We start from the raw sequence: 55,402 nt of genomic DNA, 5'->3' as shown, positions 1-55,402 counted from the left end.
CTGGACTGGGATGGCGGCGGCGGCCTGGCCGATCTGCAGGACGTGAGCCAGTTGCCGAAGATCACCGCCTGGCTGCTGCGCAAGGGCTACACCGAGCAGCAGATCGCCGGCATCTGGGGCGGCAACCTGCTGCGGGTGATGGCGCAGGCCCAGGCGCATGCCCAACAGGCAGCCAAACCCTGATCCCGGACCGGTAGTGCCGAGCCATGCTCGGCTCTACCGGAACATGGCGGCGGTAGGTGCCGACCGTTGGTCGGCACACTCCCGGATCAAGCCTTGTTGATCACCGCATTGCGACGCCCATAGGCGAAGTAGGCGACCAGGCCCAGCACGTTCCAGGCCAGGAAATACAGCTGGGTCTTGCTCGGCAGGCTGAAGAACAGGTACACGCAGCCGATCACCGCCAGCGGGCCCACCACATACGCCAGCGGCGTGCGGAACTTGCGCACCCGGTCCGGTTCGCGCTTGCGCAGCACCACCAGGCACAGCCCCACCGCGGTGAACGCGGCCAGGGTGCCGGCATTGGCCAGCGCGGCGATCTCGTCCAGGCGGGCCACGCCGGCCAGCGCGGCCACCAGCACCGCGGTGAACAGCGTGGTGGCGATCGGCGTACCGGTGCGCGCGCTGACCTTGGACAGGCTGCGCGGCAACAGGCCGTCGCGCGACATGACGAAGAAGATCCGGCTCTGCCCGTACAGGAAGGCCAGCAGCACCGTCGGCAGCGCGATCACCGCCGCCGCGCCGATCCACTTGGCCGCATCCGGCCTGCCCAGCTCGCGCAGGATCAGCGCCAGCGGTTCGGCGCTCTGGCCGAAGATGGTGTAGCTCATCGCCCCCACGGCAGCCAGCGCCACCAGCACGTAGATGATGGTGCAGCCGACCATCGAGCCGATGATGCCGATGGCCAGGTCGCGGTCGGGCTTCTTGGTTTCCTCGGCCGCCGTGGAGATCGCATCGAAGCCGTAGAAGGCGAAGAAGATGATCGCCGCCGCGGCCATCACCCCGTGCTCGACGCCATCGGCGCCCAGCGACTTGGCGAAGCCGAACGGCATGAACGGGTCCATGTGGCCGGTGTCGAACTCCGGCAGCGCGATGGCCACGAACACGGTCAGCGCGATGATCTTGACCACCACCAGGATCGCGTTGAGGGTGGCGCTTTCCTTGGTGCCGGCCATCAGCATGCCGGCCACCACGAAGGTGATCAGCACCGCCGGCAGGTTGATGAAGCCGCCTTCCACGTGCGGGCCGGCGGTCAGCATCAACGGCAGGTCGACTCCCCAGCCATGCAGGAAGCCCACCGCATAGCCGGACCACCCCACCGCCACCGTGCTCACCACCAGCGAGTACTCCAGGATCAGGCTCCAGCCCACCACCCAGGCCACCACCTCGCCGAGTGCGGCGTAGCTGTAGGTATAGGCGCTGCCGGCGGCCGGCATCATCGTGGCCAGCTCGGCGTAGGACAGCGCCGCGCACGCGCATACCGCACCGGCGATGGCAAAGGAGATCAATACCGCCGGGCCGGCCAGGTTGGCGCCCACCCCGATCAGGGTGTAGATGCCGGTACCGACGATGGCGCCGATGCCCAGCGCGATCAGGTGCGGCCAGCTCAGGGTCGGGATCAGCTGCCTGCCGGCTTCGTGGACGGTGACTTGGTCTAGGGACTTGCGCCGGAGCAGTGACATGGGGCCTCGCGGTGGATGACTGTTAACGACAAGTCTGCGAGTTTTACCGAACGCGGTGCCGCATTACTACTGCCAAGCGTCCCCGCCCCTGAAACGGAACGCCTGACCAGGGAAAGGGTGACGAAACCGGCACAAAGAACGTCGACGCGATCCCAATGGCGGCTGGAGCGGCGATCTGCCGGCAGCCGTGCTGGCCGGGCAGGCCCGGCCGGCACGGCCTGTCTTCAGCGGTTCAACGTGGCCATGGCCGCCTCGGCATAGCGTGGGCCGGCGGCCACGTTCGGCGGGAAGATCGCCGCGATCCGGGCCAGCGCGTCCGCGTCCAGCCGGACCTGCAACGCGTCCAGGTTCTCTTCCAGGTAGGCCAGCCGCTTGGTGCCCGGGATCGGCACCAGGTCCTCGCCCTGCGCCAGCACCCAGGCCAGGGCCAGCTGGCCGGGGGTGATGCCCATGCCCTGCGCCATCGTGGTGACCGTATCGACCAGGGCCAGGTTGTGCGCGAAGTTGTCGCCCTGGAACCGCGGCGACTGGCGGCGGTAGTCGTCGGCGTCGAAGTCGGCCGGGCTGCGGATCGCCCCGGTCAGGAATCCGCGGCCCAGCGGCGAGTAGGGGACAAAGCCGATGCCCAGCTCACGCACGGTGCGCAGCACGCCGTTGTCCTCCGGGTCGCGCGACCACAGCGAGTACTCGGTCTGTACGGCGGTGATCGGGTGCACCGCGTGGGCACGGCGGATGGTTGGCGCCGATGCCTCCGACAGGCCCAGGAAACGCACCTTGCCCTGTTCGACCAGGCGCGCCATCGCCCCGACCGTGTCCTCGATGGGCACGCTGGCATCCACGCGGTGCTGGTAGTACAGGTCGATGTGGTCCACCCCGAGCCGCTGCAGGCTGGCCTCGCAGGCGGCGATGACGTACTCGGGGCGGCCGTCGACGCTGCGCGCGGCGGTATCGGTCGGCTCCAGGCGGATGCCGAACTTGGTGGCCAGGAACACCTGGTCGCGGCGGCCGGCAATCGCCTTGCCGACCAGTACCTCGTTGGTATGCGGGCCGTACATGTCGGCGGTGTCGAGCAGGGTCACCCCGCGCTCCAGCGCGCGGTGGATCACCGCGATGGCATCGGCGTCGTCGCCGCGGCCGCCGTAGAAGGCACTCATGCCCATGCAGCCCAGGCCGAGTGCGGAAACAGCGGGGCCGTGGCGGCCAAGGGTACGGGTATGCATGGGACAGCTCCGGAGCGGGGGAGGGGACAGGCCGCCAGCAGCGGCCCGGAGGCACAGCATCCTCCGCTGTACCATGTGGATAAACCGCTGTTGGCTGCATCCACCTTGAAGACAGGCTTCACAATGTCCGCACATCCGCCGTTGTCCGCCGTGGTCGCCTTTGCCCGGGTCGCCGACCATGCCAGCTTCAGCCGCGCCGCCGATGCGCTGGGCGTATCGCCCTCGGCGTTGTCGCAGACCGTGCGCGCGCTGGAGGCGCGCATGGGCGTGCGCCTGCTGCACCGGACCACGCGGCGGGTGACCCTGACCGAACATGGCGCACGCTTCCTGGAGCGGGTCCGCGGCGGGCTGGCGCAGATCGAGGCGGCGTTCGAGGACCTGGACGCGGTCCGCGCGGTGCCGGCCGGCAAGCTGCGCATCAACCTGCCGCACTACGCCGCCGAACTGCTGGTGCTGCCGCACCTGCCCGGCTTCCTGGCGCGGTATCCCCAAGTGGAGGTGGAGCTGTTCGTCGAGCCGGCCCTGGTGGACCTGCTGGCGGGCGGTTTCGACGCCGGCATCCGCCTGGGCGAAAGCCTGGCCCGGGACATGATCGCCGTGCCGATCGGCCCACGCGAACGCCAGGTGGTGGTGGCCAGCCCGGATTACCTGGCCCGCCATGGCCGGCCGCAGACCCCGGCCGAGCTGGTCGGGCACGCCTGCATCGTGCTACGGCGCAGCAACGGCCGGTTGATGCCGTGGGAATTCACCCGCGACGGCCGCGACCTGCAGGTGGAGGTCAGCGGCCCGCTGGTGTTCAACGACAGCGCCCTGATCCATGTCGCCGCGCGCGCCGGCATGGGCATGGCCCAGGGTTTCGAGGCGCTGATGGCCCCCGATATCGCCGCCGGGCGGCTGTGCAGTCTGCTGCAGGACTGGCAGCAGCCTTTCGCCGGCTTCCACCTGTATTACCCCGCACGCGAGCAGATGGCGCCGAAGCTGCGGGTGTTCATCGACCACCTGCGCCAGTCGGCACAGGCAGGTTGAGGCGGCGTATCAGCCGGCCGCGTCGACCGGCACCGCACGGATCACCGCGCGCAGCCAGGCATCGTCCTGTGGCAGCCCATGCGGGTAGACCACCCGGGTGTCGTCGGGAAATTTCTTGCAGCGCAGGATGCCGTCGGCATCGAACAACCGCCAGCCCTGCGCGGCATCCTCGGCCTCGCTGATGCGCCGGCGCAGGGCCAGCGCCAGGCTGGCCTGGCAATCGAACACACAGGCGTGCAGGTCGATCCGGTCCAGCGGGCGCAGCCCGGCGACGATGCGGGTTACCGCCGGGTCGGCCAGATCGACCCGGCAGGTGCCCATGCCGAGCAGCCGCTCGTCATGGCCGGCCAGGTGCTGCACGAAGTACACGGGCACGGGCATCGGTTCCTCGCGGTGGCGCCGGTACGGCGACCGTTGGCGCCGATTGGACACCGGGCGGCGATGCAGGGGAATCCAAACGTATGAATCGCCCCGGCCCGCATGGTTGATGCAGCCTATTTCCAGCCCACCCCGGCCCCGCGCCGGGCCCGGCGCATCGCTGCGGCGGCAAGGCGTCAGCCACTTACGCCGAGGCGCACGCCAAAACCGACCAGGAAGATTCCTGCCACGCGCGCCATCCAAACCCCTACACGCGGACGCTGGAGAATCTGACGGCGCAACAGGTTGCCCACCCCGATCAGCACCGAGCAGTACGCCAGCCCCATGACGAAGATGATCATTGCCATGGTCGAAAACGTCAGCATCCCCTGGTGCCGGGCCGGGTCGATGAACAACGGCAGGAAGGCCATGTAGAAAATGATCGCCTTGGGGTTGAGCAGGTTGATCAGTACCGCCTGGCGGAAGTAGTGGCCCGGCTGCAGGCGGATGCCGCCTTCGCTGCCGCCCTTGCGCGCCGGGCGCAGCAGGCCGATGCCGATCCACACCAGATAGGCCGCGCCCAGGTACTGCACTGCGTGGAACACCAGCGGGTTGGCCTTGAGCAGCGCGGCCACCCCGGCCACCGCCAGCCACATCAGGATCTGGTCGCCCAGCAGCAGGCCGAACAGGGCGGTATAGCCGCCGCGGACCCCGCCGCGCCCGGTCGCGGCGAGCAGGGTGAAAGTGCCCGGGCCGGGCAGCGCCAGGAACACCAGCACGGCGGCAACGAAGGTCCACAGATCCTGGATGCCCATCCACGGCATGGCGACGACTCGACTACGGGGGAGCGCCATTGTCGGGCACCGGCGCGGTTGCCGATAGCGTCATCGCGCGCTGTGCGGCAAGTGCTCCAGCAGCGGGCGCAGGCGCTGCTCCAACAGTGCGTGCAGCTGCCGGATCGCCGGCGAGAACTGCTTGCGGTGCGGGCACACCAGGTTCAACGGCAGGCTGTCGCCGGCGCCGCCCAGCAGCACCTGCAGGCGCCCGGCGCGCACGTCGGCGCAGACATCCAGCCAGGACTTGAACACGATGCCTTCGCCGGCCACCGCCCAGCGCCGCACCACGTCGGCGTCGTCGCAGACCATGTTGCCGCGCACCGGCACCACCAGCCGGCGGCCGTCGACCTCGAAGTGCCAGCGGTCGTAGGCACGCCCGGCCAGCTGGTACAGCAGACAGTTATGGTCCTTCAGCGCCTCCAGGCTCTGCGGCGCGCCATGCCGGGCCAGGTAGCCGGGCGAGGCGGCCAGCACCCGGCGGTTGCCCGGCAGCAGCGGCAGCGCGACATAGCTGGCGTTGTCGAAGCGGCCCAGGCGGAAGGCGACGTCGACCGGGTCGCGGAACACATCGGCGACCTGGTCGGACAGCTGCAGGCGCAGCTGCAGCCTGGGGTGCGCGCTGCGGAATTCGGTCAGCCAGGGCAGCAGCAGGTTGCGGCCCAGGTCCGACGGCGCGGCCAGCTGCAGCACCCCGCGCAGTTCGGCGTCCTCGCCGCGTACCCGCGCCTGGCCTTCGCTGAGCGTGGCCAGCACGTCCTGCGCGTAGGGCAGGTACAGCGCGCCTTCGGCGGTCAGGCGCAGGCTGCGGGTGGAGCGCACGAACAGGCGCAGGTCCAGCTCGCGCTCCAGCCGCGCCACGGCCGCGGCGACCTGGCCGGGCAGCAGGTCGGCTTCGCGCGCGGCATTGGAGAAGCTGCCCAGCGCGGCGGTACGGACGAACAGGGCGAGGTCGTCGATGCGGACCATTTTCATTCCTGCAGTGAAAGTGCTGCCCGATTCTGCGCCTTACTGCGGCGCCGGGTGAAGCGCAGGCTGTGCATCCTCCCCAACGGACCTGCCCCCAATGAAAGCTGTCGCCTATACCCAGCATGGCCTGCCGATCACCGACCCGCGCGCGCTGCAGGACATCACCCTGCCGATCCCCGACCCGGGCCCGCGCGACCTGCGCGTGCAGGTCCGGGCGATCTCGGTCAACCCGGTGGATACCAAGGTGCGCAACGGCGTGGCCGTCAGCGAACCGCGCGTGCTGGGTTGGGACGCGGTCGGCGTGGTCGATGCGGTCGGCGCCGGGGTGAGCCTGTTCAAGGTCGGCGATGCGGTGTTCTACGCCGGCGCGATCGGCCGCGCCGGCAGCAATGCCGAGTACCAGCTGGTGGATGAGCGCATCGTCGGGCACAAGCCGGCCAGCCTCGACGATGCCGCCGCCGCGGCCTTGCCGCTGACCGCGATCACCGCCTGGGAACTGCTGTTCGACCGCCTGCGCATCCCCGAAGGCGGTGGCCACGGCCAGACCCTGCTGGTGATCGGTGCGGCCGGCGGGGTCGGTTCGATCCTGGTGCAACTGGCCCGCCAGCTGACCGGCCTGACCGTGATCGGCACCGCCTCGCGCCCGGATACCCAGGACTGGGTGTATGGCCTGGGCGCGCACCACGTGATCGACCATTCGCAGCCGCTCGGCGACGGCCTGCAGCGGCTGGGCATCGCCGCCGTCGAGCATGTGGCCAGCCTGACCCACACCGACCAGCACTACGACCAGATCGTGGCCGCGCTGGCGCCGCAGGGCCAGCTGGCGCTGATCGACGATCCCGGCCAGCTGGATGTGATGGCGCTCAAGCGCAAGAGCCTGTCGCTGCATTGGGAGTCGATGTTCACCCGCTCCAGCTTCGACACCCCGGACCTGCAGCGCCAGCACGAGCTGCTCGAACGGGTCTCGGCGCTGGTCGATGCCGGCGTACTGCGTACCACCCTGGGCGAGCACTACGGCTGCATCAATGCCGCCAACCTGCGCCAGGCGCACACCCTGATCGAGAGCCACCGCGCGCGCGGCAAGCTCGTCCTTGAAGGCTTCTGAAGCCCCTCCTACCCATGGACTACCCGCACATGACCCTCGCTCCGGTGGCCCGCCGCCGCCACACCACCAAGGCCTACGATCCCGCCCGCAAGCTGCCGCCGGCGGTACTGCACGACCTGCTCGACGTGCTGCACCACGCGCCGTCCTCGGTGAACTCACAGCCCTGGCATTTCCTGGTCGCCGGCAGCGACCAGGCACGCGCCCGCATCGCGCGCGCCACCCGGCCCGACCAGCCCTACAACACGGCCAAGATCACCGATGCCTCGCACGTGATCGTGTTCGCTACCCGCACCGGCATCGATGATGCGTACCTGGCGCAGGTGATCGAGCAGGAAACCGCGGATGGGCGTTATCCCACGCCGGAAGCGCGCGAAGGCCAGCGCGGCGCGCTGCACCACTACGTGGACCTGCACCGCCACACGCTGGGCGACGTGCAGCACTGGATGCAGAAGCAGACCTATCTGGCGCTCGGCACGCTGCTGCTGGCCGCCGGTGTGCACGGTATCGACGCCACCCCTATGGAAGGCTTCGACGCACAGGTGCTGGATGCCGAGCTGGGCCTGCGCGAGCGCGGCCTGACCAGCGTGGTGCTGGTGGCGTTGGGCTATGGCAGCGAGGCCAACTTCAATGCCGGCCTGCCCAAGTCGCGGCTGCCCAGGGACCAGGTGTTCACCCACCTCTGAGAGGTCAGGGCACGCCGTTGTCCACGTGCAGGGCGAACCCCGCACGTGGGCGCAGACGCTCGAACCACGCGTCCACGGCCAGCAAGGTCGGCTTGTCGCCGGGGGTCATGCGCCACCGCTGGGTCGACAGGCCCAGCACGATGTCGGCCAGGCTGAACTCGGTGCCCGCAACGTGGGCGCCGGTCTGCGCCAGCTGCCGGTCCAGCATCCCCATCAAGCGATTCCACTGCGCCAGGCTGGCGGCCACCAACGTCGGGTCGGCGTAGTCCGGATGTCGACGTACCTTGGCCATGAAGGCATAGCGCCACGCGGTATTGAGATCGGTGGCCTGCCAGTCCATCCACTGCTCCACGCGGGCGCGCGCCTGCGGTGCCTGCGGCAACAGGTCGTAGCGACCCTCGCGGGCGGCCAGGTAGCGGCAGATGCTGTTGGATTCCCACAGCACGAAGCCGCCATCACGCAGCACCGGGACCTGCCCGTTTGGGTTGAGGGCGGCCAGTGCCGCTGCGGTGCCTGCTGGATCGGTGCCGTCGGCGCCCGGCTGCTGATGATCCAGGCCGAGTTCCGCGCATAGCCACGCCACTTTGCGAACGTTGATGGAGGTGGACTTTCCAAGGATTTCCAGCATTGCTCGATCCGGCGCAGCCATTGAGACTCCAGCATCCTACACTTGCCGCATGCAAACCGAATTCCTCCTCCTCGGCGGCCTGGTGTGTGCCGTCCTCGTACTGCAGCTGCTCGCGCTGCTGCGGCGTTCCGGCCATGGCGCCCTCGAACAGACCCTGCGCGAGGAAGCGCGGGTCGGCCGCAGCGAACTGCGCGAGCAGCTCGAGGGGCTGGGCCGGCAGCAGGATGCGCGGTTGGAAACCTTCGCGCGCGCGCTGACCGACCTGTCCACCCGCACCGACCAGCGCCTGGACCTGCTGCGCGATGCGCTGGGCGAAGATGCACGGCGCGCGCGCGAGGAAGGCGCCCAGGCCCAGCAGCGCACCGGCGAACTGCTGGCGCTGCGCCTGCAGGAGGTGCGCGCGCAGCTGGAGGCGTTCGGCCAGCAGCAGCAGGCGCGGATCGAGACGTTCGGCCAGCAGCTGGTCGAGCTGACCGGCCGCACCGATGTGCACATGGCCGCGCTGCGCCAGGCCCTGGCCGACGATGCGCGGCTGGGCCGCGAGGAAGCCGGGCAGTCGCAGCAGCGCCTGGCCGAGTCGCTGGGCCTGCGCCTGCAGGAACTGACCCAGCGCAACGAACAGCGCATCGGCGAGATGCGCAGCACGCTGGAACAGCAGCTCAACGCCCTGCAGGCCGACAACGCGCAGAAGCTCGAACAGATCCGGGTGACCGTCGACGAGAAGCTGCAGACCACCCTGGAGACCCGCCTGGGCGCGTCGTTCCAGCTGGTCTCCGAACGCCTGGAGCAGGTCCAGCGCGGGCTGGGCGAAATGCAGCAGCTGGCCACCGGGGTGGGCGATCTCAAGCGCGTGCTGAGCAACGTCAAGAACCGTGGCAGCTGGGGCGAAGTGCAGCTGGACAACATCCTCGAGCAGACCCTGACCCAGGAGCAGTACGCGCGCGGGGTGAAGGTGCGCCCGGACAGCGGGGAGATCGTCGACATCGCCGTGCGCCTGCCCGGGCGTGGCCACGAAGACACCCCGGTGTGGCTGCCGATCGATTCCAAGTTCCCGCGCGAGGACTACGAACGCCTGCTCGATGCGCAGGAGCAGGGCGACGTCGAGGGCGTGCGGGTGCAGGGCGCGCAGCTGGAGCGCGCGATCCGCATCCAGGCCAAGTCGATCAGCGACAAGTACATCGCCCCGCCGCATACCACCGATTTCGCGGTGATGTTCCTGCCTACCGAAGGGCTGTATGCCGAAGTGATCCGCCGGCCCGGGCTGGTCGACCTGCTGCAGCGCGAGCACCGCGTGGTGGTGGCCGGGCCGACCACCGTCACCGCGCTGCTCAACAGCCTGCAGATGGGCTTCCGCACGCTGGCGATCGAACGCCGTTCCAGCGAAGTGTGGGGGCTGCTGGGCGCGGTCAAGAGCGAGTTCGGCAAGTTCGCCGGCATCCTGGAAAAGGCCGAGAAGCAGATCACCACGGTCGGCCGCAGCCTGGGCGAAGCCAGCCGCAAGACGCGCACCATCGAGCGCCGCCTGCGCGGGGTGGAGACGCTGGGCACCGAACAGTCCCAGGACCTGCTCGGCGATATCGCCGGCGAGGACGAGGACAGCGCGGCCGACGAGGCCGAGGGGACGCAGGACTGACCGCGCACGGACATGCAACGCATGCCCTGGATCGCGCATGCTATGCCTCCTGCCGACCGTTCAAGGAACCTGCATGCGCCTGACCCTGTTGTTGCCCCTGTTGCTGGCGCTGGCCGGCTGTGCCAGCACGGCCCCCTCGCCATCGCCGGGCACTGACCTCTCCGACGCGACCGTGCCGGCCGCCGAAGCCGCTGCGCAGGCCGCCGCCGAGGCCGCCGAAGCGGCCGCGCAAGCGGCTGCCGCCGCCACCTGCGCGGCCGAGGGAGGCACCCTGCAGGCACTGGGCCGCCTGCAACGCGAGCAATGCGTGGTGCCCTATGCCGACGCCGGCAAGGCCTGCAGGGCCAAGTCCGACTGCACCGGACAGTGCCTGGCGACGGCCGAAACCGCCGTCGGCGCCAAGGCGTCGGGCGTGTGCCAGGCCGATGTCAGCCAGAACTTCGGCTGCCGCCAGCGCATCGACAACGGCGTGGCGCAGGGCACGATCTGCGTCGACTGACCTTTTCCCGGGCACGGCCCCGCCGTGCCTTTCCCGATCCAACGCAAGGACATATCCCCCGTGAGCCAGACCGTCTACGACATCCCCGTCACCACCATCGAAGGCCAGCCGTCCTCGCTTGCGCACTACCGCGGCAAGGTACTGCTGGTAGTCAATGTCGCTTCCAAGTGCGGCCTGACCCCGCAGTACGAAGGGCTGCAGAAGCTGTACAGCGACAAGCAGGCCGCCGGCCTGGAAGTGCTGGGGTTCCCGGCCAACAACTTCCTGGCCCAGGAGCCGGGCAGCGAGGCGGAGATCCAGCAGTTCTGCCGGCTGGAATACAACGTCGGCTTCCCGCTGTTTGCCAAGATCAGCGTGGCTGGCGAGGACACCCACCCGCTGTACCAGCAGCTGACCGCCGCCCAGCCGGCCGCCACCGGCGAAGGCCCGATGCGCGAGAAGCTGCAGGGCGCGGTGGCCAAGTACCCCGAGCTGGTGGTCAACCCGGCGCCGGGCGTGCTGTGGAATTTCGAGAAGTTCCTGATCGGTCGCGACGGCCAGGTGGTGGCACGCTTCGCCCCGGACGTGACGGCCGACGACGCGCGCCTGCTGGCGGCGGTCGAGGCGGCACTGGCGGCCTGACCGGCGCCGGCGGGTAAATGGAAAAAGCCCCGCATTGGCGGGGCTTTTTTTTATCGCACCACGACCAACGGCCGTGGTCTACCGCTGCGGTGGGTACCGACCGTTGGTCGGTACCCCGATCGGTACGCCGGTCAATTGCCCCAGTTGGGCATCGGCATCGCATCGACCGGGATCGGGGCGGTGTCGTCGGCGTCCCGGCCGCGCGCATGCTTGCCGCGCAGGTCGTTCTCGATCTGGTAGTTGCGGCGCTGCAGCCAGGCGTCGCGGGTCAGGGCGTATTCGTCCACCGCGCTGTCGCGGATGTCGTCCAGCGCCATCAGCTGCGAGCGCATGTCCACCAGCTGCAGGCCCTGCAGGCCGATGCGCAGTCTGTCCTGTTCGATCGTGCGGATCGGCGACAGCGGCATGTCGCCGGCCAGGCCGAATACATCGCGCACGGTACGCGGGCCGAAGAACGGCAGTTCCACGTAGCGCGAACCGCGCCAGCCCCAGGCACCCAGGGTCTGGCCGAAGTCTTCACTGCGGCGCGGCACCATCGCCTTGCTGGCCGGGTCGAACAGACCGCCCAGGCCCAGCGTGGAGTTCATCATGAAGCGGCCCAGGCTGTCCCAGGCGTCGGCCGGGCGGCCCTGCAGCAGCTGGTTGGTGATGGTCACCGGGGCACGCAGGTTGCTGAAGAAGTTGGTCACCCCGGTGCGGGCAAAACGCGGCACCACGTGGGTATAGGCCGTTGCCAGCGGACGGGCGATGGCGCGGTCGACCACGTTGTTGAAGCTGTGCACCTTGCGGTTGAACGGTTCCCACGGATCGTAGGGCGGCCGGCCCGGCTCGCCGCCGTCGGCGCTGGGGGCAGGGCCGCCGTACAGCGCGGCGAAATCGTCCTCGGCATCGGTCGGGGCGGCATCGCCGGTACTGACCGCCGCCGCAGTGGCATCGGCAGCGGCCGGTGCAGGGGCTGCCGGTTCGGCACTGGGTGCCGGCGGCGCATCGACGGTATCGGGCACGGCCGAGCTGTCCACGGCGACGCTGGCCGGTGCGGCATCGCGGGCCGGCTTGCCCGCGCATGCGGTCAGGGCCAGGGCCAGCAGGAGGAGTGAGAAAGTGCGTATGACGTTCATGTCAGCTCGCGGCAGTGGGGGCGTTGAAATCCAGGGACGGTGCCAGCCGGTAGGCGGCACTGAGTTCGTTGAAGCCGGCCGGGGCGCCGTTGATGTGCGGTTGGATGCCCTGGGCGCGCAGCCGCGCGGTCAGTTCGGCCAGCAGCGCCAGGCCGGCGCTGTCCACCTGCGGCACCGCGGTCAGGTCCAGCACCTGCACCGGGCCGGGCGCCTGCACGGTGTTCCACAGCGCGGTCGCCGCAGCGCGGTCGAGCACGCCGCTGAACACCAGCGCGGTGCCCTGCACGCTGGCGCTGGCCGGGTTACTTGCCACTCGGGGCGGCCTGCATGCTGCCGTTGCGCAGTTCGGTGGCCACCTGCTGGATCGACTTCTGGCGCAGCGGGGCGTCGAACTGGGTCTTGAAGGTCTGCACGTAGGAGATGCCTTCGATCATCACATCGAAGATCTTCCACTGGCCGTTGACGTTGCGCATCAGGTAGTCGACCGGGGTCGCCTCGCTGCCGGCCCGCACCAGTTCGGTGGAAACCTTGACGCCGCGGTTGCCCGGCAGCGGCTGCTCGGCCTTCAGGCGGAAGCTGGGCTTGCCCTGGATCTCCAGCAGCGCCGAACCGTACCGCTGCATCAGGTTGTCGGCCATGGCATCGGCGAACAACTTGACGTCGGCATCGGAGGCACCGCGGCCGTGCACGCCCAGCACCAGGCGGGCGGCGTAGTCACGGTCGAAGGTCTTGGTCAGTTCGCCGTTGATGAAGCTGCGCAGCGCGGCCGGGTTGCTGCGGAACTCGCCGCGGCGCTGCTGCAGGGTGGACAGGATGCGGGTGCTGGCGTCGAGCACGACCTTGCCGGCCTGGCCCTGCTGGGCGCTGGCGGCGGCCGGCGCGGCCTGGGCAAGGCTGAGCGAGGGGACGCTGGCGAGCAGGGCAGAGGCGAGCAGGAGCGGAATCAGTTTGGTTTTCATTTGTGCGCTTCCGTTGCCGGCGCGTCGGCGCCGGGAGCATCCTGGGGAGCGGCGCCGGCATTGGCCGGGCCACTGAACATGTACTTGCCGACCAGCTGCATCAGGTCCACCGCCGGCTGGGTGAAGGCGATCTCCTCACCGGACTTGAGCACGTCCGGATCGCCGCCGGGCTGAAGACCGATATAGCTCTCGCCAAGCAAACCGCTGGTGAATATGCCCGCCGAGGTATCGGCCGGCAGATCCTTGAACTTCGGGTCCAGCTTCAGGGTGACGATCGAGTCGAACCGGGTCGGGTCCAGCTCGATCGCGGCGACCTGGCCCACCACCACGCCACCGATCTTGACCGGCGCCTGCTTGCGCAGCTGGCCGATCTGGGTGAAGCGCGCCTTCAGCTCGTAGCCGTCGCCGCCCAGGCCCCAGCGTTGGTTGGTGGAGGCGACGGCCAGCACCAGCAGCGAGGCCAGCGCCAGCAGCAGGAACGCGCCGACGGAAAATTCGAGTCTGGGACCGCGGATGGCCATGGGTTGTCTCACTTGTTCTTGGTCAGGTGCCCGGGCAGGTGCCCGGGCGGGGGTCTGGGGATTCAGCGGAACATCATTGCCGACAGCACGAAGTTGAACATCAGCACCAGCAGCGAGGCATTGACCACCGCGCGGGTGGTTGCCACCGAGGTGCCTTCGATGGTGGGTTCGGCGTGGAAGCCGACATAGGACGCGACCAGGGCGGCGGTGCCACCGAAGATCGCCGACTTCAGCATCGCCACGCCGAAGTCGTCCCAGAAGTCCACGCTGTTGCTCAGTGCCGACCAGAACACGCCGTTGTCCAGGCCGAGCACGTGCACGGCCTCGAAGTAGCTGGCGCTGATCGCCAGCGAGCAGAAGATGCCGGTCAGCAGCGGCACGGTCAGCACCGCCGCCCAGAAGCGCGGTGCGACGACCTTGGCGACCGGGTCGATCGCCATCAGTTCCAGCGCCTTGATCTGGTCGGTGGCGCGCATCAGGCCCAGCTCGGCGGCGATCGAACTGCCGGCGCGGCCGATGAACAGCAGCGCGGTCAGCACCGGCGCCAGTTCGCGGTACAGCGACAGCCCCAGCAGGGTCGACAGCGCGTCGGCCGCGCCGAAGGTGGTCAGCGTGCGGTAGCCCTGCAGGGTCAGCACCAGGCCGACGAAGGCACCGCCGACGGCGATGATCGGCAGCGAGCGCGCGCCGACCTTGTAGATCTCGCGGGTCAGCTCGGCGAGGAAATCGGTGGTCGGCAGCGAGCCGCGCAGCACCGTCAGCGAGAACAGGCCGGCCCGGCCCAGTGCGCGGGTGGCGTCAACGAACGGCATCAGGCAACCCTCGCACGCGGCGTGGCATCGAAGGGAATCGGACCGTCCGGCTGCCCGTGCAGGAACTGGCGCAGCAACGGATCCTGGCTGGACTCCAGCTGCGCCGGGCTGCCCTGGAACACCACCCCGCCGTTGGCGATGGCAATCACCTGGTCGCAGATCGGCAGGGTCTCGTGCACATGGTGGCTGACGATGATGCTGGTCAGGCCCAGGCTGTGGTTGAGACGCTGGATCAGGCTCATGATCACCCCCGAGGCGATCGGGTCCAGCCCGGTCAGCGGTTCGTCGTAGATCATCAACGGCGGGTCCAGGGCCAGCGCGCGCGCCAGCGCCACCCGCCGCGCCATGCCGCCGGACAGCTCGCGCGGCCATGCGTCGGCGGCGGCCAGCAGGCCCACCGCGTGCAGTTTCATCTGCACCAGGCGGTGCAGCAGCGGTGCCGGCAGGCGGGTATGGGTGCGCAGTGGCAGCGCCACGTTTTCGGCCACGGTCAGGTCGGTCAGCAACCCGTTGCCCTGCAGCAGCACGCCCACGCTCTTGCGCATCTCCAGCAGCGCGCGGTTGCCGGTTGGAATCGGCTGGCCGAACAGGCGCACATCGCCGGCGACCGGGCGCAGTTCGCCGGTCAGCGCCGCCAGCAACGTGGACTTGCCACTGCCCGACGGGCCGAGCACGGCGGTGATGCTGCCGCGCGGGACGCGCAGCGAAACATCGCGCAGGATCGGACGACCGCCGCGGTCAATGCGGACGTTGGACAACTGCACCAGACTTTCTTCGGAAGCCGTCATGGACGCCATTAACAAAATTCCAACGTTGTAAGATCAAGGTGAACGGCTGAACATAACCGAACTGGACCGTGCAGTATTGTCGCACGGTCATGGGCGCGCATCGTCCAGGCGGTCCTGCCGCCGACTGCAACACAGCGTACCGGGCCGGCGCGGGCTGGCGTGAGGCACCCCGCAGGGTCAGGTCCGCGCTGCGTTAGCGCGCCGGCTGCGGCACACTCCCGTGATGACCAACGCCGTTCCGGATTTTCGCCTCTACCACTCCAACGCCCTCGATGTGCTGGCCGCCCTGCTGGCTGCCACGCTGCGCGCCCCGGTGCCGGGCCAGTCGATCCTGGTGCCGGAGGTGGTGCTGATCCCACAGGTGGCGATGCGCCGCTGGCTGCAGTCCACCCTGGCCGCCGAATACGGCATCGCCGCCAACCTGGAATTCCTCACTCCCGGCGAACTGGTCGCGCGCGCCTTGAATGCCAATGTACCCGGCGAGCATGACGACCTGGCCGCGGCCGCCCTGCGCTGGAAGCTGTATGCCGCCCTGACCGACCCGTCCCTGATGGCGCAGCCGCCGATGCGCGCGCTGCAGGCCTATCTCTCCGTCGCCGACCCGCTCAAGCCCTGGGCGCTGGCCGCCGAGCTGGCCTCGGTGTTCGAGAAGTACCAGGCCTGGCGCCGCGACTGGCTGCTGGGCTGGGAGGCCGGGGCCGGGGCCGCGCCGAACGACCCGCAGGCGATCCTGTGGCGGCACATCGCCCGTGGCCAGCAGTACCGCGCGCGCCGCATCGATGCCTATCTGGCCCGCTTCGAGGGCGCCGGCCAGCCGCTGCCGCAGGGCCTGCCGGCGCGGATGTTCGCCTTTGCCACGCTGAACATCTCCCCGGACGTGCTGCGGGTGATGGCCACCCAGGCGCGGGTGGGCACGCTGCACTTCTACTTGCCCACCCCGACCCAGGCGTACTGGGGGGACCTGCAGACCCTGGGCGAGAAGCTGCGCAGCGGCGCGCCCGATCCGTTCGGCGAGGCGGCCGGCGAGAACCGCCTGCTGCAGGCCTGGGGCGCGGCCGGCCGCGATTTCATGGCGGTGCTGGGCAGCTATGAAGTGGTGCACCCCTCCGGCGAGATCGCCGCCTACGACGACCCCGAGGACGACAGCCGGCCGGGGCTGGACCAGGGCGGCTTGTCCGACAGCCTGCTGCACCGCCTGCAGCGCGACCTGTTCCATCGCCGCGGCCAGCCCTCCGGCGCGTTGCGCCCGGCGCTGCGCTACGACGATCCCAGCCTGCAGGTGCATGCCTGCCACACCCGCCTGCGCGAACTGCAGGTACTGCACGACCAGTTGCGCGGCCTGCTCCAGGATCCGCGCTTCGATCCCCCGTTGCAGGCCCGCGACATCGCGGTGCTGGCCCCGGACATCGATCCCTACGTGCCCTACCTGGAAGCGGTGTTCGGCGGCCGCAGCGGTGGCCAGGACCATGTTCCCTATGCGCTGGCCGACACCAGCCCGCTGGCCGGCGAACCGCTGGCCGATGTGTTCGTGCACCTGCTCGGGCTGCCGATATCGCGCTTCGGCCTGAACGAAGTGCTGGACCTGCTGGCCAGTCCACCGCTGGCCGAGGCGGCCGGGCTGGACGCGGCTGCCTTCGACCGCCTGCATGACTGGCTGCAGGCCGCCGGCGCACGCTGGGGACTCAATGCCGGGCACCGCCGGCAGCACCAGGCGCCGGCCGATGACGCCTTCACCTGGCAGTTCGCGTTGGACCGGTTGCTGCTCGGCCATGCCAGCGGCAACGACGGCGACATTGCCGGGGTGGCGCCGTGGCCGGAACTGGAAGGCAGCGCGCTGGACGCACTGGACCGCCTGCTCGGCCTGCTGCGGGTGCTGGCCCGGTACCAGCAGGCACTCGGCCAGGCCCTGCCACCGGCGCAATGGCGCCGGCGGCTGCTGGCGCTGCTCGATGCGCTGCTGCCCGAACCGCCGGCGGCGGCCAACAGCCAGCGCGCGCTGGAGCGCCTGCGCAAGCTGATCAACGACTTCGCCGCCGATGCCGACAGCGCCCGTTTCCAGGGCGAGGTTCCGCCGGAAGTGGTGCGCGCGCACTTTGCCGGCGTGCTGGCCGAAGCCGATACCCGCGCCCCGTTGCTGACCGGCGGGGTCAGCTTCGGCCGCATGGTGCCGATGCGGCTGCTGCCGTTCCGGGTGATCTGCGTGCTGGGCTTGAACGATGGCGATTTCCCGCGCCGCGATCCGGCCGCCGGGCTCAACCAGCTCACCGCCGAACTGGGCACCGACCGGCGCCGGCATGGCGACCGCTCGCTGCGCGAGGACGACCGCTTCCTGTTCCTGCAGCTGTTCGCCTCGGCGCAGGACGTGTTCTACCTGAGTTATCTCGGCGCCGACCCGCGCGATGGCAGCGTGCGCGAGCCGTCGGTACTGGTCAGCGAACTGCTCGATGCGGCCGCGGCGTACCACCTGGCACCGGCCGACGCAGCCAAGGCGTTGACCGTGCGGCATTCGCTGCAGCCGTTCGCCCCGGCCGCGTTCGGCGGCGGCGGCGAGCCGCGCCGCTTCAGCTATCGCCAGCAGTGGCATCCAGCGGCCGGCTCGCTGGGCGGCACGCGCGGCGCGCTGGCGCCGTGGTTCGGGACGGCATTGCCGGTATTGGACACGCTGGCGGAGGCGGACGAACTGAGCCTGGATGCGCTGCGCCGTTTCCTCACCGACCCGGCCAGCCAGTTCCTGTCGCAACGGCTGGGCCTGCGCCTGCCCGAGGACCTGAGCGATGCCGACGATATCGAACCGCTGGTGATGGCCACCGGCGGCACCGACGCCCTGCTGCTGCAGGAGGCGGTGATCCAGGCCACGCTCGAGCAGGACGACGCGCCGCTGTACCCGCGGCTGCGCGCGCGTGCGCTGTTGCCGTCGGGGGCCCTGGGCCAGCGCCAGTTCGAGGTATTGCACGCGCAGACCCGGCCGTATGCGCAGGCCCTGGCGCAGTGGCAGGACGGCAGCCGCGCCGACAGCCGCCGCTATGAGGTGGACATCGACGGAGTACGCCTGCACGGACGGGTCGACGGGGTGTATCCACACGGCTTGGCGCGGCTGCGCCCGGGCCCGCTCACCGGCCGCGCGGCGATCCGCCAGGGACTGGACTGGTTGTTGGCCAACGCCGCCGGCGATGCGCAGCCGCTGGTCCAGTTCCACGAGGCCGGCGATGACGGGCTGGGCCCGCACACCCTGCCAGCACTGCCGCGCGAGCAGGCCCGGCAGGTGCTGCGCCGCCTGTTGCAGCTGCGCCAGGAAGGGCTGCGCGCACCGTTGCTGTACGCGCCGTCCACCGGCTGGGCGCTGTACACCGCCGCCGAGGCCAAGCGCGAAGCCGACGGCCGCGCCAAGTGGCACGGCAGCGACCGCACCTGGGCCGAATCCAGCGGTGCCGGCTACCAGCTGGCGCTGCGCGGCCGCGACCCGTTCGCCAGCGCCGACAGTTACCGGCAACTGCTGCACAACAGCCTGGTGGTGTTCACCGCAGTGCGCGAAGGCCGGGTGTTCCCCGGCTTCGACCAGGAAGGCGCCCTGCGATGATCGACCACGACCTGCCCAACGATCCCTACCTGTCGCTGCCGCTGGACGGCGTACGCCTGATCGAGGCCAGCGCCGGCACCGGCAAGACCTTCACCCTGGCCACGCTGTTCACCCGCCTGGTGGTGGAAAACGGCTGGCGTATCGGCCAGATCCTGGCGGTGACCTTCACCGATGCAGCCACCCAGGAACTGCGCAAGCGCATCCGCGAGCGCCTGGCGCTGGCCGCCCGGCTGGTGCAGCAGCCGGCGGCCGATGAGGACAGCCCCGAGGTGGCGCTGACCCGCGCGATCCTGCAGCGCCAGCTCGCCCTTGGCCGGGAAACCCCGGCCGCGCTTGCACGCCGGCTGCAGGCCGCCGCCGATGAAATCGACCTGGCGTCGATCTTCACCATCCATGGCTTCTGCGCCCGGGTACTGCGCGAGCATGCCCTGGAAAGCGGGCATACCTTCGACCCACCCACGCTGCTGCCCAGCGAACGGGCGCTGCACGACGAGCTGGCCGCCGACCTGTGGCGGGTGCACGCCAACGATCCGGCCACGGTCGATGCCTTGACCCGGCTATGGTCCAACCCCGAGGCATTGGCGGCCGACCTGGCCACGCTGATCAAACCGCTGCCGTTGTTGCCGGCCCCGCCCGGGACGGTGGCCGACGATCCGCGGCCGGCGCATGTGCTGGCCGCCCGGCAGTTCGCCGCCGCCTACCGCACCCATGGCGAGGGGTTCCTGGGCGAAGTCTGCGCGGCGGTGGAAAACAAGGTGCTCAACGGCAGCAGCTACAAGCTGGCCTGGCTGGAACCGCTGGCCGTGCAGCTGCACCGCTGGGCCGGGGCCGACGATCCGGACGCGCCGCTGGACCTGGAACGGCTGCGCCGGCTGGGCGCCGACGAACTGGCCGCGCGTACCAACAAGGCGCACGCCGGCAAGGCGCCATGCTCGCCGCTGCAGCACGAACTGGCCGTGTACCTGGCCAGCGCCGACGCGCTGGAGCAGTGGCAGCGCGGCCAGGCCATCGCCTTCCTGCATGCGCTGCGCGCCCAGGCCCGCACACGCCTGGCCGAGCTCAAGCGGATCGGCCGGGTACAGAGCTACGACGATCTGATCCATGGCGTGGCCGATGCGCTGGAAGGCCCGCACCGCGCCGCGCTGGTGCGGCAGCTGCGTGCGCAGTACGCGATCGCGCTGGTGGATGAGTTCCAGGACACCGACGACCGCCAGTGGGGTATCTTCCAGCAGGTGTTCGGCGACACCGCGCAGACCGCCGAGGCGGGGCTGGCCCCGGCGCTGTTCCTGATCGGCGATCCCAAGCAGGCCATCTACGGCTTCCGCGGCGGCGATATCCACACCTACCTCAAGGCCAAGCAGCAGGCGCAGGCCGCGCCGCCGCTGGACCGCAACTTCCGCTCGCGCCCGGCGGTGCTGCGTGCCATCGCGGCGTTGTACGCCCAGGCCGGCGAACACGCCTTCCTGGAGCAGGGCATCGCCTTCGAGCCGGTGCACCCCGGCGGTACGCGGCTGGACGCCGATTTCCTGCGCGACGGCATACCGGCTCCGGGCCTGACCGTACGCATGCTGCACAACCCCGACGGCGGCGCGCTCAAGGCCGATCCATCGCGGCAGCAGGCCGGCGATGCCTGCGTGGCGGCGATCCACCAGGTACTCAGCGAGGCCCGCCAGGGCCGCGCGCTGCTGCGCGGGCAGCCGGTGCAACCCGGCGACATCGCCGTGCTGGTGCGCTCGCACCGCGAAGCCGTGCGCATCCAGCAGGCGCTGGGCGCGGTCGGCATCCCCGCCGTCGCCGCCGGCAAGCAGAGCCTGTATGCCACCGCCGAGGCGCACGAGCTGCGCCTGCTGCTGCTGGCCCTGCTGCAGCCGGCCGATGAAGGGCGGCTGCGTGCGGCGCTGTCCAGCGTGCTGCTCGGCGAAGACGCGCAGGCCATCGCCGCGCTGGAAGGCGACGGCCATTCCCAGCGCGGCTTCCAGGTCCGCCTGCTGCTGTGGCGCGAACGCTGGCAGCGCGGCGGGCCGTTCGCGGTGATCGCCGACCTGTGCGCCGAACACGCCGAACGCCTGCTTGGCCTGCTCGATGGCGAGCGCCGCCTGACCAACTACCTGCAGCTGGGTGAACTGCTGCAGCAGGCCGCCGCCCAGACCCTGGGGATGCATGGCCTGCTGGACTGGCTGCAGGTGCAGATGGCCCATGCCGACCAGGACGACGAACAGCAGCTGCTGCGGCTGGAATCGGACGCGCGGCGGGTGCAGATCATCACCCTGCACAAGAGCAAGGGCCTGGAATACCCGCTGGTCTACCTGCCGTTCGTCGGCATCGGCCGCGATGCCCGCAACAGCGCGGCCCACTGCACGGTGTATGCCAACGACCGCCGCGAGCTGCACTGGAAACTGGACAAGGACGAGGCCTGGGCCGCCGCCAGCGCGCGCAGCGCGCAGGAACAGGAGGCCGAGGACGCACGCCTGCTCTACGTGGGGCTGACCCGCGCCGAACATGCGTTGTGGATCGCCGCCGGCGACCTTGCCGGGCTGGCCAAGACCCGCCTGGCGCCGATGCTGTCGGACCTGGACGCGCTGCGCGCGCACCCGGACATCGCGGTGCTCGACGGCGCGCTGGAACCGCGCCCGGCGCAGCTGGCCTTCCAGCGCGAGGGCGACCTGCCGCCGGTGCGCGCGTTGACCCGCCGCGTGCCGCACGACTGGTGGGTGTACAGCTTCACCCAGCTGGCGCACGCCGACGCCGGCCATGACACCGACGCGGCAGCCACCGAAGTGCCGGCCCCGGCCGCCGACGAGCCGGCGGGCATCAGCTTGGACGCCGATGCCGAGGCGGCGGCACCGGCCAGCGAGGCGGTGATCGACCCGCGCTTCATGGGCAGCCGTTTCGGCAACGTGCTGCACGAGGCGCTGGAAAATACCGAGTTCGCGCAATGGGCCGGCTGGCAGGCCGGGCAACCGGCGCCCGCCGATCAAGCCCAGGTGCTGCGTGCCTCGCTGGCTGCCGAAGGCTATGCCGATGAAGACCTCGACGACGGTGTGGCGGTGCTGACCACGCTGGTTGGCCAGACCCTGACCGTGGCGCTGCCCGAAGGAGGCGCGCTGCACGACCTGCCGGCCAGCGCGCGCCGCGCCGAAATCGAGTTCCACTTCGCCATGCAGCCCACCGCGGTACCGGCGCTGCTGCAGCTGCTGCACGCGCATGGGCTGGTGCGCGAACGCCACAGCTTCGGTGCCCGGCGCACGCTGGAGGGCCTGATGACCGGCAAGATCGATCTCACCTACGAACGCGGCCAACGCTGGTACGTGCTCGACTACAAATCCAATCGCCTGCCCGGCTACGACCGGGCGCAGCTGGAAAGCGCCATGCAGCACAGCGAATACGACCTGCAGGCACTGATCTACACGGTGGCATTGCACCGCTGGCTGCGCTTCCGGCTGGGCGCGCAGTACGACCAGGCGCGCGACATGGGCGGCATCCGCTACCTGTTCTGCCGTGGCCTGGATGCCGCCCGTGCCGACAGCCCGGGCGTGTACGCGCACCGCTTCGATCCGGCGCTGGTGGACGCTCTGGATGCGTTGTTCGCCGGTGGCCCGCAGGCCCAGGCGCGCATGGCCGCGCGCGCGCGGGGCGAGGCATGAGCCTGCTCACCGCGCTCCAGCGCAGCAACGCCCTGCGCAGCCTGGACCAGGCACTGGCGCGCAGCCTGCAGCGGTTGCGCCCGGATACGCCCGATGCGGTGCTGGCCGGCGCCGCGCTGGCCTCGCTGGCGGTGGCGCAGGGCCATGCCGGGTTGGACCCACAGCAGCCGCAGCGGCTGCTCGAGGCCGGCGTGGACTGGCCGCCCGGCGCGGACTGGCTGGCCCAGCTGGGCGCCTCGGCGTGGGTGGACGTGCCCGCTTCGCAGACCGACGCGGCCGCCACCGATGCGCCGCTGGTGCTGGAAAACGGCTTGCTCTACCTGCGCCGCTACCGCGAGTACGAACGCCGCCTGGCCGAAGGCCTGCAGCGCATCGCCAGCCATCGGCTGGCCGTGTCCGACCCAGGCACGCTGGCGGCGCTGTTCGGCCAGTTGTTCCCGCAGGCCCGGGACAGCATCGACCACCAGGCGCGCGCGGCCGCCGTCGCGCTGCGCCATCCACTGGTGCTGGTCACCGGCGGGCCGGGCACCGGCAAGACCACCACCATCGCGCGCCTGCTGGTGCTGCTGGCCGCGCAGGCGGTGCAGGCCGACCAGCCGTTGCCGCGGGTCGCGCTGGCCGCGCCCACCGGCCGCGCCGCCGAGCGCATGGCCGAAAGCCTGCGCCTGGCGGTGCAGCGGCTGCGGCTGCTCGGCATCGCCCCGGCGCTGTGCGACGCCATGCCCGGCACCGGCACCACCCTGCATCGCCTGCTCGGGGTGATTCCCGATTCCCCGCGCTTCCGCCACCACGGCGACAACCCGTTGCCGTTCGAGGTGGTGGTGGTGGACGAAGCGTCGATGATCGACCTGCCATTGATGGCCAAGCTGGTCGAGGCGATCGCCTCGGGTACCCGGCTGGTGCTGCTGGGCGATCCGGACCAGCTGCCCTCGGTGGAAGCCGGCGATGTGCTCAGCGCGATCCTGCACGCCAGTGGCGATGGCCTGGGCACCCAGGCCGACGATGCCCAGGCCCTGCGCCCGCTGCTGGCGCCGGCGGCATTGCAGCCGCTGGCCGCGCCAACCCGGTTCGCCGGCCGGCGCGTGCAGCTGCAGCGCGGCTACCGGCAGACCGATGCGCTCGACCTGGCCGCGCTGGCCCAGGCCATCCGCCAGGGCGACAGTGCCACCACGCTGGCCCTGCTGCGCGGCGGCACGCTGGCCGGCGTGCATTTCCATGAAGACCACCGTGACCCGTTGCAGCACCACCACCAGCACCTGCTGGCGCATTGGCGCGCGCTGGGCGCGGCCGCCGATCCGGGCCAGGCGCTGGCCGATGCCGGCCGGATCCGCCTGCTCACCGCGTTGCGCGAAGGGCCGCAGGGCGCCCGCGGGCTCAACGCCCGCATCGAAGCCCTGTTGGCCGGGGTGCCGCGGCCGGGCCTGACGCCGGGCTATTTCCACGGCCGCTTGCTGCTGATCACCGAGAACAGCTACCGCCACCGCCTGTTCAACGGCGATATCGGCATCTGCCTGGTCGATCGCAACGGCGCGGTGACGGCCTGGTTCCCCGGTGAAACCCCGGACCAGCCGCGCGGCTTCCATCCCGGCGCATTGCCCGCCCACGAAAGCGCGTTCGCGATGACCGTGCACAAGGCGCAGGGTTCGGAATTCGATGAGGTCTGGTTGCAGTTGCCGCGCCAGGACACCCGCGTGCTGTCGCGCGAGCTGGTCTATACCGGCATCACCCGGGCGCGGCAGTCGCTGCATGTACTGGGCGGGGAGGAGGTGATCATCGCCGCGCTCCAGCGCCATGCCAGCCGCGTGTCCGGGTTGGCCATGCGGCTGCAGGGTCACAATGATCCGGTCGTGCAGGGCAGTGCGGCAGCGCCGATCGACGGCGCCGCCATGGTGCCACCGGCACAGGGCCGGCTGTTCTGAGGCTTACTCGGGGATCAGCACGGTGCCGTCGGGGAAGACGATGGCGCCGTCGCCGCTGACATCGAAGAAGCCCACCTGGTGGGTATTGGCCAGCACCTGCACCAGGCCATGCGCATTCTCGGCCACTTCGTCGTCGAACGAGGCGTAGATCACGTGCTGGCCGATACTGTAGTCGGTCACTTCGGGGCGCTCGTCTTCGTCGTCGGCCAGCGGGCCGTCCATCGGCGGGAAATGTTCGACGATCGCGCCGAACCATGCCTGCAGCGCCGGTACCGACACGGCTGCATCATCGTAGTCGTGCTTTTCGTTCCACTCGGTCTGCGCGTCGTACCACTGCAGGAAGGCTTCCGCTTCACGCGGGGCCACGGCGGGGTCGAACACCATCAGGTCATAGCTCATAGGGATCTGGTCGAACATTACGCAGGAAAGAGGGCATCAGGATAGCCCTGATCCGGTCCGGATGAGCCAGCGCGCGAGGCGGCGTGCTGATCCGGGTCCGTGATCCACAGCGGATCCATAGTGTGCAGTGCACCTCACATTGTGAGTGCTGGCGGTCACACATCATCCGCAGTCGATGCAGTTTCACACGCATGCGCCGATCCAGTATGGCCAGTTGCCCGCTGCTGCGAAAGCGCCCTGCAACGCTGTGACAAGCATCTGCAACGCAGCGCCAAGTCCATCGACAACGCTCCGGTTACACCGGTAGTGGAGGAACTGCGGTGTCGTAATCGACGCGCTTTGCAGGGGAAATCCAGTGCGCCCACACCTTACCGGTTCGTGCCTGGTGACGCCTGCGGCTGGCTGCGTGGATGCACCGGCTCGGCTTATCAGCAGAAGGAGGGGGCACGGCAATGGACGTATTCGAGCGAGGTTTGGAGGTTTCCGTCAGTCCGCCCGGCGCGGGCGGTGGCGATGCCGACGATGGCGATGGACAGAGCCTGGCGTGGAGCCTGGCATTGCTCTCGCGCATGTGCCAGTGCACGTGCCAGCCCGGCAGCAGCGCAGCCGACGGCGACCTGGCCTGGGAGGCACTGCTGGCCCGCACGCGGATCCGCCCGCACGGCACGGCCGCCACCCGGCTGGTGGAACGCGCGCGGGAGTGGATCGAACAGCACGCCGATGACGAGGAAGCCTCGGTGGATCGACTGGCCGCTGCGTTGAACATGTCGCGCGCCAGCCTGCACCGCAAGCTGGTGGCAAGCATCGGCCACCCGCCCGGCGAGTTGATCCGGCTGGTGCGCCTGCGCCTGGCGCGGCGACTGCTGCGCGAAGGCGAAGGCAATGTATCGGACGTGGCCTATGCAGTGGGCTTTGTCAGCCTGTCCGGCTTCAGCCGCGCCTACCGGCACCACTACGGCGAGCCGCCGTCGAGCATGCGCGGCGCCTGCTGCGCGCCACCGCCGCGGCGCCCGCCTGCAACGCGCGGCTAAGCGGTCGCAACGCACCGCCGTATGCCTGCGTGGCGCGGCGGGTATCACTAACCCCGTGGAAGCAACACCACCGACATCGACCTGTATCGATGGCAGGTCCCCACGACCAGGAGCGAAGGCAAGATGAGCCGAACCATGTCATTCCACACATTGATCGAAGCATTGGCCGGGGCGGTCATCGAAGCCCAGGACAGCATCGAGATGCACCAGATTTCCCACCTGCGCGATTTCTTCGACGAGGACAACCGGCCCAGGAGCGTCACCATCCGCATGCCCTCCCTGCACCCGCAGGCCGAGGAAGGCGATGAAGACCTCTACCGCGCGCCGCTGTTGCCGCTGGTCTCCACCAACAACCTGCGCATCCGGGAGGTGGAGATCAGTTTCAACGCGGACCTGGCGGAACTGGGCCCTGAGGATCTGGATGTGCCTGCGCCGGGCGCTCCGGATGCCTGGGAGACGCCGCGGCCGGCGGCGCGACACGTAGGACTGGATACCGGCCGCGGCAAGGGCGTGGGCAACGTACACGTGCAGTTGCGCGTGGAAGGAACCGAGCCGACCGATGGCGCGGCGCGGTTGATGAACCACCTGGCGCAGAGCCAGGGGGTGTTCAAGACCATCAAAGCCACCTGATCCACCACCACGGCGGCGGCCACGCGCTACGGCCGTCGCTGCCTGCCAACCACTAGGAGTGCATCACCATGCCTGACGAACTCGTCAATATCTCCAGCCAGTTCAAGGGTCTGCCCATGGCCGACCTGATCGGCGGCCCGCTCACCGCAGCGTGCGATTCGCAGATCAAACTGGCCCAGGCCACCGCCAGCTTCATCCGCTCGGTCGGCTTCCTGCCGCCGGACCCGGCCAACACCGATCCCAACGCGGTCGGCGGCACCCGCACCGCGCTGTTCCGCTTCAAGCGCCCGGTCGACAACCTCGACCCGGCCACCAAGGACGCCCAGCCGTTCTCCGAGGAGGAAGTGGAACTGGAAGTGCCGCTGCTGGCCATCGTCAAGGTGCCCAACCTGAGCATCTACAGCGTGGACATCAACTTCGAGATGGAAGTGAAGTCCTCGTTCTCGGCCAAGGACAGCCAGGACTACTCGGCGGCGATGCAGGCGGAAATGAAGGTCGGTTGGGGCGTGTTCTCGGCCAAGGTGAACATCCAGGGCTCGGTGGCCTCGCACAAGGAGAGCACCCGCACCTCGGACAACTCGGCCAGGTACACCGTGGCCGTGCATGCCGAAGACAAGGGCATGCCCGAAGGCCTGGCCCGGGTGATGGACATCCTGCAGACCGCCTCGGCCCCGCGCAAGATCGGTGCCCCGGTACCGGTGGCCTGACATGGGCGTTGCGCCCATCGGGTTGAACGCAATCGTGGCATGACCCGTCGCGTCGCCAAGACGCGGCGGGTCCGGCATGTCCAACGCAGGGAAGACCGCCATGTTCGATCTGAATGATGTCAAGTTCGTCAAACGCATCGTGGTGGGCAGCAACAACCCCACCCAGATGCTCACCGACGCCGACCTGGGCCAGGCCCAGGACCTGCTCAACCGCTGCCTGAGCGACACCCCGAAGGGCGCGATCCTGGGGATCGAGCGCAGCTTCACCATCCTGCAGATCGGCGAACACCAGGTCGTGCTGCAGTGGTTGGCCTACCACGTCGGTTTTCCGCGCCGCCCGGTGTGGTTGGCCGAATGAACGGCACGGGAGCCTGTCGATGGCCGACCACCGTCTCGATGACCTGATCCACACCCTGGCGCGGGCGCTGGCGCAGGCGCGCCGTGGTTGCGCCAATGCGCACCTGCAGCGCCTGCAGGCACGCTTCGGAGCAGGCCAGATGCTGGCGGTGCGCAGCCTGGTCGATGGCCAGTGGCGGCAGCATGAGGTGCCGCTGGCCGAGCTGATCGTGCCGCGCGGCATCCTCGCCACCACGCTGGAAGTGCAGATCGACTGCGAGGTGGAAGAAGTGGCCTGCGCCGATGGCCTGGTGGCGGCGATTGCCCTGTACCCCTGCACCGGGGAGGCCGAGCACCGGCTGACCATCTGCCTGCACGGCGGTACCCCGCTGCGCGGCGAACTGTTGCTGGACGGGCAGGTCCTGCGCCGTTTCAGCCTCGATCCCCCCTCGACCGCGGAGGCATGACATGGCCCGACCCGACCGCCTGCGCCTGCTGCTGTCCGACGACGACGCCGACCAGGTTCGCCAATGGCTCGGCCCGCTGCTGGCCCGCAAGCGCGCGGCGGCCGCTGCGCGTGCGCGCCGCCGCCGCCAGCGGTTGCTGGCCACGCTGTGGCTGATCGCGCTCGGCGTGGCGCTGATGACGCGCTATTTCTGAGCCGGCGGTGGGCACTGCGTGCCGCCGGCGCCCTACCACCAAGGAGTACATGATGAGGACACACGATTGCCGCCGGGCACTGGGGTGGCTGGTTCTGCTGGCCCCGCTGTTTGCCCATGCACAGGCCCATCCCGACGCCGCGACGCCGGCCACGTGGGTGGGGGTGGACACGGCCGATGGCCGGCCATCGTCGGTGCGCCTTGCCCTGCAACCGGCCAGCGATACGGCCCAGGTCGTGTTCGGCGAGCCGCGCAACTGCCGACTCGACGCGCGCCTGTCCGACCAGGGCGATGGCCAGCTGCACTACGACCTGGTCGGGGCCAACGGTGGCCGCTGGTGCAACCGGCTGTATCCGGGCCGCATGCAGGTACAGGTGCGCGACGGCCAAGCCACGCTGCAGCTGCACGGCGATGGGGCGGCAGCGGAAGTGCCGCTGTGGGCCAGTGGCCAGGTCCCGGTCGAGGCCGGCCTGCCGGCCGCGCTGTCGGGGCGCTGGGTTACCCGGGTGCAGAGCGCGGCAAACGTGCCGGTGGGCCTGCAACTGGCGTTGGCCGGCAGCGAGCCGGGCGATCTTGGCAGCAGCCTGGCCTACGCCAGCCCGCGCAACTGCCGGGTGCCGTTGCGCCTGGAAGGCCGCACCGCCGAGGGCGCGTGGTATTCGGTGCGGCCGGGCAACGGCGGCGCCGCCTGCGACCGCCTGGTGGGGCGCTGGATCGTGCTGCAGACCATCGATGACACCGCCCGCCTGCGCATCGAGCCGGCGATCGGCGAATGCGCGCCGGGCTGCGTGCTGCAACGCGCGATTCCCTGACCAGACCGGCACGATCCAGCGATGCGCCGCGACGCCCGATCGGGTGCCGCGGCGCCATGCCGTTTTACCAGTGGGCGTAGCTGCCGCTGCTGTACATGCGCCACTCCGCGCCGCGGCGGTTTACCAGGCCCTTCATCACCTTGCCCTGCGAACGCGTCCATGCCATCCAGGCAGCCTGCAGCGTGGCGAAGGTGGTGCTGGCCTGCGGGTTGTTGACCAGCTTGAGCACCGAGGAGCGGGCGAAGTTGCCCACCCCGATGTTGTAGCAGAGGATCACCAGCGCATCGAACTGGCACTGCGCCAGCGTCGCGGTGACGCCGCGGTTGATCGCCTGTTCGAACGGTGCCAGGTCCTTGCGCAGCAGCGCCTCGGCCTGCTCCAGGGTGATCCCGCCGGCAAGGCCGTCCCACTCGGCGCGGCCGATCAGGTGCCCGTAGCCGACGGTGGCGCCGGCCACCCAGTGGTCGACCGGCTTGCCGGTCTGGTCGTCGTAGGGTTGCAGGCGCTGGCCTTCAACCTGCTTGAGCCATTCGATCCCTTGCGGGCTCAACGTCATGGTGTTCATTGCGGATCCTCGTTGGTCTGGGCGCATCCAGGAGAGGTCGCCACGCCGCGGTCGGCGTGGGGTCAGCTGCGGTTGGGCAGCTTGAAACCGATGTAGGTGCCCGAGCTGAGGCCCATCAGCCCCAGCAGGGTGGGGCTGAGCTCGGGCATGCTCAGGTTGTTGTAGACGTCGGACAGGAAGATCACGCCCAGGATCAGGGTGAAGGCGAAGATCTGGAAACGATCGAAGCGGTAGCCCTGTGCATCGGAGAGCAGGTCATGCATCAGCCCCTGCGAGTACGCGTCCGACCCGGGCTGCTGCAGCGTGCGCAGCTCGCGGTCGATCTGCATCACCCGTTGCCATGCGGCCTGTTGGCGTTCGCGCGGGTCGCTGCCGCCGCTCTCGTTGCCGTCCTGCCACATGCCGCGCGCGCCGCTGTCGCGCATCCGCTGCTGGCGTTCGTCCAGCAACGCCTGCTGGCGTGGGTCCGGTGCGGGCGCGCCGCCGGCGTCGATCACCGCCTCGCTCAGCGCGGTGCCGGCGCTGATGCCCAGCAGGGCCAGCAACGAGGGGTGGATCGTGTCGGTGGCATCGGTGATCAGCCAGATCGCGGTGTAGGACAGGTAGATCAGGAAGAACCACACCGCCATCTGGAAGCGGCCCAGGTCATACGGGCCCAGCCGGCCCTCGGCCGGTTTGCGGATGATGCTGGTGGTGCGCGCCAGCCGCACGAACACGGCCAATGTCACTACGACCAGCAGCAGCGCGATGCCGCCATAGACCGGCGAGATCACCGTCAGCATCACCCGTCGTCCATCGCCGTACACCGTATCGAACGGTGAGCCATCGACCGGGCCGACACTGAAGGTTACCGGCCGCCGCAGGCCCTCTGGCGAGCCGAGCAGGTCGGTCCATACCGCGCGGCTGTCGTCGTTGACGCGCAGGTGGAACAGCAGGCGGCCGCGGGCCAGGTCGATCGCTTCGGGCGCGTTGCCCGGCAGCGCGCGCCCATCGATGAACGGCACCAGCCGGCGCGGATCGTTGTCGGTGGCCCAGTCGGCCAGCCCGTCCACGCGCACTTCCACGCTGTAGTCCAGCTCCAGGTGGCCATGCAGCTGGGTCACCTGCGGGGCGCTGGTGGCATGTGCCGGCGCAGGCGGCGCGCACAGGCCCAGCAGTACCGCGCCGAGCATCGCCAGGACGCGCAGCACCGCCATGCGCAGGAAGCGGCGGTAGCGGTGCGCGTGTTCGAGCGCGGCGTCGTCGGGGGTTGGATCGGCGGGCAGGACCATGGCGGTACTCCATGCGGATGGGAAGCGCGGCGCGCGGCGCCGTGCAGCACAGGTATAGGGCCAGCCCGACGCACCGGTTGGTTGGCGTGTTTCAGGGAGTTGCCGGCATGTTCCAGCGACGCGGCCTGGGTCGGTTCGGCGGCGGTGCGGGCGCGATGCGCATCGGCGCGTCGGCAACGATCACCACGCTGGCTGCGCTGTACGGGAACACCCCCAGGTCGGAGACATCGTCCGGCCCGGATTCGGGAAACACATGGCGGCGGCGGCCGGCGATGACGCGCTCGACGGTGATCTGGTCCTCCAGCGCGCCCATGCGCAGCGGTTGGGTGAATACCTCCGCGCTGACGCCCATTCGGCCATGGCCGTACAGCGGCTGCGCGAACACCAGGTCGACCGAGCGACCCGGATCGATCACATGCCAGCTGGCGGTGTCCTGGGCAAAGACAAACCGTGCGCTGCGGCCATCGCGGGCCGCCTCCAGGTGGAACGGGCGCAGCCCGATCGGCAGCGCCACCGGCCCCTCCTGCAGCAGCGTGTTCAGCAGCCACGGCGCCTGCAGCCCGTCGTCCAGCGCCAGTTCGACTTGTACGTCGAGCACCGCGAAACTGAGTTCGCCGACGTTGCTGATGGTGAGGGTGTGGCGGCTGTCGATGCCATCGGCGGTGGTGCCCTCCAGGTCGCTGGCGATGCTCAACGAGGCCAGCGCGCGCTGGTGCTCCCACAACACCGGCCGCGCCGACAGCCATGCATCCAGCGCAATCACGAACGACACCCCGGCGATGGTCAGCGGCAGGGCCTGTTCGGCCACCAGGTGCAGCAGCCGCAGCAGCCTGGCGCGCCACACCGAAGCTGGCCGGCCTTGACGCACCCGGGCGCGGACAGCGCGCGGGTTCATGCCGGTCGCTCGGGCAGCACGTGCGCATCGATGCCCAGGATCATGCGCTGGCCTTCGCCGCGCGGGTCCTCGGCATGCAGTGCCGACACCTCATGCCACAGCGGCGAGCCGGCGTCGGGCTGGAACAGGCCCTCGCCTTCGCCGAGGGTCTGTTCCAGCAGCAGCGGGCCGGCGCTGCCGCGGTAGACGCGCGAGGTGCCGCCGTACACGCCACGCCGGCGCACCACCAGCGCCGACAGGATGTAGTCGGCGCCATCCTGGTGCAGCCCTTCCGGTGCCGGCTCGGCAGCGCCGGGCCCGCGCGCGATCGTCAGCATCTGGTGCAGCACCAGCTGCAGGTGCGTGGCGGCGCAGCGCTGGTGGATGGTTTCGGCGATGCCGGCGACCAGCCGCAGCATGTCCGGGTGGTAGGTCAGGGCCAGCGCGATCGGCGCAAATACCCGGCGCGGCGCGCGGGACACGGCCCCGGGCTGTACGAACTCGGGATCGTCCAGCGGCTGCAGCTGCCAGCACGCGGCCGACACCCGTCGTGCGTCGTACTTGCGCATCGCGCGCCGGCGGTGCGGCTGGATGCGCTTCAGCGCGGCACGCAGCACCGATGGCAGGTGCCCCCGCACCGCGTTCCACAACGCATCGGGATCGCTGTCGTCCTCCTCCAGCAGCGCGCGCTGCGCCGGTGCCAGGATGCTGGCGTGCCGCTGCAGCACCTGGCGCCGGCGCCGGGCTACGTCGTAGGTGTCCCACGGCAACTGCGCCGCGCAGGCGGCCACGCTGTCCAGGAACCCGGGCTGCAGGCCCAGCTGTTCCATGCCGAATACCTGCGGCAGCATCGCGTTCCGACGTGGGCGCGCCAGCGCGCAGGCCAGGCAGTGCACTGCGCGCAGCGCAGGTGCCGGGGATGGGGGAACAGCATCGGCGTCGATGTGCATGCGCGGTCTCCGCGGGGGAAGGGCACCGCGGTCGCGGATCGGCCGGGCGCACCTGCTGTATAGCGGGCGCACCGAGCCACCGATGCACGTGCCGTTGCAGCGGTTTGTCGGCCGCTGCCAATGTGCTGCACGCGCCACGCACATGCAGACGCCACCATGCGCGCGCACGGTGGCGGGGGGGCTGCAACAGGGTGGGACGCCGCCGCGTCAGCGGCGGCAGGGCGGGCGGCGCGGGCTCAGCGCGGCTGGGTCAACGCAGGGCCGTCGCTGCTGCGGGCCAGGTGCAAGCGCGCGTGCAGCGCCTGCACCCGCGCCTGGTCCAGGCCGGTCAAGGTATGGCAGGTATCGGCATCGACGCCGAAGCCGAAGTAGTTCAGCGCGTTGAGCACGCCGATCGCCTCGTCATGGTCCAGCAGCAGGGAAAAGCTCTCGTTCTCGCGCATGACGGCTCCCGTGGCCCCCGGCGCCGGAGGCAGGCGATCAGTGCTGGTTATTGTAGTAGGTGATCCCGCCGGTGGGCCGGAAGGCTGTGCCGCAGTCGGCCACCGCGTTGTTGAAGATCACGATCGTGCCGCTGGCGGCATGCCAGTACTTGGTGCGCGCGCCACCGGCCAGCGCTACGCCCGGCGTGCCGGTCAGGATGGCCTCGACGAAAGCCTCCAGGGCTGCCGTATCGGCCAGGGTCGGACCGGGGAAGGCCAGCCCGGCCTTGACGTCGCCGACGACGAACTCGGTCTGGTGCGGCACGAAGGCATGTGCGGCGATCGCGGCGGCGGCCTGCTGCGCATCGGCGGCAGTGGCGGTGGTATTCACCACGCATTGGGCCTGGGCCGGCAGGATCGCGGCCAGACACAGGGCCAGGCCGAACCACAGGGCCAGCGCGGGGCGGTGCAGGGTGTGCAGTGGATGTTTCATGGCAGTACTCCTGGACAGGGAAACAGTGCGGCAGCGACCGTCGTGGCCGGTGCCGGCAGTCACCGCAGGCGTGATCGACACGCGGCGATGCACTGCGTTCCCTGTATAGGCGCGCACTGCCGCGCGTCCTGCGCGGCATGTTGCGCAGGGACCACCGCGCGTTGCAGATCGCGCCAGCGGGGCTCAGGAGGTGGCGGTGGCACCGTCGAGCGCAGGTCTGACGGCAGCCGGGGCCTCGGGGAACAACGCAAAGCGCAACCCGATCACGCCCATCAGCGCGTCATCGCGCGCCTTGCCCGGGGCCACCGTCTGCACCCGCTTCAGCGACGCCTCCAGCCTGGCCTGCAGGCCGGCCGGTGCCGGCAGCGGGCCGCGCCGTGCCACCTGCGCGCGGTAGTGCGTGGCCACATCATCCAGAATCGCCTCGATCGCCTCCACGCTGGTCGGCGGCAGGCCGTGGCGGGCGCGCCGCAGCTGCAGGATGTTCAGGCCGATGCGCACTTCGGTGAGCATGTCCACCGAGGCGATGTCGCTGCCTTCCGGGGTGGCCGCCAGGCGTGGGGCGAGCAGGCCCAGCAGGTCCAGCATGCGCGCGGCGAACTGCTGGCGGTCCTGCTGGCCCTGGCCTTCGGCGGCCTCGGCCAGCGTGGTCCAGCCCTGGCGCACCAGCCGGCGCGCGGTCCACTCGGCGCCGACCGAGCGGAACAGGCGGGTCATCACCACCGCAAAGCCAATGCCGATGAACATCGCCACCGAGGAGTTGATGAAGCTCTGGATATTGGCGTTGTAGGTGTTCTGCACGTTCAGCAGCGCCACCAGGTTGACCATCAGCGGCAGCCCGATCAACGCGGTCTGCGGCTTGTGCAGCAGCAGCCCGGCCGGCAGGAACACCACCGCCAATACCAGGGCCAGGCTGCCGAAGTCGTGTACCGCCGGGAACACGCCGAACAGGTACACCCCGGCCACCAGGCTGGCCACGACCGCCCACAACAGGAAGGACAGCATGCTGGGCGCCGGGTCGTCCTGGGCGGCGAAGAACGCAGCGGCCACCGCGGCCATCATCGCGCCATTGCCACCGCCTTCCCAGCCCAGGGCGATCCACAGCGCGCAGTAGGTCATCAGCGCCATGCCGGCGCTGGCGGCGGAGAACAGCGCCATGCCGTAGTCGACGTGGCGGGCATCGCCCACGCGCCTGGCGCCGATGCGGTAGTGCGCGGTGTCGCGCGGGGCATCGCCGCGTTCGATCGCCTCCTGCAGGGTGGCGCAGTCCTGCCACAGGTCCACCAGCTCCTCCAGGCGCAGCAGCAGGGTGACCAGCAGCAGGTGGTCCAGCTCGCCATCCACGACCGGCTTCAAGGCCAGGATGCGCTCGCGCAGCGCCGCGTACCCGCTGGCGCCGGCGCGGCCCGGCGTCTCCAGCCACTGCGCGATGTCGGCCACCAACGGCTCCAGCCCTGGCGGCAGCGCGCGGCCACCGGCGCGCAACGCACTCAACCGGTCGGCGATGGACGACAGCACCGGCAGCATCAGCAGCATCCGGTCGCGCAGCTGCTGCATCGACACCGCTGCACCGGCGTGGCGCGGGTCGTCGCGGCGCAGGAATTCGATCAGCGCGTCGAACTGCACCAGGTCGGCCGCCAGCCGGTTGCGCGGTGCGTGCGCCTGGCCGCGCAGCAGGATCTGCCGGCACCACTGCGCCGCATCGCCCATCCAGTTGCCGATCCGCGCGCGCAGCATCGGCCGCACCGAGGTGGGGAATAACAGCGAAGCGAACAGCACCGCCACCACCGTGCCCAGGATGATCTCCTCGCTGCGCGCCACCACCGTGTCGAAGATGGTGTCCGGCGAGGTCACCGCGGGAAAACCGATGAAGGCGGTGGTGTAGCCGGCCAGCAGGAACGCATAGCCGCGCGGGCCACGGTTGAGCAGGGCCACGAACAGGCAGCCGGACAACCACAGCGACATCGCCGCGCTCAGCAGCAAGGGGGTCTCCACCAGGTGCGGCAGCATCCACAGCGTGGCCGCGCCGGCGATCAGCGTGCCGAGGATGCGGTACACGCCCTTGGCGCGGGTGGGGCCCAGCATCGGCTGGGTGACGATGTAGACGGTGGCCATCGCCCAGTACGGGCGCGACAGATTGCCGGCCAGGCCGATGTACAGCGCAGCGAGCGCGGCCAGGAAAGTCTTGACCGAAAACAGCCACGCCTGGCGGTCCAGCAGCAACATCGCGCTTACCTCGTTGCCTTGCCGGTGACCACGGCGTCGGCATTCCAGCCGCCGCCCAGCGCCAGGAACAGCTGGATCTGGTCGCGCGAGACCTGCGCCTGCGCGGCGGCCAGGGTGGCATCGGCCGACACCAGCGTGCGGTCCGCATCCAGGCTGGCCAGGTACGGGGTGCGCCCGCCCTGGTACAGGCGACGGTTCTGGCTGGCGGCCAGTTCGGCCTGCTGCTGGGCGGTCTGCAGCGACTGCAGCCGCTGCAGGTCCTGCGCGTAGCGGCTGAGCGCGGTCTGGGTTTCGCGCAGGGCCTGCAGCACGCTGTGGTCGAACTCGGCCAGGGCCGCGTCGGCACCGGCCTCGGTGGCATGGATGCGCGCATGGGTGCCCGAGGACGGCAGCGTCCAGGAGATCAGCGGGCCGATCGACCACTGCCGGGTCAGCGGCTGGCCGACATCCTCGAGCAGGCCGGCCGCGCCCAGCGAGGCGCCCAGGCGGATGTCCGGGTACAGCTCGGCGGTGGCCACGCCGATGCGGGCGGTGGCCGCGGCCAGCCGGCGCTCGGCCTGGCGCACGTCGGGGCGGCGTGCCAGCAGCGCACGGCCATCGCCCACCGGCAACGGCTGGGCCAGCGTCGGTGCCTGGCTGCAGGCGCCCACGCCGTCGGGCAACTGCCCCGGGGTGCGGCCGAGCAGGGCGGCCAACTGGTATTCCGATGCCTGGCGCTGTGCACGCAGCGGCGGCAGCGCCGCTTCCAGCATCGCCACCTGCGCGTTGGCACGGGCCAGCTCCGGCGGGGTGCCACGGCCGGCGTTGACCAGCCGCTGGGTGACCTCGCGGCTGCGCTGCTGCAAGTGCAGCGATTGCTCGGCCACATGCAGCTCATGGTTGGCGTGGCAGATCTCCACGTAGCTGCCGGCCACCTGCGCCACCAGCGACACGCGGGCCAGGTCGAGCGCGGCGGCGACGCTCTGCTCATCGGCGTGCGCGGCTTCGGCGGCGCGCTTGAGCTTGCCGAACAGGTCGAACTGGTAGGACACGGCGAACTTGCCATCGGCCAGGTTGACCGGCGGCAGTTCGTGTTCGAGCAGGAACGACTCGGCCGACAGCTGCGCGCGGCTCACCCCGGCCTCGGCCTCGTACTCGACGCCACCGGCATCCAGTGCCTGCTCGTATACGGCGGCGGCGCGGCGAAGGTTGGCGTCGGCTACTTTAAGTTCCACGTTGTCGCGCAGCGCCTGCTGCACCAGCGCATTGAGGGTGTCGTCCTGGTACAGCGCCCACCAGCGCGCCGGCAGTTCGGCGCCGGCGGCCACCTGCGGGTTGCCGGTGTCGATGAAGGCGGCATTGGCCTGCGGTCGATGGAAGGCCGAACCTGCGGGCACGGTGTAGTCCGGGCCCACCGTCCTGCACGCGGCCAGCGTGGTCAGCGCCAGCACCAGCGCGATGCGGTGCGGGGCAGGGCGGCTCACAACGCCGCCTGCGCCGGCCGTGCCGGCGTGGCCTTGGCCGCATCGGGCTGGATGGTGACCGTGGCGGTGCGCCCGGCGATCAGGTTCACCCCTGCCGGCACCGCGTCGATATGGATGCGCACCGGGATGCGCTGGGCCAGCCGCACCCAGTCGAAGGCCGGGGTCACGTTCGGCAGCAGGCTGCTGCCTTCGCTGCGGTAGCGGTCCTCGATGCCGGCGGCGATGCTCTGCACGTGGCCCAGCAGCGGCTGTGCCTCGCCCATCAGGCGGATATCGACCTTCTGCCCGGCATGCACGCCGCGCAGGCGGGTCTCCTCGAAATAGCCATCGACACGGAACGAGCCGGTATCGAGCACCGCGATCACCGGGTGCCCGGCGGTGACGTAGTCGCCGGCGCGCACGGTGCGGTCGTTGACGTGGCCGTCGCTGGGGCTGCGCACTTCGGTGCGGGCAAGGTTGAGCCTGGCCAGGTCCACGGCGGCCTGCGCGGTGGCCATCGAGGCCTGCGCGGCCAGCAATTTGGCGCGGCGCACTTCGGCGTCCTCGGCGGCGACCAGGTCGGACAGGCTGCGGTCGCGGGCGATTTCGCGGCGCAGCTGGTCCAGCATGGCACGGCGTTCGCCCAGCGCGGCCTGGGCCTGCTCCAGCGCGATCTGGTAACGGGCGCGGTCGACCACGAACAGGACCTGGCCGCGGGTGACCGGCTGGTTGTCGGCCACCTTCACCGCTTCCACCAGCCCGGACACGTCCGGGGCCACCTGCACCACGTCGGCGCTGACGTGCGCATCGCGCGTCCACGGTTCGTCCATGTAGTACGCCCACAGGTGGCGCAGCACCAGCAGCGCGGCGATCGCCGCCACGACGGTCAGCACGACCGGGAAAGCACGCTTGAGAGTCTTGTTCACGATTGCATCCAACGCATCAGGGAAAACAACCCGCCGAGCACGATCACGTACATGGCCAGGTTGAACAGGGCGGGGTGCCAGAGGTGGCGGTAGGCGCCGCTGCGCTGCAGGACCGCGTGCAGCCCGCTGTTGAGCAGGTAGGCCAGCAGCATCAGCCCGAGCAGGGTCGGGACGAACACACCATAGAAACTGAATTCACCGTACATCGAGGCAAAGGGTTCGCAGGAGAGCGGAAAGGGGATCGCCCGGCGTCAGGGGCCGACACCGGGCGGTACAACGGGGGAACAGGCTTACGTCACGCGGTCGGCCGCCTCGGCCAGCAGCTGCCACAGCTTGAGCACCGTGCGCAGTTCGTCCGTCGACAATTCGCCGAACACGTCCTGGCGCAGCCCGATGAGCTGGCTTTCCAGCTCGCTGACCAGCGCCTGGCCCTTGTCGGTCAGCCACAGCAGGTTGGCGCGGCGGTCGCTGGCGTCGCATTCGCGGCGGACCAGGTCGCTGGCCGACAGCTTGTCCAGCAGACGCACCAACGACGGGCCTTCCATGCCCAGCTGCTGGGCCAGCGCGACCTGGCGGATACCCCCGCCGGCGCGCCCGATCAGCAGCAGCGGCATGGTGCAGGCCGCCGAGATGCCATAGCTGCCCAGCGCCTGGTCGGCCAGGCGTTGCCACTGCCGCCCCGCATAGAGCAGGCCGGAGCTGAGCTGCATCTGCAGCTGGGTACGTTCGTCGAGGGTGCGTTTCATGGCAGATAGATAGGATACTACTAATTTTAATCCTATCAATACCCCGGGCGCAGCGCCGCCCAACGCCACCCCAATGAAGACGGGCCCCGGGCCCGGGGCGGGGGACGCCCGAGGGGTCTGTCGGGTACGATGCTCGCCCCCCTTCGGGTGCTGTATGTAATGAGCAAGCAAGACAACGACGCCACCCCGGTCACCCAGGCCGATGCCGAATCGGCCGTGCGCACCCTGCTGCGCTGGGCCGGTGAAGACCCCACCCGTGAAGGCCTGCTGGATACCCCACGGCGCGTGGCCGAGGCCTACGGCGACTGGTTCAGCGGCTACCGCGACGACCCGCGCGCCTACATGGAGCGCACCTTCGAGGAAGTGGCCGGCTACGACGAGCTGATCGTGCTGCGCGACATCGAGTACGAAAGCCACTGCGAACACCACATGGCGCCGATCATCGGCCGCGTGCATGTCGGCTACCTGCCGGCCGGCAAGGTGGTGGGCATCAGCAAGCTGGCGCGCGTGGTCGAGGCCTATGCACGCCGCTTCCAGGTCCAGGAAAAGATGACCGCGCAGATCGCCCAGTGCATCCAGGACGTGCTGCAGCCGATCGGCGTGGGCGTGGTGGTGGAAGGCGCGCATGAGTGCATGACCACCCGCGGCATCCACAAGCGCGGGGTCAGCATGGTCACCTCCAAGATGCTGGGCAGCTTCCGCGAGGATGCGCGTACCCGCGCCGAGTTCCTGCGCTTCATCGAAGTGGGCGGCAAACGCTGATCGGCCGCGCCGTCGCGCGCTGCATCCAGGCACCGGGCCGATGCCCGGGCCTGGGCCTGCGCGCGTGTCCGGTCGCCCTCCGGGCTGCTGTGCCCGGCGCCCCCCGTCCTTTCGTACCCGGTCTGCAATGAAGCATCGCGAGCGCATTACCCGTTACCGCCACCTGCGCGAACAGTCGCAGTGGAAACTGCTGGCCGCCGACCACGCCCCGGAAATCATCGGCCTGCTGCAGAGCCTGCTGATGCAGGACGAGCGCACCTTGCCGGCGGCGGTGTTGCATGAGCGGCTGCAGCGCGCACTGGACGACCTGAAGGCCGACGAGCTGTCGCGCGAACTGCCGCGCACCGCGCAGGCCTACGTGGCGCACTGGCTGGCCCAGGGCTGGCTGGAGCGTCGCCTGCCCGAGGGTGCCGACCAGGAGCAGTACGAACTGTCCACCCAGGCCGCGCAGGCGATCCGTTTCGCCGACAGCCTGGAGCAGCCGCGCAACGCGGCCACCGAGAGCCGCCTGGCGCTGGTGATCGAACAGCTCTCGCAGCTGGCCGCGCTGACCGAATCGGACCCCGACGCCCGGCTGTCGGCGCTGCGCGACGAACGCGACCGCATCGATGCGGAAATCGCCCGCGTCGGTGGCGGCAAGGTGTCTTCGCTGGATGGCAAGCGCGCGCTGGAACGCACCCGCCAGATCATCGGCCTGGCCGACGAGCTGACCGAGGACTTCCGCCGCGTGCGCGACGACTTCGAACGCCTCAACCGCGAATTCCGCGAACGCATCATCGACGATGAGGGCGAGCGCGGCGACGTGCTGTCCAAGCTGTTCGAAGGCGTGGACGTGATCGGCGACAGCGATGCCGGGCGCAGTTTCCAGGCCTTCTGGCGCCTGCTCAACGATGCCGAGCAGAGCGCCCAGCTCGATGCCGCGCTGGACACCGTGCTGGCCCGCGGCTTCGCGCGCAGGCTCGACCGCAACGAGCGCACCTTCCTGCGCGGCTTCACCAGCACCATGCTCGATCGCGGCGGCCAGGTCCACGACGTGCTGCAGCACTTCGCGCGCAGCCTGCGCGGTTTCGTGCAGAGCCGTGGCTACCTGGAACAGCGCCGGCTCAACCAGCTGCTCAAGCAGGCCCAGGGCGAGGCCTTGGCCCTGCGCGACCACGTGCCGGCACAGCGCGCCATCGGCCGCGACCTGCAGCTCACCACCAGCCGCCTGCGCTCGCTGTCGCAGTGGAAACTGCACGACCCGCGGCAGGCCCTGGTCGATGGCAGCGTGCAGCGCAACGATGCCGCGGCGATCTCGCTGGAAAGCGTCGGCGACCTGGTCGCGGCCTCGGAAATCGACTTCCGCGGCCTGCGCCGGGACCTGCACGAACTGCTCGGCGAGCAGCCGCGGCTGTCGATCGCCCAGGTACTGGAACAACGGCAGGCCCCGCAGGGGCTGGGCAGCATCATCGGCTATCTCTCGCTGGGCACCCGCCACGGCGAGGTAGCCTCCGACCAACAGGAGATCGCGCAATGGCGCGGCGGCGATGGCCACTGGCGTCGCGCCCGCATTCCGCTGATCTGGTTCACCCAGGAGAAACGCCATGAGCTGGCATGACCAATCCACCGACGCCCCGATCGACGGCGGCGCAGACGAGCAAGACGACGAACCCGTCGTGGTGACGCCCGTCCTGCGGCGTAACAATGACGTGTTCTACATGGGCGACACCGGGCGGCTGCCGCTGGACGGGCGCCGCGCGCTGTGCCAGCTGCTGATCGGTCCGAGCATCGACCAGCTGCGCCACGCCAAGCTGTGGCCAGCCCTGCTGCGCAGCGAAGCGGCGATCCGCTCGGCGCTCTCGGACCTGTTCCTGGAACTGGTGCTGGACCGCGAAAGCGGCGTGGCCTTCACCCGCCAGGCCGATACCGAAGATATCGACGCGCCGGTGTTGTTGCGCACCTCGCCGCTGACCTTCATCGACTCGGTGCTGCTGCTGCACCTGCGCCAGCAGCTGGCCGAGGCCGACGCGCGCGGGCTGCGCGCGGTGGTCGAAGACGCCGAGCTGGCCGAGGCCCTGGCCGTGTACGAACGCAACCTGTCCACCGACCGCGCCGGCTTCAACCGCCGCGTGGCCAGTGCCGTGCAGAAAATGAAGGACAACCACATCCTCACCCGCCTGGGCGGCGATGAAGGCCGCCACGAAGTCTCGCCGGCGCTGAAGCTGATGTTCTCCGCCGAGGACGTCGCCGCGCTGGCCCAGGTGTACCGCCGCCTGCGCGAAGCGCCGGCCTTCGATTTCGACGCCTGAGCGCGCCCCACCGCGCCGCTCGCCTCGCCCCCGCATTGCTGGATCTGCCATGACCGTCCATACCACCGCACCCGCCCTGTTCACCGGCGATCTGCCCGATCCGCGCGCGCAGCAGTTCCGCATGCGCCGCCTGCAGGTGCACAACTGGGGCACCTTCTCCGGCCTGACCGAAGTGCCGATCGCCGAGCGCGGCTTCCTGTTCGTCGGCCGTTCCGGCTCGGGCAAGTCGACCCTGCTCGATGCGATGTCGGCGCTGCTGGTGCCGCCGGCGCTGGTTGACTTCAACGCCGCCGCGCGCGAAGCCGAACGCAGCGGCCGCGACCGCAATCTGGTGTCCTACGTGCGCGGCGCCTGGGCCGACCAGCAGGACAGCGGTACCGGAGAAATCGCCACCCAGTACCTGCGCAAGGGCGCCACCTGGACCGCGCTGGTGCTGGAATACCGCAGCAACGACGGCCGCATCGTCAGCCTGGTACGGCTGTTCTGGATCGCCGGCAACGGCGCGGCCGCGGCCGACGTGCGCAAGCATTACATGGTGGCCGAGCGCAGCTTCGACATCGTGCGCGACCTGGGCGGTTTCGACCTGGACCTGCGCAAGCTCAAGCAGCGCCTGGCCGACGTGCACCACTTCGACAGCTTCGCCAGCTACGCCGAACGTTTCCGCCACGTGCTCGGGATCGAGAACGAGATGGCGCTGCGCCTGCTGCACAAGACCCAGTCGGCCAAGAACCTGGGCGATCTGAACGTGTTCCTGCGCGACTTCATGCTCGACGCGCCGCGCACCTTCGACGCGGCCGGGCGCCTGGTCGACGATTTCGCCGAGCTCGACGGCGCCCACCAGGCGGTGGTCACCGCCCGGCGCCAGGTGGAAACCCTGCTGCCCGCACGTACCCACTACGCCGACCTGCAGGCACTGCGCCGCACCCGCGGCGACCTGGACGAGCTCAAGCTCGGTATCGACGGCTACCGCGAACAGCGCCGGCTGGAACTGCTGGACGCGCGCCTGCGCGAACTGGACACCCGCGACCGCGGCCTGTCCGGCGAAGAGGGACAGCGCCGCGGCGCGTTGGACAACCATGAAAGCCATCTGGCCGAGCTGGAGGCGCAGCGCCGCCAGCAGGGCGGCGAGCGCATCGAAGAGCTCGAGCGCGAGCAGGGCCGGGTAGCCCAGGAACGCGACCGGCGCGTGGCCAAGCGCAGCCAGGCCGCCCACGCCAGCAAGGAACTGGGCGAGACCCTGGCCGACAGCGCGCACGGCTTCGCCGAGCAGCTGGCCCGCGCCCAGGCGCGCCTGGACGACGGCCAGCGCGCCGCCACCGAACTGGACGAAGCCATTGCCGAACGCATGGGTGGCAAGCGCGACGACGAGCGCCGCTTCGCCGAGGTGCGCAGCGAACTGGAAGCGCTCAAGCGCACCCCGTCCAGCATTCCCGCGCCGATGCAGCAGCTGCGCGCGCGCCTGAGCAGCGACACCGGCATTCCCGAAGCCGCCCTGCCGTTCGTCGGCGAGCTGCTGCAGGTGCGCGAGGAAGATGCGGCCTGGCAGGGCGCGATCGAGCGGGTGCTGCACGGCTTTGCGCAGTCGCTGCTGGTCGATGAGCGCCACCATGCGCAGGTCTCGGAGTGGATCAACCAGACCCACCTGGGCACCCGCCTGGTCTACTACCGGGTGCGCCGCAACGACGACGCCCTGCATGGCCGCGAGCCCGGCGCGCGTTCGCTGCTGCACAAGCTGGTGCTGCGCGAGCACGGCTACGCCGGTTGGCTGCGCCGCGAGCTGGGCAAGCGTTTCGACTACGAATGCGTGGACGCGCGGCAGCTGCGCGACACCGACCGCGGCATCACTAAGGAAGGCCAGGTCAAGCATCCCGGCGAGCGTTTCGAGAAGGACGACCGCCACAACATCGGCGACCGCCGCCGCTGGCTGCTCGGCTTCAACAACCGCGACAAGCTGGACCTGTACGAGCGCGAAGCGATCGAGCTGGCCCAGCGCATCGCCGCCTGCGACAGCGACGTGGCCGCCCTGCGCGCGCAGCGCGAGCAGGACGGCAAGCGCCGCCTGGCCTGCCATCAGTTGTGCACGCTGGGCTGGGACGAGATCGACGTGGCCGCCCCGCTGCAGCGCCTGGACGACATCGCGCAGGCCCTGCACGACCTGCGCGAAGGCAATGCCGACCTGCGCAAGCTGGGCGAACAGATCGAGAAGGCCCGGGCCGACGTGGCCCAGGCCAAGCGCACCTATGAAGACGTACGCGTGGAACGTGGCCAGCTCGGCCGCGAGCGCGAACGCCTGGAGCGCCTGCACGAACAATGCGCACCGCTGGCCCAGCGCGTGGTCACCCCCCTGCAGCAGCAGGGCCTGGGCGAACGCCTGAAGGCACAGGGCGTGCTCAGCCTGGAAAACCTGGAAGCGCATTTCCGCCAGGTGGCCAATGCGCTCAATGAACAACTCGGTGGCTCGCAGGCCGAGCACAACCGGCTGGAGAACCTGCTGCTGGGCTGCTTCCGCCGCTACTGCCAGGCCTGGCCGGAAGACAGCGGCAACTTCACCATCAGCCTGTCCAGCGCCGAGGACTTCCTGGCCCGGCTGGAACGGCTGGAAAACGACGGCCTGCCGCAACACGAGGCGCGCTTCTTCGATCTGCTGCAGAGCCAGAGCAAGAACAACCTGCTGGCCCTGCAACGCCATACCGCCGAGGCACGCAAGTCGATTGCCCAGCGCCTGGACGAGGTCAATGCGTCGCTGGAGCAGGTGCCGTTCAACCGCGGTACCTTGCTGACCATCGAGCTCAGCGACCGCCGCCTGCCCGAAGTGCTGGACTTCCACCAGCGGCTGCGCGATGTGCTGTCCCAACAGCAGACCGAACAGCGCGAACTGGCCGAAGCCCAGTTCGCGGTATTGCGCGAGCTGGTGGCCAAGCTCGGCTCGCAGGAAGGCGAGGACCGGCGCTGGCGCGAGCTGGTGCTGGATGTGCGCCTGCACGTGGAATTTGTCGGCGTCGAACTCGATGCCGCCACCCGCCAGCAGGTCGAGATCTACCGCAGTGGCGCCGGCAAGTCCGGCGGCCAGCGCCAGAAGCTGGCCACCACCTGCCTGGCCGCCGCCCTGCGCTACCAGCTCGGCGGCGCCGACGGCCAGCTGCCCAGCTATGCCGCGGTGGTGCTCGATGAAGCCTTCGACAAGGCCGACAACGAGTTCACCGCGCTGGCGATGAACATCTTCGACAACTTCGGCTTCCAGATGGTGGTGGCCACCCCGCTGAAGTCGGTGATGACCCTGGAGCCGTTCATCGGTGGCGCCTGCTTTGTTGAAATCAGCGGCCGCCATGATTCGGGCGTGCTGCTGATCGAGTACGACGACCAGGCCCGTCGCCTCAAGCTGCCCGAGCGCGCTCGCGCCGGCGGGACGGTGGCAGCCACCGAGCCGCCGGCCGTGGTGGCCGTGCCGGTGCACGCCGAACCGCTGCCGCCGGCGGTGACCGTGGCTGCGCCGGAGCCGGAGCCGGTGATGGCCACCCCGGTGGTGCAGCAAGCCAAGCCGGCGGCCGCCACGCCCACCGGCAAGGCGCCGGTGAAGCAGGCGGCAAAGAAGGCGACCAAGAAGGCCGCTGCCAAAAAGCCGGCCACCAAGGCCAAGCCCACGCCCAAGCGGTAAGCCGCCGGCGGGTCAGCCGGATCGGCTGGCCCGCCCTGCGCTCAGGCGAAGGTGTCCCAGCCCATCCGGGCGATCAGTACCACCACCAGGCCGACGAACAGCTTGCGGATGAACGGCGTGCCGCCACGCAGCGCCAGCCGCGTGCCCACCACCGAGCCGATGATGTTGGCCGCGGCCATCGGCAGCGCGAACAGCCACAGGATGTTGCCGGTGGGAACGAAGAACGAGATCGCCGCCACGTTGGTGGCCAGGTTCACCACCTTGGAGGCGGCCGAGGCGCGCAGGAAATCCAGCCCGAAGAAGCGCACGAACAGGAAGATCAGGAAGCTGCCGGTGCCCGGCCCGAAGAACCCGTCGTAGAAGCCGATCACCGCGCCGATACCCAGGGCGGTGGCCAACTCCTTGCGGCCGATCTCGCGCGGCCGGTGCAGGGCACCGAAATCCTTCTTCCACAGCGTGTAGCCCAGCATCGCCACCAGCAGCACCAGCACCAGCGGCCGCACCGCATCCTTGGGCAGCAGGCTGACCGCAGTGGCGCCGGCGAAGGAGAACACGAACGCGGTACCGGCGGCGAACAGCACCGGCCGCCACGGGAAGCGCACATTGCGCGCATAGCGCCAGGCCGCCGCACCGGTCCCGAACATCGAGCTGAACTTGTTGGTGCCAAACAGCATCGCCGGGGTGTGCTGCGGCAGCACCGTGAACAGACCCGGCAACTGCACCAGCCCACCGCCGCCCACGGCGGCATCGACCAGACCGGCGATGAAGGCGATCGCCACCAACCACAACAGCTCAGGGGGAACCAGTTCCAGCACGGCAGCAACTCTGCGACACAAGGCGCGCCAGCATACGCCCGGGCCCTGATACCGGGTAGCGCCGACCGTTGGTCGGCTGCACCTCGCACACCGCGCGTAGGTACCGACCAACGGTCGGTACCTACGGCGTACCCGGACAAACGCGCGACAATGCGCCCATGAGCACACCTGATCCCTGTCCCTGCGGCCGCCCGCTGGCCTACGCCGCGTGCTGCGGCCGGTACCATGCCGGCGCCCCGGCGCCCGATGCCGAAGCGCTGATGCGCTCGCGCTACAGCGCCTACGTGAAACAGCTGCCGGATTACCTGCTGGCCAGCTGGCACCCCAGCACCCGCCCGGCCGAACTGTCGTTGGACGAGCCGGCCGGCCAGCGCACCCGATGGCTGGGGCTGACCGTGCACGAACATGGCCTCATCGATCCCGACCATGCCCGGGTCAGGTTCACCGCGCGCTACAAGGTCGGCGGTGGCAGCGCGGCGAAGATGCTCGAACACAGCCGCTTCGTGCGCGAAGACGGCCGCTGGTTCTACCTCGACGCGCTGCCCTGAGCGGCATCGCCGCTGCTGCGCACCGCCACGGCCCGTTGCAGGCCGTGCGCGCGCACGCAGTTGCGCCCGGCGTCCTTGGCGGCATACAGCGCCTGGTCGGCGGCCTTGATCACCGCCTGCGGGCCATCGCCTGCGCGGCTGTCGGCCACGCCGATGCTCACCGTCACCTGCACCACCGTGCCGGCGCCGCCACGGCCCCGCTGCAACCGCCCGACCGCATCGTCGGCGGCCCGCGCCGCGCGGTCGCGCAGGGTCAGCCGGGTGTCCTCCACCATGGCCCGGAGCGCTTCCACCGCATCCACGCAGGCCGGGGCAGGGCGGTCCAGGAACACCAGCGCGAACTCCTCGCCGCCATAGCGGAACGCACGGCCGCCGCCACCCACCGCGGCCAGCCGCGCGGCCACCAGCCTGAGCACGTCATCGCCGCTGTCGTGGCCGTGGGTATCGTTGAAGCGTTTGAAGTGGTCCACATCGACCATCGCGATGGTGTAGGTCGCACCCACCCGCTGCAGGCACTCGTTCAACGCGCGCCGGCCGGGCAGCCCGGTCAGCTCGTCGCGGAAAGCCATGTGGAAGGACTCCTGCAGCATCGCCGAGACGAGCAGCAGCAGCGCGGCGCTGGCCAGTGCCGGCAGCAGTGCCGGCGACAGGAACACCCGGGGCAGCATCGTCCAGACCACCAGCAGGGCGATCAGCATCGCCGTATGCAATGGCCGCGGCTGGCGCAGCGCCTGTACCGCCAGCCCGGCCAGGCCCAGCACGAACACCAGCGTGGGCAGCTGCGCCAGCCGGCTCCAGCCGGTCGGCAACCAGGGCCAATGGTGGTCCGAGAGCAGGTCGTGCATGCCCTGCGGGCCCTGTGCGGCCAGCAGGGCGAACACTCCCACCGCCGCCCCGCTGACCACCCCGCGCAGCAGCAGGTCATGGCGCAGGCGCCCGCGCTCGGGCCACAGGCCATGCAGCGCGATCAGCAGCGGCAGCCATACCGACACTGCGTGGAACAGCAGCGGGGTCAGTGCGGTCACCGCGCCGGTGTTGAGGAAACCACCCACCAGCCCGTGCAGGATCGCAAATGCCAGCGCGATCGCCAGCAGCAGGCACACCGCGCGCACGCGGTTGTAGATCAGGCCCAGGCCGATGCCCAGGCAGGCCAGCACCAGCGGCAGGATGCGGTGCACCGCGCTGGCCACCTCGTCGGCCGGCGTGGCCGACCATACGCCCAGCCCCACCAGTACGGCCGGCAGTACGAACAGGTAGTGGCCAGGCTGGCGTAGCAGGTGATCGCGCAAGGACGGTTCCACGGGTGTGGGCCGGCGCGCCATGGCTGCATCGTGCAAACCGGAACACACAGGCGATGGTCTTCCCGGTAGCGGCCTGCGCGCAGTCAACTTGAGTGGCGGCGTGGGCGGTGTAACGCGATGTGAGCCTTGCCATGACGTAGCGCTCACCCCGGCTGGTCGATCCTGCGCGGGATGAATATCGCCGTTGCCCCGTCGCCGCCGACCACGGCCGCACCCCCGGCACCGCTGGCCGTGCGCTATGCCGGCATCCGCGCGCGCAGCATCGCGCTGGCCAGCCCGCTCAGTGCCGAAGACGCCCTGGTACAGAGCATGCCCGATGCCAGCCCGGCCAAATGGCATCTGGCCCATACCACCTGGTTCTTCGAACGCTTCGTGCTGGCCACCCAGCCGGACCATGTGCCGTTCAACGCCGACTGGCACTACCTGTTCAACAGCTACTACCAGAGCATTGGGCCGGCGCATGCGCGCCCGCAGCGCGGGCTGCTGTCGCGGCCGTCGCTGGACCAGGTGCTGCAGTACCGCGCCCTGGTCGACCAGCAGGTGATCGGCCTGCTGCAGGCCAACGCACTCGATGCGCAGGCCTGCAACCAGTTGCTGCTCGGCCTGCACCACGAACAACAGCACCAGGAACTGCTGCTCACCGACATCAAGCATGCGTTGTGGAGCAACCCGCTGCAGCCGGCGTACCGCGACGACCTGGTCCGTACCAGCGCGGCCGCCATCCCGCTGCGCTGGCGCGGCAGCCCCGAACAGATCGTCGAGATCGGCGCCCCGGCCTGGCCCGGGCACGGCGCCTTCGCCTACGACAACGAATCGCCGCGGCACCGCGTGCTGGTGCCCGCCCATGCGCTGGCCAACCGCCCGGTCAGCAACGCCGAGTACCGTCAGTTCATCCAGGCCGGTGGCTATGCCGACGTCCGCCTGTGGATGAGCGAGGGCTGGGCGCTGTGCCAGGCCGAAGGCTGGCAGCACCCGCTGTACTGGGACGATGCGCTGGAGCGCGAGTTCACCCTCGGCGGCTGGCAGGCCCTGGATCCGCACGCGCCGGCCTGCCACCTCAGCTATTTCGAAGCCGATGCCTATGCCCGCTGGCAGAGGGCGCGCCTGCCCACCGAGTTCGAATGGGAGGCCGCCGCCACCGGCCAACCGCTGCACGGCCACTTCGCCGATGCCGACCGACTGCATCCAGCCGGCGCCAGCGCGGTCGGGCAGGCCACCGACACCGCCCTGCTGCAGTTGTTCGGCGATGTCTGGGAATGGACCAGCAGCGCCTACGGCGCCTACCCGGGCTTCCGTCCCTTCGCCGGCAACCTGGGCGAATACAACGGTAAATTCATGAACGGCCAATGGATCCTGCGTGGCGGCAGCTGCGCCACCCCCGAAGGGCACGTACGTGCCAGCTACCGCAACTTCTTCGCGCCCTCGGCGCGCTGGCAGTTCGCCGGCCTGCGCCTGGCCAGGGACGAGGCGGCATGAGCACGGTCAGCGACGCGCTCGAGGCGCTCACCGACCTGCAACCCGACCGCGCCCGGATCACCGCCGACATCCTGCAGGGCCTGTCGCTGCGGCCGCGTCAGCTCCCATCCAAGTACTTCTACGACGCCCGCGGGTCGGCGCTGTTCGAACAGATCACCCGCCAGCCCGAGTACTACCCCACCCGCACCGAACTGGCGCTGCTGCAGGACTGCGCCCATGACATCGCGCGGGTGGTCGGCCCGCGCCTGCATGTGGTGGAACTGGGCAGCGGCAGCGGCCGCAAGACCGAGTTGCTGCTGCACGCCCTGGCCGATCCGGTCGCCTACACCCCGATCGAGATCTCGCGCGCGGCCCTGCTGGCCAGCATCGCGCGGTTGGCCACCGCCTTGCCGCAGATCGAAATGCTGCCGGTCTGCGCCGACTTCACCGCCCCGGTGCAACTGCCCACCCCGCAGCGCGCCGCCACGCGCCGGCTGCTGTTCTTCCCCGGCTCCACCCTGGGCAACTTCGTCCATGCCGACGCGGTGGCGCTGTTGCAGGCGATGCGCCGGACCATGGGCAGCGATGGCCTGGCCCTGATCGGCATCGACCTGCACAAGGATCCGGTCCTGATCGAGGCTGCCTACAACGATGCGGCCGGCATCACCGCCGCGTTCACCCTCAACCTGCTGGCCCGGCTCAACCGCGAGATCGGCAGCGACTTCGACCTCGCGGGTTTCGTCCACCGCGCCCGCTACAGCGTGCCGCGGCTGCGCATCGAAACCGAGCTGGTCAGCCGCTGCGCGCAGACCGTGCAGCTGGCCGGCCACCGTTTCGATTTCGCCGAAGGTGAAGCGATGACGGTCGAATACAGCCACAAGTACACCGATGCGGTGTTTGCGTCACTGGCCGCCGAAGCCAGGCTGCGGGTCAGCGCGCACTGGAACGCGACCGAACCGGCCTTCGGGCTGCGTCTGTTGCAGCCGCTGTAAGCGGCCTGCCGCATCGGCCCGTCGGCCGGGCGCTTGCGGCTATCATGCCGTTCAACACTGGCTGCAAGGATTTCCGCCAATGAAACGCCTCACCGCAGGGTTGCTGGCCATGGCGTGGCTGGGCAGCGCCGCCGCGCAGGCCGCGCCGCAGGACGCGTTCGACCGCTGCCTGGCCACCCTGCAGCCGCAGGCACTCAAGCAGGGCATCAGCGCGGCCGGCTTCAGCCGCCTCACTGCCGGGCTCAGCCCGGACCTGAGCGTGCTGCCGCTGCTGGACGCCCAGCCGGAGTTCACCACCCCGTTGTGGGATTACCTGGCCGCCCTGGTCGACAGCCAGCGCGTCGACGACGGCCGCGCGCTGCTGGCCCAGCACCGCGACCTGTTGAACCGCGTGTCCAGCCAGTACGGCGTGGACCCGGCCACGATCGTGGCGGTGTGGGGTGTGGAGAGCGATTACGGCCGGGTGTTCGGCAAGCGCCCGCTGCTGCAGTCGCTGGCCACGCTGTCGTGCAACGGCCGCCGCCAGCCGTTCTTCCGCGGCGAACTGCTGGCCCTGCTCAAGCTGCTCGACGCCGGCGACCTGCAGGCCGAGGGCCTGACCGGCTCGTGGGCCGGCGCATTCGGCCACACCCAGTTCATGCCGTCCACCTATGCCCGCATCGCCGTGGACGGCGATGGCGATGGTCGCCGCGACCTGGTCGCCAGCATTCCCGATGCCCTGGCGTCCACCGCCAACTATCTGGCCAAGGCCGGCTGGCGCACCGGCCAGCCATGGGGCATCGAAGTGAAACTGCCGGCCGGCTTCAATCCCGCCGTGGCCGGGCGTACCCAGCGCAAGCCGCTGGCGGCCTGGCGCGCGCTGGGCATCGTGCCGGTCGGCGGCGGCGCGCTGGCCCCGGCCGGCCTGCCGGCCGACAGCAACGCCGCGCTGCTGCTGCCCACCGGTGCCAAGGGCCCGGCCTGGCTGGTGTTCCGCAACTACGACGCGATCTACGCCTACAACGCCGCCGAAAGCTATGCGCTGGCCATCGCCACCCTGGCCGACCGCCTGCGCGGCGGCAGCGGTACGGTCGCGGCCTGGCCCACCGACGACCCCGGCATCGGCCGCCGCGAACGCCGCGAACTGCAGACCCTGCTGCTCGCGCGCGGCCATGACATCGGCGCCGCCGACGGCATGGTCGGCACCGCCACCCGCCGCGCCATCCAGGCCGAACAGCAGCGCCTGGGCTGGGCCAACCCCGATGGCCGTGCCGGCCAACGCATCCTCACTGCATTGCGCAGTGCGCCTCCCACCTTCTTCTCCCCGACTGCCATGCCCGCATCCACCGTGTTCACCCTGCCGCCCAACCACGCCCGCCTGGTGCAGTCCCCGGCTGGCCCCAACGCCACGCTGCCCAAGGTCGAGGGCCTGAGCCTGGGCACGGTGCAGGGCTTCCCTGCCTGGAAGGTGGACACCCCCTTGGCCAGCGCCGCCATCGCGGTGTTCGGGGGACAGCTGTTGTCCTATGTCCCCAAGGGCGGCCAGGACGTCCTGTGGCTTTCACCCAGCGCGCAGGCGCTGCCCACCCCGATCCGGGGCGGCAGCCCGGTGTGCTGGCCGTACTTCGGCCGCCAGGGGCAGGGCACCGATGTGCCCGCGCATGGGTTCGTCCGCAACGTGGCGTGGACGTTGAAGGAGGCGCGCCGCGAGGCCGACGGCACGTTCCTGCTCACCCTGGTCCCGCCGCCGCTGGACAACCTGACCCTGCGCCTGACCATGCAGCTGCGCATCGGCCGCACGCTTGAGCAGCGCCTGGTCACCGAAAACACCGGCAGCCAGCCGGTCAGCTTCACCCAGGCCCTGCACAACTACTTCCGGGTGGACGACGCCACGGCCGTGGACGTACAGGGCCTGGACGGGCTCACCTATCTGGACAAGTTCGAGAACTACGCCACCCCGCGCGTGCAGCAGGGCGATTGGAACCTGCGCGACCCGCGCGATCCCGGCCGCAGCGACCGCATCTATACCGGCGCCGGCGGCCGCTACGTGCTCAAGGACCCTGGCCTGAAGCGGCGCATCGAGGTCACTACCCAGGGCAGCCGCTCGCTGGTGGCCTGGAACCCGGGCCAAGCGGGGGCGGCAGGCATGGCCGACGTCGGTGCGGGCTGGCGCAACTATGTCTGCCTGGAGGCGGCCAACGCTGGCCCGGACGTGGTCACCCTGCCTGCCGGGTCCAGCCACACGCTCACCCAGACCTTCCGCGTGCTGCCCCTGTAACCCCTCCAGCCGACGCCCGGACGGGCGAACCGGTGCCTCTCCCTCAAGGAACGAGTCATGTCCGATACCCCGTGGTACTACGCCGATCATCAGCAACAGCGGCAGGGACCGGTGCCCGCCGCGCAGCTGCAACAGTTGCTGGGGCAGGGCCAGATCACCGCCGACACGTTGGTCTGGCGCCAGGGCATGGCCCAGTGGCAGCCCCTGCATGGCGTGGCCGAGCTGGCGGTGCCCGCGCCGACGCCGGTCGAGCTGTCGCACGATCCCTACGCCGCACCGGCATCGGCCTCCGATCCTGCTGCCGTGCCGGCGCAGGAACCACTCGCGCCCGGCCAACAGGCGTACGCCGCCTTCGTCGGCCCTAACTTCCTGGTGTACCGTCGCAAATGGCGCCTGGACCTGGCCAACGACAGCACCGCTGCCAGCACCCACGCGTGGAACTGGCCGGCCTTCCTGTTCGGCGCGTTCTGGATGCTGTACCGCCGCATGTATGCGGTGGCCGCGATGTGGATTGGCGCGCTCACTGTCCTGTCCATCCTGGAAACCCTGATCGGGGTCAGCGACAGCGTATCGCTGGTGATCACCCTCGCGGCCAGCGTCGCGGCCGGTTCCGTGGGCAATCACCTGTATCTGCGCCATGCCCAGCGGATGATCGCGCTGGCCGAGGCACGCCATCCCGGTGACGCGCCCGCCCAGCACGCCGCGCTGGCCGGTCTGGGCGGCACCCGCTGGTCGGCGGTAGTGATCGGCATGGCCGTTTACATCGTGGTGATCGGTGCCTTGTCCTTCCTGCTGGATCCCTGATCCTGCTCAGGCGCGCGCTGCAGGGGGCCGCAGCACCAGCAGGCAGATGCCGCCGGCCACCAGGCCCCAGAACGCCGAGCCGATCCCGGCCAGCGACAGACCCGATGCGGTTACCAGGAAGGTGACCAGCGCCGCCTCGCGGTCGGACTCCTCGCGCAGCGCGCCGGCTAGGCTGTTGGCGATCGTGCCGAACAGCGCGATGCCGGCCACGCAGGCCACCAGTTCCCTGGGGAAGGCGGCGAACACCGCCGCCACCGTCGCCCCGAACAGGCCCACCACGATATAGAAGGCACCGGCGGCCACCGCGGCGGTGTAGCGCCGCGCAGGGTCTTCATGCGCCTCGCGGCCCATGCAGATCGCCGCGGTGATCGCCGCCAGGTTCAGGCCGAAGGCCCCGAACGGGGCCAGCAGCGTATTGACCACCCCGATCCAGCCGATCACCGGCGACACCGGCGTGTCGTAGCCGCAGGCGCGGATCACCGCCACCCCGGGGATGTTCTGCGAGGCCATGGTCACCACGAACAGCGGCAGGGCGATGCTGAACACCGCCGGCCAGGACAGCGTGGGCGCGGTGAACACCGGTACCGCCCATTCCAGCCGCACCTGTTGCAGCTGCAGCAGGCCCTGGCCGCCGGCCACCGCGATGCCCACCAGCAGGGTGGCTACCACCGCATAGCGTGGGAACAGGCGCCGCCCGACCAGCCAGGTGGCGAACATCGCCAGTGCCATCGCCAGCTGCGTGCCCATCGAGACGAACACCTCCAGCCCGAAGCGCAGCAGCACGCCGGCGAGCATGCCCGACGCCAATGCCATTGGTACCCGGCGCATTGCCCGGGCGAAGATCCCCGAGAAGCCGGCGACCATGCCCAGCACCGCGGCCAGGACGAAGGCACCGATCGCATCGGAGTAGCCCACCGCGCCGGTACCCACCACCAGCATCGCCGCGCCCGGGGTGGACCATGCCGTCACCACCGGCATGCGGTAACGCAGCGACAGGCCGATGCAGGTCACGCCCATGCCCAGCCCCAGCGCCCACATCCACGAGGCGATCTGCGCCTGCGATGCGCCCACCGTCTGTGCGGCCTGGAACACGATCACCGCCGAACTGGCGAAGCCGACCAGCACGGTGATGAAGCCGGCCATCACCGATGGCAACGACACATCGCGCAACAACGAACGTTTGCTACCCACCGACATCGCATGCATCCCCGACGACAAGAGATGCATTGTTAGCAAGTCTGCGGCAGCACGCGCAACGCGCGTGCTGCCGCGCTGTGTGCCGGGCAGCACGTAACGATGACGTTGCGATGAAAAAGATCGACAAAAGCCTTGACGAATTTGCAGAAGTCTTTAGTATTCGCTCCCTCGCTGCGACGCGGTCTTCACCCCGGTGAACACCACGCCAAAGCGGCATCAACATCCTTCGAAAGAAGGTGTTGACG

General features: G+C 70.0%; 54 protein-coding genes (2 of these 54 cut by a window edge). 26 read left to right on the top strand and 28 right to left on the bottom strand.

Going from position 1 to position 55,402, the window contains the following annotated elements; all coding sequences use genetic code 11:
* Positions 1–183, top strand: partial view of a dipeptidase gene (locus AC3ITM_RS19265; protein WP_489267381.1) — the 3' end only. The gene continues 1,062 nt to the left of window position 1, outside the view; the window shows 183 of its 1,245 coding nt (coding positions 1,063–1,245); its start codon lies beyond the left edge, outside the window; its stop codon occupies positions 181–183.
* A gap of 86 nt (positions 184–269) precedes the next feature.
* Here the strand turns inward: AC3ITM_RS19265 and AC3ITM_RS19260 are convergent, their stop codons facing one another.
* A complete protein-coding gene (locus tag AC3ITM_RS19260) occupies positions 270–1,682 on the bottom strand; it encodes an amino acid permease (RefSeq protein WP_489267379.1) in 1,413 nt (470 codons plus the stop codon).
* A gap of 224 nt (positions 1,683–1,906) precedes the next feature.
* The gene (locus AC3ITM_RS19255; RefSeq protein WP_489267378.1) at positions 1,907–2,902 is read right to left on the bottom strand and encodes an aldo/keto reductase; all 996 of its coding nucleotides are present in this window, start codon (positions 2,900–2,902) and stop codon (positions 1,907–1,909) included.
* Positions 2,903–3,025: 123 nt separating this feature from the next.
* On the opposite strand from AC3ITM_RS19255, the gene AC3ITM_RS19250 reads away from it, so the two are divergent.
* Positions 3,026–3,928, top strand: a complete 903-nt coding sequence (locus tag AC3ITM_RS19250) for a LysR family transcriptional regulator (RefSeq protein WP_489267376.1) — start codon at positions 3,026–3,028, stop codon at positions 3,926–3,928.
* Positions 3,929–3,937: 9 nt separating this feature from the next.
* Here AC3ITM_RS19250 and AC3ITM_RS19245 read toward each other — a convergent pair whose 3' ends face one another.
* The 3 genes from AC3ITM_RS19245 to AC3ITM_RS19235 form a co-directional block, all read right to left on the bottom strand.
* Entirely contained in the window at positions 3,938–4,309 is a 372-nt protein-coding gene (locus AC3ITM_RS19245; RefSeq protein WP_489267374.1) for a hypothetical protein, read from the bottom strand.
* Between the two features lie 173 nt (positions 4,310–4,482).
* The gene (leuE, locus tag AC3ITM_RS19240; RefSeq protein ID WP_489267372.1) at positions 4,483–5,139 is read right to left on the bottom strand and encodes a leucine efflux protein LeuE; all 657 of its coding nucleotides are present in this window, start codon (positions 5,137–5,139) and stop codon (positions 4,483–4,485) included.
* Between the two features lie 30 nt (positions 5,140–5,169).
* Positions 5,170–6,087, bottom strand: coding sequence for a LysR family transcriptional regulator (locus tag AC3ITM_RS19235; protein WP_489267370.1), 918 nt, complete (start codon positions 6,085–6,087; stop codon positions 5,170–5,172).
* 97 nt (positions 6,088–6,184) lie between these two features.
* Between AC3ITM_RS19235 and AC3ITM_RS19230 the strand changes: the two genes are divergently transcribed.
* The gene (locus tag AC3ITM_RS19230) at positions 6,185–7,192 is read left to right on the top strand and encodes a zinc-binding alcohol dehydrogenase family protein (RefSeq protein WP_489267368.1); all 1,008 of its coding nucleotides are present in this window, start codon (positions 6,185–6,187) and stop codon (positions 7,190–7,192) included.
* A gap of 29 nt (positions 7,193–7,221) precedes the next feature.
* Positions 7,222–7,875 (top strand): oxygen-insensitive NAD(P)H nitroreductase, encoded by a 654-nt coding sequence (gene nfsB / locus AC3ITM_RS19225; RefSeq protein ID WP_489267366.1) that lies wholly within the window; start codon positions 7,222–7,224, stop codon positions 7,873–7,875.
* Positions 7,876–7,879: 4 nt separating this feature from the next.
* Here nfsB and AC3ITM_RS19220 read toward each other — a convergent pair whose 3' ends face one another.
* Positions 7,880–8,503 carry a glutathione S-transferase family protein gene (locus tag AC3ITM_RS19220; RefSeq protein WP_489267364.1) on the bottom strand — a complete coding sequence of 208 codons (624 nt, stop codon included), beginning with the start codon at positions 8,501–8,503 and terminating at the stop codon, positions 7,880–7,882.
* Between the two features lie 49 nt (positions 8,504–8,552).
* Here AC3ITM_RS19220 and AC3ITM_RS19215 point away from each other — a divergent pair, with 49 nt between their 5' ends.
* The 3 genes from AC3ITM_RS19215 to AC3ITM_RS19205 all read left to right on the top strand — a co-directional run bounded on the left by AC3ITM_RS19215 (position 8,553) and on the right by AC3ITM_RS19205 (position 11,256).
* A complete protein-coding gene (locus AC3ITM_RS19215; RefSeq protein ID WP_489267362.1) occupies positions 8,553–10,136 on the top strand; it encodes a DNA recombination protein RmuC in 1,584 nt (527 codons plus the stop codon).
* Between the two features lie 73 nt (positions 10,137–10,209).
* Positions 10,210–10,635: a hypothetical protein gene (locus tag AC3ITM_RS19210; RefSeq protein WP_489267360.1), complete on the top strand. Its 426-nt coding sequence runs from the start codon at positions 10,210–10,212 to the stop codon at positions 10,633–10,635.
* Positions 10,636–10,695: 60 nt separating this feature from the next.
* Positions 10,696–11,256 carry a glutathione peroxidase gene (locus AC3ITM_RS19205; RefSeq protein ID WP_489267358.1) on the top strand — a complete coding sequence of 187 codons (561 nt, stop codon included), beginning with the start codon at positions 10,696–10,698 and terminating at the stop codon, positions 11,254–11,256.
* A 131-nt stretch (positions 11,257–11,387) separates the two neighbouring features.
* Here AC3ITM_RS19205 and AC3ITM_RS19200 read toward each other — a convergent pair whose 3' ends face one another.
* The 6 genes from AC3ITM_RS19200 to AC3ITM_RS19175 all read right to left on the bottom strand — a co-directional run bounded on the left by AC3ITM_RS19200 (position 11,388) and on the right by AC3ITM_RS19175 (position 15,454).
* Entirely contained in the window at positions 11,388–12,374 is a 987-nt protein-coding gene (locus AC3ITM_RS19200; protein WP_489267356.1) for an MlaA family lipoprotein, read from the bottom strand.
* Between the two features lies 1 nt (position 12,375).
* Positions 12,376–12,687: an STAS domain-containing protein gene (locus tag AC3ITM_RS19195; protein WP_489267354.1), complete on the bottom strand. Its 312-nt coding sequence runs from the start codon at positions 12,685–12,687 to the stop codon at positions 12,376–12,378.
* Positions 12,677–13,333, bottom strand: a complete 657-nt coding sequence (locus AC3ITM_RS19190) for an MlaC/ttg2D family ABC transporter substrate-binding protein (protein WP_489267352.1) — start codon at positions 13,331–13,333, stop codon at positions 12,677–12,679. Before AC3ITM_RS19190 ends, AC3ITM_RS19195 begins: the two co-directional genes overlap by 11 nt.
* On the bottom strand, positions 13,330–13,854 hold the full coding sequence (gene mlaD / locus AC3ITM_RS19185; RefSeq protein ID WP_489267350.1) for an outer membrane lipid asymmetry maintenance protein MlaD: 525 nt from the start codon (positions 13,852–13,854) through the stop codon (positions 13,330–13,332). The genes AC3ITM_RS19190 and mlaD overlap by 4 nt, the downstream gene beginning before the upstream one ends.
* 62 nt (positions 13,855–13,916) lie before the next feature.
* Positions 13,917–14,666, bottom strand: coding sequence for an MlaE family lipid ABC transporter permease subunit (locus AC3ITM_RS19180; RefSeq protein ID WP_489267348.1), 750 nt, complete (start codon positions 14,664–14,666; stop codon positions 13,917–13,919).
* On the bottom strand, positions 14,666–15,454 hold the full coding sequence (locus AC3ITM_RS19175) for an ABC transporter ATP-binding protein (protein WP_489267346.1): 789 nt from the start codon (positions 15,452–15,454) through the stop codon (positions 14,666–14,668). Before AC3ITM_RS19175 ends, AC3ITM_RS19180 begins: the two co-directional genes overlap by 1 nt.
* Positions 15,455–15,677: 223 nt before the next feature.
* On the opposite strand from AC3ITM_RS19175, the gene recC reads away from it, so the two are divergent.
* Genes recC through recD form a run of 3 tightly spaced genes read left to right on the top strand, consistent with a single transcriptional unit; the run spans position 15,678 to position 24,594 of the window.
* Positions 15,678–19,031, top strand: coding sequence for an exodeoxyribonuclease V subunit gamma (recC, locus tag AC3ITM_RS19170; protein ID WP_489267344.1), 3,354 nt, complete (start codon positions 15,678–15,680; stop codon positions 19,029–19,031).
* Positions 19,028–22,675 carry an exodeoxyribonuclease V subunit beta gene (recB, locus tag AC3ITM_RS19165; RefSeq protein ID WP_489267342.1) on the top strand — a complete coding sequence of 1,216 codons (3,648 nt, stop codon included), beginning with the start codon at positions 19,028–19,030 and terminating at the stop codon, positions 22,673–22,675. Before recC ends, recB begins: the two co-directional genes overlap by 4 nt.
* Positions 22,672–24,594, top strand: a complete 1,923-nt coding sequence (gene recD / locus AC3ITM_RS19160) for an exodeoxyribonuclease V subunit alpha (protein ID WP_489267340.1) — start codon at positions 22,672–22,674, stop codon at positions 24,592–24,594. The genes recB and recD overlap by 4 nt, the downstream gene beginning before the upstream one ends.
* 3 nt (positions 24,595–24,597) lie before the next feature.
* Here recD and AC3ITM_RS19155 read toward each other — a convergent pair whose 3' ends face one another.
* Entirely contained in the window at positions 24,598–24,993 is a 396-nt protein-coding gene (locus tag AC3ITM_RS19155; RefSeq protein WP_228884861.1) for a hypothetical protein, read from the bottom strand.
* 452 nt (positions 24,994–25,445) lie between these two features.
* On the opposite strand from AC3ITM_RS19155, the gene AC3ITM_RS19150 reads away from it, so the two are divergent.
* The 7 genes from AC3ITM_RS19150 to AC3ITM_RS19120 all read left to right on the top strand — a co-directional run bounded on the left by AC3ITM_RS19150 (position 25,446) and on the right by AC3ITM_RS19120 (position 29,168).
* Positions 25,446–26,024, top strand: coding sequence for a helix-turn-helix domain-containing protein (locus tag AC3ITM_RS19150; protein ID WP_489267338.1), 579 nt, complete (start codon positions 25,446–25,448; stop codon positions 26,022–26,024).
* A gap of 135 nt (positions 26,025–26,159) precedes the next feature.
* Positions 26,160–26,654 (top strand): DUF2589 domain-containing protein, encoded by a 495-nt coding sequence (locus AC3ITM_RS19145; RefSeq protein ID WP_259208135.1) that lies wholly within the window; start codon positions 26,160–26,162, stop codon positions 26,652–26,654.
* Positions 26,655–26,722: 68 nt separating this feature from the next.
* Entirely contained in the window at positions 26,723–27,361 is a 639-nt protein-coding gene (locus AC3ITM_RS19140; RefSeq protein WP_489267336.1) for a DUF2589 domain-containing protein, read from the top strand.
* Positions 27,362–27,461: 100 nt separating this feature from the next.
* On the top strand, positions 27,462–27,719 hold the full coding sequence (locus AC3ITM_RS19135; protein ID WP_259208138.1) for a hypothetical protein: 258 nt from the start codon (positions 27,462–27,464) through the stop codon (positions 27,717–27,719).
* A gap of 19 nt (positions 27,720–27,738) precedes the next feature.
* The gene (locus tag AC3ITM_RS19130) at positions 27,739–28,164 is read left to right on the top strand and encodes a hypothetical protein (RefSeq protein WP_489267334.1); all 426 of its coding nucleotides are present in this window, start codon (positions 27,739–27,741) and stop codon (positions 28,162–28,164) included.
* Position 28,165: 1 nt separating this feature from the next.
* Complete coding sequence (locus tag AC3ITM_RS19125; RefSeq protein WP_489267332.1) at positions 28,166–28,357, top strand: hypothetical protein; 192 nt, start codon at positions 28,166–28,168, stop codon at positions 28,355–28,357.
* A gap of 52 nt (positions 28,358–28,409) precedes the next feature.
* Positions 28,410–29,168 (top strand): hypothetical protein, encoded by a 759-nt coding sequence (locus AC3ITM_RS19120; protein ID WP_489267330.1) that lies wholly within the window; start codon positions 28,410–28,412, stop codon positions 29,166–29,168.
* Positions 29,169–29,232: 64 nt separating this feature from the next.
* Here the strand turns inward: AC3ITM_RS19120 and AC3ITM_RS19115 are convergent, their stop codons facing one another.
* From AC3ITM_RS19115 to AC3ITM_RS19065, 11 genes are all read right to left on the bottom strand, one after another.
* Entirely contained in the window at positions 29,233–29,733 is a 501-nt protein-coding gene (locus tag AC3ITM_RS19115; RefSeq protein ID WP_489267329.1) for a lysozyme, read from the bottom strand.
* 62 nt (positions 29,734–29,795) lie between these two features.
* Positions 29,796–31,004: a hypothetical protein gene (locus tag AC3ITM_RS19110; RefSeq protein ID WP_489267328.1), complete on the bottom strand. Its 1,209-nt coding sequence runs from the start codon at positions 31,002–31,004 to the stop codon at positions 29,796–29,798.
* Positions 31,005–31,095: 91 nt separating this feature from the next.
* Entirely contained in the window at positions 31,096–31,899 is an 804-nt protein-coding gene (locus AC3ITM_RS19105; RefSeq protein WP_489267327.1) for a hypothetical protein, read from the bottom strand.
* Entirely contained in the window at positions 31,896–32,828 is a 933-nt protein-coding gene (locus AC3ITM_RS19100) for a 2OG-Fe dioxygenase family protein (RefSeq protein ID WP_489267325.1), read from the bottom strand. The genes AC3ITM_RS19105 and AC3ITM_RS19100 overlap by 4 nt, the downstream gene beginning before the upstream one ends.
* A gap of 236 nt (positions 32,829–33,064) precedes the next feature.
* Positions 33,065–33,271 carry a hypothetical protein gene (locus AC3ITM_RS19095; protein ID WP_489267324.1) on the bottom strand — a complete coding sequence of 69 codons (207 nt, stop codon included), beginning with the start codon at positions 33,269–33,271 and terminating at the stop codon, positions 33,065–33,067.
* 37 nt (positions 33,272–33,308) lie between these two features.
* Positions 33,309–33,743 (bottom strand): hypothetical protein, encoded by a 435-nt coding sequence (locus AC3ITM_RS19090; protein WP_489267323.1) that lies wholly within the window; start codon positions 33,741–33,743, stop codon positions 33,309–33,311.
* A 183-nt stretch (positions 33,744–33,926) separates the two neighbouring features.
* Positions 33,927–35,969 (bottom strand): FUSC family protein, encoded by a 2,043-nt coding sequence (locus AC3ITM_RS19085; RefSeq protein WP_489267322.1) that lies wholly within the window; start codon positions 35,967–35,969, stop codon positions 33,927–33,929.
* Positions 35,970–35,974: 5 nt separating this feature from the next.
* Positions 35,975–37,432 carry an efflux transporter outer membrane subunit gene (locus tag AC3ITM_RS19080; RefSeq protein ID WP_489267321.1) on the bottom strand — a complete coding sequence of 486 codons (1,458 nt, stop codon included), beginning with the start codon at positions 37,430–37,432 and terminating at the stop codon, positions 35,975–35,977.
* Entirely contained in the window at positions 37,429–38,337 is a 909-nt protein-coding gene (locus AC3ITM_RS19075; protein WP_489267319.1) for an efflux RND transporter periplasmic adaptor subunit, read from the bottom strand. The genes AC3ITM_RS19080 and AC3ITM_RS19075 overlap by 4 nt, the downstream gene beginning before the upstream one ends.
* Complete coding sequence (locus AC3ITM_RS19070; protein WP_489267317.1) at positions 38,334–38,543, bottom strand: DUF1656 domain-containing protein; 210 nt, start codon at positions 38,541–38,543, stop codon at positions 38,334–38,336. Before AC3ITM_RS19070 ends, AC3ITM_RS19075 begins: the two co-directional genes overlap by 4 nt.
* Positions 38,544–38,627: 84 nt before the next feature.
* Positions 38,628–39,083: a MarR family winged helix-turn-helix transcriptional regulator gene (locus AC3ITM_RS19065; RefSeq protein WP_489267316.1), complete on the bottom strand. Its 456-nt coding sequence runs from the start codon at positions 39,081–39,083 to the stop codon at positions 38,628–38,630.
* 159 nt (positions 39,084–39,242) lie between these two features.
* Between AC3ITM_RS19065 and folE the strand changes: the two genes are divergently transcribed.
* The 4 genes from folE (at position 39,243) to AC3ITM_RS19045 (ending at position 45,788) form a co-directional block, all read left to right on the top strand.
* Positions 39,243–39,845 (top strand): GTP cyclohydrolase I FolE, encoded by a 603-nt coding sequence (gene folE / locus AC3ITM_RS19060; RefSeq protein WP_228884867.1) that lies wholly within the window; start codon positions 39,243–39,245, stop codon positions 39,843–39,845.
* A 127-nt stretch (positions 39,846–39,972) separates the two neighbouring features.
* Positions 39,973–41,442, top strand: coding sequence for a DUF3375 domain-containing protein (locus AC3ITM_RS19055; RefSeq protein WP_489267314.1), 1,470 nt, complete (start codon positions 39,973–39,975; stop codon positions 41,440–41,442).
* On the top strand, positions 41,429–42,133 hold the full coding sequence (locus AC3ITM_RS19050; RefSeq protein ID WP_489267313.1) for a DUF4194 domain-containing protein: 705 nt from the start codon (positions 41,429–41,431) through the stop codon (positions 42,131–42,133). The genes AC3ITM_RS19055 and AC3ITM_RS19050 overlap by 14 nt, the downstream gene beginning before the upstream one ends.
* A 49-nt stretch (positions 42,134–42,182) precedes the next feature.
* Positions 42,183–45,788: an ATP-binding protein gene (locus AC3ITM_RS19045; RefSeq protein ID WP_489267312.1), complete on the top strand. Its 3,606-nt coding sequence runs from the start codon at positions 42,183–42,185 to the stop codon at positions 45,786–45,788.
* A 41-nt stretch (positions 45,789–45,829) separates the two neighbouring features.
* Here AC3ITM_RS19045 and AC3ITM_RS19040 read toward each other — a convergent pair whose 3' ends face one another.
* A complete protein-coding gene (locus AC3ITM_RS19040; RefSeq protein WP_489267310.1) occupies positions 45,830–46,603 on the bottom strand; it encodes a sulfite exporter TauE/SafE family protein in 774 nt (257 codons plus the stop codon).
* A gap of 158 nt (positions 46,604–46,761) precedes the next feature.
* On the opposite strand from AC3ITM_RS19040, the gene AC3ITM_RS19035 reads away from it, so the two are divergent.
* The gene (locus tag AC3ITM_RS19035; protein WP_489267308.1) at positions 46,762–47,151 is read left to right on the top strand and encodes a YchJ family metal-binding protein; all 390 of its coding nucleotides are present in this window, start codon (positions 46,762–46,764) and stop codon (positions 47,149–47,151) included.
* Here the strand turns inward: AC3ITM_RS19035 and AC3ITM_RS19030 are convergent.
* The gene (locus AC3ITM_RS19030) at positions 47,130–48,440 is read right to left on the bottom strand and encodes a GGDEF domain-containing protein (protein WP_489267306.1); all 1,311 of its coding nucleotides are present in this window, start codon (positions 48,438–48,440) and stop codon (positions 47,130–47,132) included. The genes AC3ITM_RS19035 and AC3ITM_RS19030 overlap by 22 nt on opposite strands.
* Positions 48,441–48,623: 183 nt before the next feature.
* On the opposite strand from AC3ITM_RS19030, the gene egtB reads away from it, so the two are divergent.
* From egtB to AC3ITM_RS19010, 4 genes are all read left to right on the top strand, one after another.
* The gene (gene egtB, locus AC3ITM_RS19025) at positions 48,624–49,928 is read left to right on the top strand and encodes an ergothioneine biosynthesis protein EgtB (protein WP_489267304.1); all 1,305 of its coding nucleotides are present in this window, start codon (positions 48,624–48,626) and stop codon (positions 49,926–49,928) included.
* A complete protein-coding gene (egtD, locus tag AC3ITM_RS19020) occupies positions 49,925–50,899 on the top strand; it encodes an L-histidine N(alpha)-methyltransferase (RefSeq protein WP_489267303.1) in 975 nt (324 codons plus the stop codon). The genes egtB and egtD overlap by 4 nt, the downstream gene beginning before the upstream one ends.
* Before the next feature lie 109 nt (positions 50,900–51,008).
* Positions 51,009–53,156, top strand: coding sequence for a lytic murein transglycosylase (locus tag AC3ITM_RS19015; RefSeq protein WP_489270141.1), 2,148 nt, complete (start codon positions 51,009–51,011; stop codon positions 53,154–53,156).
* 57 nt (positions 53,157–53,213) lie between these two features.
* Positions 53,214–53,960 carry a GYF domain-containing protein gene (locus tag AC3ITM_RS19010; protein WP_489267301.1) on the top strand — a complete coding sequence of 249 codons (747 nt, stop codon included), beginning with the start codon at positions 53,214–53,216 and terminating at the stop codon, positions 53,958–53,960.
* 6 nt (positions 53,961–53,966) lie between these two features.
* Here the strand turns inward: AC3ITM_RS19010 and AC3ITM_RS19005 are convergent, their stop codons facing one another.
* Both AC3ITM_RS19005 and AC3ITM_RS19000 read right to left on the bottom strand, forming a co-directional pair.
* On the bottom strand, positions 53,967–55,157 hold the full coding sequence (locus AC3ITM_RS19005) for a benzoate/H(+) symporter BenE family transporter (protein WP_489267300.1): 1,191 nt from the start codon (positions 55,155–55,157) through the stop codon (positions 53,967–53,969).
* A gap of 216 nt (positions 55,158–55,373) precedes the next feature.
* Positions 55,374–55,402 carry the 3' end of a hypothetical protein gene (locus AC3ITM_RS19000; protein ID WP_489267298.1) on the bottom strand. The gene runs 370 nt beyond the window's last position, so the window shows 29 of its 399 coding nt (coding positions 371–399); its start codon lies beyond the right edge, outside the window — the gene reads right to left on this strand; its stop codon occupies positions 55,374–55,376.

Source organism: Stenotrophomonas sp. KH_029, assembly GCF_057839765.1.
This window is presented reverse-complemented; position numbering and strand designations above follow the sequence as displayed.

Excerpts from the sequence above, each read along its gene's own strand:
- AC3ITM_RS19150 (WP_489267338.1), top strand. The coding sequence starts at position 25,446 with ATGGACGTATTCGAGCGAGGTTTGGAGGTTTCCGTCAGTCCGCCCGGC.
- AC3ITM_RS19140 (WP_489267336.1), top strand. The coding sequence starts at position 26,723 with ATGCCTGACGAACTCGTCAATATCTCCAGCCAGTTCAAGGGTCTGCCC.
- AC3ITM_RS19070 (WP_489267317.1), bottom strand. The coding sequence starts at position 38,543 with ATGTACGGTGAATTCAGTTTCTATGGTGTGTTCGTCCCGACCCTGCTC.
- AC3ITM_RS19215 (WP_489267362.1), top strand. The coding sequence starts at position 8,553 with ATGCAAACCGAATTCCTCCTCCTCGGCGGCCTGGTGTGTGCCGTCCTC.
- AC3ITM_RS19105 (WP_489267327.1), bottom strand. The coding sequence starts at position 31,899 with ATGAACCCGCGCGCTGTCCGCGCCCGGGTGCGTCAAGGCCGGCCAGCT.
- AC3ITM_RS19245 (WP_489267374.1), bottom strand. The coding sequence starts at position 4,309 with ATGCCCGTGCCCGTGTACTTCGTGCAGCACCTGGCCGGCCATGACGAG.
- AC3ITM_RS19250 (WP_489267376.1), top strand. The coding sequence starts at position 3,026 with ATGTCCGCACATCCGCCGTTGTCCGCCGTGGTCGCCTTTGCCCGGGTC.
- AC3ITM_RS19190 (WP_489267352.1), bottom strand. The coding sequence starts at position 13,333 with ATGAAAACCAAACTGATTCCGCTCCTGCTCGCCTCTGCCCTGCTCGCC.
- AC3ITM_RS19065 (WP_489267316.1), bottom strand. The coding sequence starts at position 39,083 with ATGAAACGCACCCTCGACGAACGTACCCAGCTGCAGATGCAGCTCAGC.
- AC3ITM_RS19155 (WP_228884861.1), bottom strand. The coding sequence starts at position 24,993 with ATGAGCTATGACCTGATGGTGTTCGACCCCGCCGTGGCCCCGCGTGAA.
- AC3ITM_RS19095 (WP_489267324.1), bottom strand. The coding sequence starts at position 33,271 with ATGCGCGAGAACGAGAGCTTTTCCCTGCTGCTGGACCATGACGAGGCG.
- AC3ITM_RS19005 (WP_489267300.1), bottom strand. The coding sequence starts at position 55,157 with ATGTCGGTGGGTAGCAAACGTTCGTTGTTGCGCGATGTGTCGTTGCCA.
- recC (WP_489267344.1), top strand. The coding sequence starts at position 15,678 with ATGACCAACGCCGTTCCGGATTTTCGCCTCTACCACTCCAACGCCCTC.
- AC3ITM_RS19210 (WP_489267360.1), top strand. The coding sequence starts at position 10,210 with ATGCGCCTGACCCTGTTGTTGCCCCTGTTGCTGGCGCTGGCCGGCTGT.
- AC3ITM_RS19145 (WP_259208135.1), top strand. The coding sequence starts at position 26,160 with ATGTCATTCCACACATTGATCGAAGCATTGGCCGGGGCGGTCATCGAA.
- AC3ITM_RS19135 (WP_259208138.1), top strand. The coding sequence starts at position 27,462 with ATGTTCGATCTGAATGATGTCAAGTTCGTCAAACGCATCGTGGTGGGC.
- AC3ITM_RS19015 (WP_489270141.1), top strand. The coding sequence starts at position 51,009 with ATGGCGTGGCTGGGCAGCGCCGCCGCGCAGGCCGCGCCGCAGGACGCG.
- AC3ITM_RS19120 (WP_489267330.1), top strand. The coding sequence starts at position 28,410 with ATGAGGACACACGATTGCCGCCGGGCACTGGGGTGGCTGGTTCTGCTG.
- AC3ITM_RS19130 (WP_489267334.1), top strand. The coding sequence starts at position 27,739 with ATGGCCGACCACCGTCTCGATGACCTGATCCACACCCTGGCGCGGGCG.
- folE (WP_228884867.1), top strand. The coding sequence starts at position 39,243 with ATGAGCAAGCAAGACAACGACGCCACCCCGGTCACCCAGGCCGATGCC.
- AC3ITM_RS19220 (WP_489267364.1), bottom strand. The coding sequence starts at position 8,503 with ATGCTGGAAATCCTTGGAAAGTCCACCTCCATCAACGTTCGCAAAGTG.
- AC3ITM_RS19180 (WP_489267348.1), bottom strand. The coding sequence starts at position 14,666 with ATGCCGTTCGTTGACGCCACCCGCGCACTGGGCCGGGCCGGCCTGTTC.
- recD (WP_489267340.1), top strand. The coding sequence starts at position 22,672 with ATGAGCCTGCTCACCGCGCTCCAGCGCAGCAACGCCCTGCGCAGCCTG.
- AC3ITM_RS19010 (WP_489267301.1), top strand. The coding sequence starts at position 53,214 with ATGTCCGATACCCCGTGGTACTACGCCGATCATCAGCAACAGCGGCAG.
- mlaD (WP_489267350.1), bottom strand. The coding sequence starts at position 13,854 with ATGGCCATCCGCGGTCCCAGACTCGAATTTTCCGTCGGCGCGTTCCTG.
- egtB (WP_489267304.1), top strand. The coding sequence starts at position 48,624 with ATGAATATCGCCGTTGCCCCGTCGCCGCCGACCACGGCCGCACCCCCG.
- AC3ITM_RS19100 (WP_489267325.1), bottom strand. The coding sequence starts at position 32,828 with ATGCACATCGACGCCGATGCTGTTCCCCCATCCCCGGCACCTGCGCTG.
- AC3ITM_RS19115 (WP_489267329.1), bottom strand. The coding sequence starts at position 29,733 with ATGAACACCATGACGTTGAGCCCGCAAGGGATCGAATGGCTCAAGCAG.
- AC3ITM_RS19235 (WP_489267370.1), bottom strand. The coding sequence starts at position 6,087 with ATGGTCCGCATCGACGACCTCGCCCTGTTCGTCCGTACCGCCGCGCTG.
- AC3ITM_RS19260 (WP_489267379.1), bottom strand. The coding sequence starts at position 1,682 with ATGTCACTGCTCCGGCGCAAGTCCCTAGACCAAGTCACCGTCCACGAA.
- AC3ITM_RS19125 (WP_489267332.1), top strand. The coding sequence starts at position 28,166 with ATGGCCCGACCCGACCGCCTGCGCCTGCTGCTGTCCGACGACGACGCC.
- AC3ITM_RS19055 (WP_489267314.1), top strand. The coding sequence starts at position 39,973 with ATGAAGCATCGCGAGCGCATTACCCGTTACCGCCACCTGCGCGAACAG.
- AC3ITM_RS19050 (WP_489267313.1), top strand. The coding sequence starts at position 41,429 with ATGAGCTGGCATGACCAATCCACCGACGCCCCGATCGACGGCGGCGCA.
- AC3ITM_RS19230 (WP_489267368.1), top strand. The coding sequence starts at position 6,185 with ATGAAAGCTGTCGCCTATACCCAGCATGGCCTGCCGATCACCGACCCG.
- AC3ITM_RS19175 (WP_489267346.1), bottom strand. The coding sequence starts at position 15,454 with ATGACGGCTTCCGAAGAAAGTCTGGTGCAGTTGTCCAACGTCCGCATT.
- AC3ITM_RS19090 (WP_489267323.1), bottom strand. The coding sequence starts at position 33,743 with ATGAAACATCCACTGCACACCCTGCACCGCCCCGCGCTGGCCCTGTGG.
- leuE (WP_489267372.1), bottom strand. The coding sequence starts at position 5,139 with ATGGCGCTCCCCCGTAGTCGAGTCGTCGCCATGCCGTGGATGGGCATC.
- AC3ITM_RS19045 (WP_489267312.1), top strand. The coding sequence starts at position 42,183 with ATGACCGTCCATACCACCGCACCCGCCCTGTTCACCGGCGATCTGCCC.
- recB (WP_489267342.1), top strand. The coding sequence starts at position 19,028 with ATGATCGACCACGACCTGCCCAACGATCCCTACCTGTCGCTGCCGCTG.
- AC3ITM_RS19255 (WP_489267378.1), bottom strand. The coding sequence starts at position 2,902 with ATGCATACCCGTACCCTTGGCCGCCACGGCCCCGCTGTTTCCGCACTC.
- AC3ITM_RS19200 (WP_489267356.1), bottom strand. The coding sequence starts at position 12,374 with ATGAACGTCATACGCACTTTCTCACTCCTCCTGCTGGCCCTGGCCCTG.
- egtD (WP_489267303.1), top strand. The coding sequence starts at position 49,925 with ATGAGCACGGTCAGCGACGCGCTCGAGGCGCTCACCGACCTGCAACCC.
- AC3ITM_RS19110 (WP_489267328.1), bottom strand. The coding sequence starts at position 31,004 with ATGGTCCTGCCCGCCGATCCAACCCCCGACGACGCCGCGCTCGAACAC.
- AC3ITM_RS19035 (WP_489267308.1), top strand. The coding sequence starts at position 46,762 with ATGAGCACACCTGATCCCTGTCCCTGCGGCCGCCCGCTGGCCTACGCC.
- AC3ITM_RS19085 (WP_489267322.1), bottom strand. The coding sequence starts at position 35,969 with ATGTTGCTGCTGGACCGCCAGGCGTGGCTGTTTTCGGTCAAGACTTTC.
- nfsB (WP_489267366.1), top strand. The coding sequence starts at position 7,222 with ATGACCCTCGCTCCGGTGGCCCGCCGCCGCCACACCACCAAGGCCTAC.